Annotated in this window: 59 protein-coding genes, 1 tRNA gene and 1 riboswitch (2 of these 61 running past the window's edge); of the genes, 38 read left to right on the forward strand and 22 right to left on the reverse strand. The window is 70.1% G+C overall.

Annotated features, from left to right (window positions below):
• Positions 1-586, reverse strand: partial view of a homoserine O-acetyltransferase MetX gene (gene metX / locus WFI52_RS04925; protein ID WP_336625838.1) — the beginning only. 617 nt of this gene lie to the left of the window's left edge; only the first 586 of its 1203 coding nucleotides appear in the window; it begins with the start codon at positions 584-586; its stop codon lies off the left edge, out of view.
• Positions 587-735: 149 nt separating this feature from the next.
• Complete coding sequence (locus WFI52_RS04930) at positions 736-2058, reverse strand: bifunctional o-acetylhomoserine/o-acetylserine sulfhydrylase (RefSeq protein WP_336625837.1); 1323 nt, start codon at positions 2056-2058, stop codon at positions 736-738.
• A 154-nt stretch (positions 2059-2212) separates the two neighbouring features.
• Between WFI52_RS04930 and WFI52_RS04935 the strand changes: the two genes are divergently transcribed.
• Positions 2213-3007, forward strand: coding sequence for an SDR family oxidoreductase (locus WFI52_RS04935; RefSeq protein ID WP_336625836.1), 795 nt, complete (start codon positions 2213-2215; stop codon positions 3005-3007).
• Positions 3008-3039: 32 nt separating this feature from the next.
• Here WFI52_RS04935 and WFI52_RS04940 read toward each other — a convergent pair whose 3' ends face one another.
• A complete protein-coding gene (locus tag WFI52_RS04940) occupies positions 3040-4524 on the reverse strand; it encodes an MFS transporter (protein ID WP_336626084.1) in 1485 nt (494 codons plus the stop codon).
• Between the two features lie 32 nt (positions 4525-4556).
• Between WFI52_RS04940 and WFI52_RS04945 the strand changes: the two genes are divergently transcribed.
• The 4 genes from WFI52_RS04945 to WFI52_RS04960 are packed head-to-tail and all read left to right on the forward strand — an operon-like array spanning position 4557 to position 7402.
• Positions 4557-5084 (forward strand): phosphoribosyltransferase, encoded by a 528-nt coding sequence (locus tag WFI52_RS04945; protein ID WP_336625835.1) that lies wholly within the window; start codon positions 4557-4559, stop codon positions 5082-5084.
• Positions 5084-5773: a uracil-DNA glycosylase gene (locus WFI52_RS04950; protein WP_336625834.1), complete on the forward strand. Its 690-nt coding sequence runs from the start codon at positions 5084-5086 to the stop codon at positions 5771-5773. The genes WFI52_RS04945 and WFI52_RS04950 overlap by 1 nt, the downstream gene beginning before the upstream one ends.
• A gap of 5 nt (positions 5774-5778) precedes the next feature.
• Positions 5779-6390, forward strand: coding sequence for a GNAT family N-acetyltransferase (locus WFI52_RS04955; protein ID WP_336625833.1), 612 nt, complete (start codon positions 5779-5781; stop codon positions 6388-6390).
• Positions 6391-6403: 13 nt separating this feature from the next.
• A complete protein-coding gene (locus WFI52_RS04960) occupies positions 6404-7402 on the forward strand; it encodes a hypothetical protein (RefSeq protein ID WP_336625832.1) in 999 nt (332 codons plus the stop codon).
• On the opposite strand, the gene WFI52_RS04965 is transcribed toward WFI52_RS04960, so the two are convergent.
• From WFI52_RS04965 to WFI52_RS05000, 8 genes are all read right to left on the reverse strand, one after another.
• Complete coding sequence (locus WFI52_RS04965; RefSeq protein WP_336625831.1) at positions 7389-7745, reverse strand: protealysin inhibitor emfourin; 357 nt, start codon at positions 7743-7745, stop codon at positions 7389-7391. The two genes, WFI52_RS04960 and WFI52_RS04965, sit on opposite strands and share 14 nt — an antisense overlap.
• On the reverse strand, positions 7729-8787 hold the full coding sequence (locus WFI52_RS04970; RefSeq protein ID WP_336625830.1) for a M4 family metallopeptidase: 1059 nt from the start codon (positions 8785-8787) through the stop codon (positions 7729-7731). Before WFI52_RS04970 ends, WFI52_RS04965 begins: the two co-directional genes overlap by 17 nt.
• A 62-nt stretch (positions 8788-8849) precedes the next feature.
• The gene (locus WFI52_RS04975; protein WP_336625829.1) at positions 8850-9647 is read right to left on the reverse strand and encodes an ATP-binding cassette domain-containing protein; all 798 of its coding nucleotides are present in this window, start codon (positions 9645-9647) and stop codon (positions 8850-8852) included.
• Positions 9647-10459 carry an ABC transporter ATP-binding protein gene (locus tag WFI52_RS04980; protein WP_336625828.1) on the reverse strand — a complete coding sequence of 271 codons (813 nt, stop codon included), beginning with the start codon at positions 10457-10459 and terminating at the stop codon, positions 9647-9649. Before WFI52_RS04980 ends, WFI52_RS04975 begins: the two co-directional genes overlap by 1 nt.
• Positions 10456-11361 (reverse strand): ABC transporter permease, encoded by a 906-nt coding sequence (locus WFI52_RS04985; protein ID WP_336625827.1) that lies wholly within the window; start codon positions 11359-11361, stop codon positions 10456-10458. Before WFI52_RS04985 ends, WFI52_RS04980 begins: the two co-directional genes overlap by 4 nt.
• Positions 11358-12308 (reverse strand): ABC transporter permease, encoded by a 951-nt coding sequence (locus tag WFI52_RS04990; protein ID WP_336625826.1) that lies wholly within the window; start codon positions 12306-12308, stop codon positions 11358-11360. Before WFI52_RS04990 ends, WFI52_RS04985 begins: the two co-directional genes overlap by 4 nt.
• Before the next feature lie 12 nt (positions 12309-12320).
• Positions 12321-13829, reverse strand: coding sequence for an ABC transporter substrate-binding protein (locus WFI52_RS04995; RefSeq protein ID WP_336625825.1), 1509 nt, complete (start codon positions 13827-13829; stop codon positions 12321-12323).
• Between the two features lie 143 nt (positions 13830-13972).
• Entirely contained in the window at positions 13973-14908 is a 936-nt protein-coding gene (locus tag WFI52_RS05000; RefSeq protein ID WP_336625824.1) for an alpha/beta fold hydrolase, read from the reverse strand.
• An 80-nt stretch (positions 14909-14988) separates the two neighbouring features.
• Between WFI52_RS05000 and WFI52_RS05005 the strand changes: the two genes are divergently transcribed.
• From WFI52_RS05005 to WFI52_RS05015, 3 genes are read left to right on the forward strand one after another with little or no spacing between them, the layout of a single operon-like run.
• The gene (locus tag WFI52_RS05005) at positions 14989-15486 is read left to right on the forward strand and encodes a carboxymuconolactone decarboxylase family protein (protein ID WP_336625823.1); all 498 of its coding nucleotides are present in this window, start codon (positions 14989-14991) and stop codon (positions 15484-15486) included.
• Complete coding sequence (locus tag WFI52_RS05010) at positions 15483-16214, forward strand: tyrosine-protein phosphatase (RefSeq protein ID WP_336625822.1); 732 nt, start codon at positions 15483-15485, stop codon at positions 16212-16214. The genes WFI52_RS05005 and WFI52_RS05010 overlap by 4 nt, the downstream gene beginning before the upstream one ends.
• A 39-nt stretch (positions 16215-16253) precedes the next feature.
• A complete protein-coding gene (locus WFI52_RS05015) occupies positions 16254-16760 on the forward strand; it encodes an SIP domain-containing protein (protein WP_336625821.1) in 507 nt (168 codons plus the stop codon).
• A 37-nt stretch (positions 16761-16797) separates the two neighbouring features.
• Here the strand turns inward: WFI52_RS05015 and WFI52_RS05020 are convergent, their stop codons facing one another.
• The 4 genes from WFI52_RS05020 to WFI52_RS05035 form a co-directional block, all read right to left on the reverse strand.
• Positions 16798-17247, reverse strand: coding sequence for a Fe-S oxidoreductase (locus WFI52_RS05020; RefSeq protein ID WP_336625820.1), 450 nt, complete (start codon positions 17245-17247; stop codon positions 16798-16800).
• Complete coding sequence (locus WFI52_RS05025; RefSeq protein WP_336625819.1) at positions 17244-18107, reverse strand: arginase family protein; 864 nt, start codon at positions 18105-18107, stop codon at positions 17244-17246. Before WFI52_RS05025 ends, WFI52_RS05020 begins: the two co-directional genes overlap by 4 nt.
• 99 nt (positions 18108-18206) lie before the next feature.
• Positions 18207-18941 carry a PspA/IM30 family protein gene (locus WFI52_RS05030; RefSeq protein WP_336625818.1) on the reverse strand — a complete coding sequence of 245 codons (735 nt, stop codon included), beginning with the start codon at positions 18939-18941 and terminating at the stop codon, positions 18207-18209.
• Between the two features lie 54 nt (positions 18942-18995).
• Positions 18996-21029 carry a TPM domain-containing protein gene (locus WFI52_RS05035; protein WP_336625817.1) on the reverse strand — a complete coding sequence of 678 codons (2034 nt, stop codon included), beginning with the start codon at positions 21027-21029 and terminating at the stop codon, positions 18996-18998.
• A 143-nt stretch (positions 21030-21172) separates the two neighbouring features.
• Between WFI52_RS05035 and WFI52_RS05040 the strand changes: the two genes are divergently transcribed.
• The 4 genes from WFI52_RS05040 (at position 21173) to WFI52_RS05055 (ending at position 24061) form a co-directional block, all read left to right on the forward strand.
• Positions 21173-22030, forward strand: a complete 858-nt coding sequence (locus tag WFI52_RS05040; protein ID WP_336625816.1) for a DUF3097 family protein — start codon at positions 21173-21175, stop codon at positions 22028-22030.
• Between the two features lie 59 nt (positions 22031-22089).
• Positions 22090-22755 (forward strand): tRNA (guanosine(46)-N7)-methyltransferase TrmB, encoded by a 666-nt coding sequence (gene trmB / locus WFI52_RS05045; RefSeq protein WP_336626083.1) that lies wholly within the window; start codon positions 22090-22092, stop codon positions 22753-22755.
• Positions 22752-23618 (forward strand): CPBP family intramembrane glutamic endopeptidase, encoded by an 867-nt coding sequence (locus WFI52_RS05050; protein WP_442927693.1) that lies wholly within the window; start codon positions 22752-22754, stop codon positions 23616-23618. The genes trmB and WFI52_RS05050 overlap by 4 nt, the downstream gene beginning before the upstream one ends.
• Before the next feature lie 47 nt (positions 23619-23665).
• Positions 23666-23730, forward strand: a riboswitch (guanidine-III (ykkC-III) riboswitch).
• Positions 23731-23740: 10 nt separating this feature from the next.
• Positions 23741-24061 carry a DMT family transporter gene (locus tag WFI52_RS05055; RefSeq protein WP_336625815.1) on the forward strand — a complete coding sequence of 107 codons (321 nt, stop codon included), beginning with the start codon at positions 23741-23743 and terminating at the stop codon, positions 24059-24061.
• Positions 24062-24265: 204 nt separating this feature from the next.
• Here WFI52_RS05055 and WFI52_RS05060 read toward each other — a convergent pair whose 3' ends face one another.
• The 3 genes from WFI52_RS05060 to WFI52_RS05070 form a co-directional block, all read right to left on the reverse strand.
• Complete coding sequence (locus WFI52_RS05060) at positions 24266-24862, reverse strand: flavin reductase family protein (RefSeq protein WP_336625814.1); 597 nt, start codon at positions 24860-24862, stop codon at positions 24266-24268.
• A gap of 97 nt (positions 24863-24959) precedes the next feature.
• Positions 24960-25032: transfer RNA gene (locus WFI52_RS05065), tRNA-Arg, on the reverse strand.
• A gap of 16 nt (positions 25033-25048) precedes the next feature.
• Positions 25049-25816: an SGNH/GDSL hydrolase family protein gene (locus WFI52_RS05070; protein ID WP_336625813.1), complete on the reverse strand. Its 768-nt coding sequence runs from the start codon at positions 25814-25816 to the stop codon at positions 25049-25051.
• 104 nt (positions 25817-25920) lie between these two features.
• On the opposite strand from WFI52_RS05070, the gene WFI52_RS05075 reads away from it, so the two are divergent.
• From WFI52_RS05075 to WFI52_RS05135, 13 genes are all read left to right on the forward strand, one after another.
• Complete coding sequence (locus WFI52_RS05075) at positions 25921-26766, forward strand: transglutaminase-like domain-containing protein (RefSeq protein WP_336625812.1); 846 nt, start codon at positions 25921-25923, stop codon at positions 26764-26766.
• A 60-nt stretch (positions 26767-26826) separates the two neighbouring features.
• Positions 26827-28491, forward strand: coding sequence for an arginine--tRNA ligase (gene argS / locus WFI52_RS05080; protein WP_336625811.1), 1665 nt, complete (start codon positions 26827-26829; stop codon positions 28489-28491).
• A gap of 1 nt (position 28492) precedes the next feature.
• Entirely contained in the window at positions 28493-29263 is a 771-nt protein-coding gene (locus WFI52_RS05085) for an LmeA family phospholipid-binding protein (protein ID WP_336625810.1), read from the forward strand.
• 196 nt (positions 29264-29459) lie between these two features.
• Positions 29460-30917: a diaminopimelate decarboxylase gene (lysA, locus tag WFI52_RS05090; protein ID WP_336625809.1), complete on the forward strand. Its 1458-nt coding sequence runs from the start codon at positions 29460-29462 to the stop codon at positions 30915-30917.
• On the forward strand, positions 30914-32239 hold the full coding sequence (locus WFI52_RS05095) for a homoserine dehydrogenase (RefSeq protein WP_336625808.1): 1326 nt from the start codon (positions 30914-30916) through the stop codon (positions 32237-32239). The genes lysA and WFI52_RS05095 overlap by 4 nt, the downstream gene beginning before the upstream one ends.
• 66 nt (positions 32240-32305) lie before the next feature.
• Positions 32306-33376, forward strand: a complete 1071-nt coding sequence (gene thrC, locus WFI52_RS05100) for a threonine synthase (protein ID WP_336625807.1) — start codon at positions 32306-32308, stop codon at positions 33374-33376.
• Positions 33373-34314, forward strand: a complete 942-nt coding sequence (thrB, locus tag WFI52_RS05105; RefSeq protein WP_336625806.1) for a homoserine kinase — start codon at positions 33373-33375, stop codon at positions 34312-34314. Before thrC ends, thrB begins: the two co-directional genes overlap by 4 nt.
• Before the next feature lie 151 nt (positions 34315-34465).
• Entirely contained in the window at positions 34466-36427 is a 1962-nt protein-coding gene (gene rho / locus WFI52_RS05110; RefSeq protein ID WP_336625805.1) for a transcription termination factor Rho, read from the forward strand.
• An 11-nt stretch (positions 36428-36438) separates the two neighbouring features.
• Complete coding sequence (gene prfA / locus WFI52_RS05115) at positions 36439-37515, forward strand: peptide chain release factor 1 (protein ID WP_336625804.1); 1077 nt, start codon at positions 36439-36441, stop codon at positions 37513-37515.
• Positions 37516-37558: 43 nt separating this feature from the next.
• The gene (locus WFI52_RS05120) at positions 37559-37963 is read left to right on the forward strand and encodes a hypothetical protein (RefSeq protein ID WP_336625803.1); all 405 of its coding nucleotides are present in this window, start codon (positions 37559-37561) and stop codon (positions 37961-37963) included.
• A gap of 185 nt (positions 37964-38148) precedes the next feature.
• The gene (locus WFI52_RS14180) at positions 38149-38595 is read left to right on the forward strand and encodes a class I SAM-dependent methyltransferase (RefSeq protein ID WP_442927694.1); all 447 of its coding nucleotides are present in this window, start codon (positions 38149-38151) and stop codon (positions 38593-38595) included.
• Between the two features lie 89 nt (positions 38596-38684).
• Entirely contained in the window at positions 38685-40079 is a 1395-nt protein-coding gene (locus WFI52_RS05130; protein WP_336625801.1) for an HNH endonuclease signature motif containing protein, read from the forward strand.
• 51 nt (positions 40080-40130) lie between these two features.
• The gene (locus WFI52_RS05135) at positions 40131-40553 is read left to right on the forward strand and encodes an SRPBCC family protein (RefSeq protein WP_336637397.1); all 423 of its coding nucleotides are present in this window, start codon (positions 40131-40133) and stop codon (positions 40551-40553) included.
• Here the strand turns inward: WFI52_RS05135 and epsC are convergent.
• Genes epsC through cysK (WFI52_RS05150) form a run of 3 tightly spaced genes read right to left on the reverse strand, consistent with a single transcriptional unit; the run spans position 40550 to position 43059 of the window.
• On the reverse strand, positions 40550-41119 hold the full coding sequence (gene epsC, locus WFI52_RS05140; RefSeq protein ID WP_442927704.1) for a serine O-acetyltransferase EpsC: 570 nt from the start codon (positions 41117-41119) through the stop codon (positions 40550-40552). The two genes, WFI52_RS05135 and epsC, sit on opposite strands and share 4 nt — an antisense overlap.
• Before the next feature lie 29 nt (positions 41120-41148).
• Positions 41149-42096 (reverse strand): cysteine synthase A, encoded by a 948-nt coding sequence (cysK, locus tag WFI52_RS05145; RefSeq protein ID WP_336625798.1) that lies wholly within the window; start codon positions 42094-42096, stop codon positions 41149-41151.
• Between the two features lie 12 nt (positions 42097-42108).
• Complete coding sequence (cysK, locus tag WFI52_RS05150) at positions 42109-43059, reverse strand: cysteine synthase A (protein WP_336625797.1); 951 nt, start codon at positions 43057-43059, stop codon at positions 42109-42111.
• A 123-nt stretch (positions 43060-43182) separates the two neighbouring features.
• On the opposite strand from cysK (WFI52_RS05150), the gene prmC reads away from it, so the two are divergent.
• The 13 genes from prmC to WFI52_RS05215 all read left to right on the forward strand — a co-directional run bounded on the left by prmC (position 43183) and on the right by WFI52_RS05215 (position 54327).
• Positions 43183-44079 carry a peptide chain release factor N(5)-glutamine methyltransferase gene (gene prmC, locus WFI52_RS05155; protein WP_336625796.1) on the forward strand — a complete coding sequence of 299 codons (897 nt, stop codon included), beginning with the start codon at positions 43183-43185 and terminating at the stop codon, positions 44077-44079.
• A gap of 28 nt (positions 44080-44107) precedes the next feature.
• Positions 44108-44803 carry an L-threonylcarbamoyladenylate synthase gene (locus WFI52_RS05160; RefSeq protein WP_336625795.1) on the forward strand — a complete coding sequence of 232 codons (696 nt, stop codon included), beginning with the start codon at positions 44108-44110 and terminating at the stop codon, positions 44801-44803.
• Positions 44800-45993: an MraY family glycosyltransferase gene (locus tag WFI52_RS05165; protein WP_336625794.1), complete on the forward strand. Its 1194-nt coding sequence runs from the start codon at positions 44800-44802 to the stop codon at positions 45991-45993. Before WFI52_RS05160 ends, WFI52_RS05165 begins: the two co-directional genes overlap by 4 nt.
• A complete protein-coding gene (locus tag WFI52_RS05170; RefSeq protein WP_336625793.1) occupies positions 45990-46574 on the forward strand; it encodes a hypothetical protein in 585 nt (194 codons plus the stop codon). Before WFI52_RS05165 ends, WFI52_RS05170 begins: the two co-directional genes overlap by 4 nt.
• A 118-nt stretch (positions 46575-46692) precedes the next feature.
• On the forward strand, positions 46693-47502 hold the full coding sequence (gene atpB, locus WFI52_RS05175; RefSeq protein WP_336626081.1) for a F0F1 ATP synthase subunit A: 810 nt from the start codon (positions 46693-46695) through the stop codon (positions 47500-47502).
• Between the two features lie 49 nt (positions 47503-47551).
• Complete coding sequence (gene atpE, locus WFI52_RS05180; protein ID WP_215487937.1) at positions 47552-47788, forward strand: ATP synthase F0 subunit C; 237 nt, start codon at positions 47552-47554, stop codon at positions 47786-47788.
• 29 nt (positions 47789-47817) lie between these two features.
• The gene (locus tag WFI52_RS05185; protein ID WP_336625792.1) at positions 47818-48375 is read left to right on the forward strand and encodes a F0F1 ATP synthase subunit B; all 558 of its coding nucleotides are present in this window, start codon (positions 47818-47820) and stop codon (positions 48373-48375) included.
• Positions 48375-49163, forward strand: coding sequence for a F0F1 ATP synthase subunit delta (locus WFI52_RS05190; RefSeq protein ID WP_336625791.1), 789 nt, complete (start codon positions 48375-48377; stop codon positions 49161-49163). Before WFI52_RS05185 ends, WFI52_RS05190 begins: the two co-directional genes overlap by 1 nt.
• Before the next feature lie 15 nt (positions 49164-49178).
• Positions 49179-50819 carry a F0F1 ATP synthase subunit alpha gene (gene atpA / locus WFI52_RS05195; protein WP_336625790.1) on the forward strand — a complete coding sequence of 547 codons (1641 nt, stop codon included), beginning with the start codon at positions 49179-49181 and terminating at the stop codon, positions 50817-50819.
• 33 nt (positions 50820-50852) lie between these two features.
• The gene (locus tag WFI52_RS05200; RefSeq protein WP_336625789.1) at positions 50853-51770 is read left to right on the forward strand and encodes a F0F1 ATP synthase subunit gamma; all 918 of its coding nucleotides are present in this window, start codon (positions 50853-50855) and stop codon (positions 51768-51770) included.
• Positions 51771-51792: 22 nt separating this feature from the next.
• A complete protein-coding gene (gene atpD, locus WFI52_RS05205; protein ID WP_336625788.1) occupies positions 51793-53247 on the forward strand; it encodes a F0F1 ATP synthase subunit beta in 1455 nt (484 codons plus the stop codon).
• Between the two features lies 1 nt (position 53248).
• A complete protein-coding gene (locus WFI52_RS05210) occupies positions 53249-53509 on the forward strand; it encodes a F0F1 ATP synthase subunit epsilon (RefSeq protein WP_336625787.1) in 261 nt (86 codons plus the stop codon).
• Positions 53510-53577: 68 nt separating this feature from the next.
• Positions 53578-54327 (forward strand): YaaA family protein, encoded by a 750-nt coding sequence (locus tag WFI52_RS05215; protein ID WP_336625786.1) that lies wholly within the window; start codon positions 53578-53580, stop codon positions 54325-54327.
• Positions 54328-54329: 2 nt separating this feature from the next.
• Here WFI52_RS05215 and WFI52_RS05220 read toward each other — a convergent pair whose 3' ends face one another.
• Positions 54330-54749, reverse strand: partial view of a DUF4282 domain-containing protein gene (locus WFI52_RS05220; protein ID WP_336625785.1) — the 3' portion only. The gene runs 72 nt beyond the window's last position; only the last 420 of its 492 coding nucleotides appear in the window; its start codon lies beyond the right edge, outside the window — the gene reads right to left on this strand; it ends in the stop codon at positions 54330-54332.

The following is a 54749-nucleotide window of genomic DNA, read 5'->3' on the forward strand; positions in this document are numbered from 1 at the left end:
GGAGGCCCACGGCCCACTCGAGAGCGTGCATGCCGCCCATGGATCCGCCGATGACGGCCGCCCAGCGATCGACGCCCAGCGCGTCCGCGAGGGCGGCCTGGGCGGCGACCTGGTCGCGGATCGTGAGATACGGAAAGCGCGGTCCCCACTCGCGGCCGTCGGGCCCGATCGAGGCGGCACCGGTGGAGCCCTGGCATCCGCCGAGCATGTTCGGTGCGACGACGAACCAGCGGTCGGTGTCGATCGCGCAGCCCGGGCCGACGATGTCCTGCCACCAGCCGGCGGTGGGATGCCCCGGCCCCGCGTCGCCGCGGATGTGGCTGTCGCCCGTCAAGGCATGCAGGATCAGGACGGCGTTGGACGCATCGCTGTTCAGCTCGCCCCACGTCTCGTAGGCGAGCCGCGCGAACGGCAGGCTCTCGCCGTTCTCGGTGCGGAAAGCGCCCAGCAGCGCGAACCGGCGACCGCCGGCCGGGTCGCCGTCGCGCCATGCGCCGCTCGCGGGCGGGCGGGCGCGCAAGAGCCGTGCGTCGGCCTCGGAGATCGGGCCCGACGGCACCGTGTCTTCCGACGCCTGCCAGTCCATGGCATCCATTCTCGCCCGTCCGCGCTCCCGCCGACGGCGTGTTACGCGGCACGAACTCCGCAGAAACGCATGAACTCCGCAGCCGAGAGCAGTCTCGGCTGCGGAGTTCGCGACATCTTGCGGAGTTCATGAACCCCGGATGCCGGGCGTCAGGCGCGGGCGGCCTCGGAGACCCGGCGCGCGGCGGCGAGGGCCTGCGTGAGGTCGGCCTTCAGGTCCTCGACGTTCTCGAGGCCCACCGACAGGCGCACGAGGCCGGGCGTGACGCCCGTCGTGAGCTGCTGCTCGGGGGTGAGCTGCGAGTGCGTCGTGGATGCCGGGTGGATGACGAGTGAGCGCACGTCACCGATGTTCGCGAGGTGGCTGAAGAGCTCGAGTGCGTTGACGAACTCGCGTCCGGCCTCGACGCCGCCCTTGAGTTCGAACGACAGGACCGCGCCGACGCCCTTCGGGGCGTAGCGGTTCGCGGCCGCGTACCACGGCGATGTCGGCAGACCCGAGTAGTTCACCGACGCGATGTCGTCGTGGTTCTCGAGCCACTCGGCGATCTCCTGCGCGTTCTGCACGTGGCGCTCGACGCGCAGGGACAGCGTCTCGACCCCCTGGATCAGGTTCCACGCGCTCTGCGGTGAGATCGCCGCGCCGAGGTCGCGCAGCAGCTGCACGCGTGCCTTGATGATGTAGGCGAGGCCGTCGCCGACGGCGGCGGTGTACACCGCGCCGTGGTACGAGGGGTCGGGGGTCGTGAGACCCGGGAAGCGCTCGGAGTGCTGCGTCCACGGGAAGGTGCCGCCGTCGATGATCGCACCGCCGATGGTGGTGCCGTGGCCGCCGAGGAACTTCGTGACCGAGTGGACGACGATGTCGGCGCCGTGCTCGAACGGGCGCACGAGGTAGGGCGTCGCGATCGTGTTGTCGACGATGAGGGGCAGGCCCGCGTCGTGTGCCACGTCGGCGACGGAGCGGATGTCGAGGACGTTGATCTTGGGGTTGCCGATCGTCTCGGCGTAGAAGAGCTTGGTGTTGTCGCGGACGGCCCGGCGCCACTCCTCGGGGTCGTCCTGGTTCTCGACGAACGTGACCTCGATGCCGAGCTTGGCGAGGGTGTACTTGAAGAGGTTGTACGTGCCGCCGTAGATCGACGACGACGAGACGAAGTGGTCGCCCGCCTCGGCGATGTTGAGCACCGCGAAGGTCGACGCGGCCTGACCGCTGGAGAGCACGAGGGCGCCGGTGCCGCCTTCCAGGGCGGCCAGACGCTGCTCCAGGACATCCTGCGTCGGGTTCTGGATGCGGGTGTAGATGTTGCCGAACTCGGCGAGGGCGAAGAGGTTCGCGGCGTGGTCGGCGTTGTCGAACACGTACGACGTGGTCTGGTAGATCGGGGTCGCGCGGGCCTTCGTGACCGGGTCCGGCGCGGCGCCGGCGTGGATCTGCTTGGTCTCGAAACGCCAGGTGTCGGATGCGGACATGTCGTGCTCCTGCGGGGTGAGTCGGGTGATCGGGTGGTCGGCGGCCGGTGGATGCCGGGGCCACGACCGACAGTACGGTCGGAGCCGCGTGTCAACAACGATCGGGAAATGTGACGTCACAATCCGCACCGCCGAGCCGGGTAGCGTGGGGGACATGACGACGCCGGCGACGCAGAACAGAAGAGCAGTGGTGACCGGAGCGAGCTCGGGCATCGGCGAGGCGGTGGTGCGGGCGCTCCGGGCGACGGGCTGGGACGTCGTCGGCGTCGCGCGTCGCGCGGACCGGCTCGATGCTCTGGATGCCGAGGTCGGTTCGGCCTCGTTCGCCGCCGACCTCAGCCGAGAGGCCGACGTCGCCGCGCTCGCGGAGCACCTGGCATCCACCGGCGACGTGCACGCCCTCGTCCACGTCGCCGGTGGTGCGCGGGGCACCGATCGCGTCGAGGACGGCAAGCCCGACGACTGGCGGTGGATGTTCGAGGTGAACGTGCTGTCGGCGCAGCTCGTGACGGCGGCCCTGCTTCCGCTGCTGCGGGAGGGGATCCGCGCGGGAGGCGGCCACGCCGACACGCTGTACGTCACGTCGACGGCCGCGCAGACCGCCTACCCGGGTGGCGCGGGCTACAACGCCGCGAAAGCAGGGGAGGCGATGCTCGTGCACGCGCTGCGGCTCGAGCTGAACGGCGAGCCGATCCGGGTCACCGAGGTCGCGCCCGGCATGGTCTTCACGCCCGAGTTCACCCTCAATCGTCTCGGTGGCGACCAGGTCGCCGCAGAGCAGGTCTACGACGGGGTGGACCAGCCGCTCGTGGCATCCGATGTCGCCGACGTCATCGCGTTTGCGTTGAACGCCCCCGGCCACGTCAACCTCGACCTCGTGACCATGCGCCCGGTCGCCCAGTCGGCGCAGCACCTGCTCGCGCGCGGGCCGCTGCGCGCTCGCGGCTGACGTCTGCGGAGCCCGGTGTTAGGCGGGCGGTGTCAGGCGGGCGGCGCGTCGGCGAAGGCGACCTTCGGGACGAAGAAGAGCAGCACCGCGGCGAGGAAGCCGCCGGCGGCGCAGATCGCCCAGACGGTCAGGTACCCGCCGAGGGATGCCGCGGTCTGCGATGCGACCGCTCCCGCCCCGGCTGCGAGGACGACGCCGAACACGGCGGAGGAGAACGTTCCCCCGATCGTCTTCGTCGTGTTCGTGAGCGCCGAGGCGATGCCGGTCTGCCCCGTGGGGGCGGCGGCCGCAGCGGCCGCCGGCAGTGCCCCGACGAGCGCGCCGCAGCCGAGACCGGCGATGCAGAGGTTCAGGAGCACCTGCCACAGCTCCAGGTGGAAGGGCAGGAAGAGGGCGTACCCGACACCGACGAGTGCGGCCGCGACGATGAGCACGATGCGCGGGCTCAGCCGTCGTGACGTGAGCGCGAAGACGACCGCGCCCACGATGAGAGAGACGAGGTAGACCCCGATGATATTGGAGCGCTCGGTGGCATCCAGCCCCAGGCCGTAACCGAGAGAGCGATCCGTGCCGGCGTAGGTCGAGAGGGGACCCTGCGCGCCCAGCAGGCTGATGCCGACGAGGAACGCCGTCGCCTGCACGGGCCACATCTCCGGCCTCCTCAGTACGCGGATGTCGATCGCCGGGTCCTTCTGACGCAGCTCGTAGCGCACGAACCAGACGAACACGCCGAGCCCGGCCACGACCAGCGCGACGACCCACGCCCACGCGCTCGCACCGAGCGACATCTCGCCGATCATGCGCATCCATGCGAGACCACCCGTCACGAGCAGGAGCCCCCACGCGAGGATCACGAAGCCCCACGTGTCGAGTGATCGTCCCGCCTCGGGAGTCGACTCGGGGACGCCGAACCAGATGACGAGCGCGATGAGGGTCACCGCGATCGCCGGCACCATGAGCGTCGTCGTGAGATTCTCGTTCGTCGCGGTGAAGATGCGACCCGCGGCGAGGGCGCCGATGATGGCGCCCGCCTGGAGCCCGACGACGAGCAGGCCCGCCGCGCGTCGCGTCGTCGACACCCCGCGGCTCTGCCGTCGGCCGCGCTCGAAGATCAGCGCGATCTCGAGCGGTAGCCACACGACGTAGAACCCCTGCAGCGCCCACGCGACGAGGAAGGACCAGAACGACGTCGCGAACGCGAGCCACCAGGTCGCGCCGGCCGTCAGGATCGCGGCGATCAGCAGGATCTTCTTGTGCCCGTACATGTCGCCGAGCTTCGCGAGGATCGGGACGACGAGAGCCGAGAGCAGCAGCTGCGACGCCTCGAACCAGTTGACGTCCGAATCGTGGATGCCGAGTTTGACGACGATGTCGCTGAACAGCGGCACGTAGTAGCCCTGCAGAATGCCGGAGACGAGCTCGACGAGCACGAACCAGCCGATGAGGCCCGCGGTGACGCCCACGGCGGACGAACGGAGGGCAGCGGTCGTGGCCGCGGCGGAACGCGGAGTCGGCATCTTCGGCACGGCGTTCAGTCTAGGTTGGAAGCGTGACACACGACGATGCCTCCTCGGACCGCGAAATCCTCACCTGGGACGGGTTCGGCACGGCCACCCGTGACCTCTCCCGGGCGATCGTCCGGGACGGCTTCGCGCCGGACGTCGTCGTCGCGATCGCGCGCGGCGGTCTGCTCCCCGCGGGTGCGATCGCCTACGGCCTCGGCGTGAAGAGCTGCGGCGCGCTCAACGTCGAGTTCTACACCGGCATCGGCACCGTCCTGGAGGCACCCGCGCTCCTTCCCCCCGACCTCGACCTCGGGTACCTCCCCGGCAAGCGCGTCCTCCTCGTCGACGACGTCGCCGACTCGGGGCGCACCCTCGCGCTCGCCGTCACCATGCTGGAAGACGCGGGCGCCGACGTCCGCTCGGTGTGCATCTACATCAAGCCGGGCTCGGTGGCATCCCCCGACTACTCGTGGCGCGAGACCGACCGCTGGATCGACTTCCCCTGGTCGGCGCGCGGCACGGTCACCGAGGAGGATGCCGGGGCGACGTCGCACTCGGGCGCCAGCGCCTGATGGCGAAGACTCTCGACGAGCTCGCGGGGGCGGGACTCATCGACGCGGGGTGGGCCGAGGCGCTCGCACCCGTCGCCTCGGACATCGCCGCGCTCGGCGAGCGGCTGCGCGCCGAGACCGTCGCGGGGCGGCAGTACCTACCGGCGGGTGACCTCGTCCTTCGCGCCTTCTCGCGGCCGCTGCGCGACGTCACGGTGCTCATCGTCGGTCAGGATCCGTACCCGACTCCCGGGCACCCGATCGGCCTGTCGTTCGCGGTCGACGCGCACGTGCGTCCGCTGCCCCGGAGCCTGCAGAGCATCTACCGCGAGCTCGCCGACGACCTCGGCATCCCGCCCGCGCCCCACGGCGACCTCTCGGCGTGGAGCGACCAGGGAGTCATGCTTCTCAACCGCGTGCTCACGGTCGCCCCCGGGGCGCCGGCATCCCACCGCGGATGGGGGTGGGAGAAGGTGACCGAGCATGCGATCCGCACGCTCGCCGCGCGCGAGGCGCCGCTCGTCGCGATCCTCTGGGGGCGGGATGCCGCGAACCTGCGACCACTGCTCGGCACGACGCCGATCATCGAGTCCGCCCACCCCTCGCCGCTCTCGGCGAGCCGGGGCTTTTTCGGGTCCCGGCCGTTCTCGCGCGCGAATGCGCTCCTCGAGGAGCAGGGCGCGAGTGCCGTGGACTGGCGCGTAGGCTGACGCGCATGCTGGAAGAGGAGTACGAGAAGACACGTCGGCGTCTGCCCGCGCACCTGCGGCGCGTCGAGGCCGAGCGCCCGTTCTCGTACGAGATCCGCCCTGTGCGCGCGAGCGACATCCCCGACATCCGCGAGATCTACAACCACTACGTCACGAACTCGGTCGTCACCTTCGACGAGAAGAAGTGGACGCTGAAGCAGTGGCGCGAGAAAGTCGAGTTCCTGCAGAAGCTCGACATGCCGTTTCTCGTCGCAGAGGGGCCCAGCGGGCAGATCCTCGGCTACGCGCTCGTGCAGCCGATGTCGGTGAAGTCCGCGTTCCGCTACAGCGTCGAGAACTCCATCTACCTCGGGCAGGCGGCGACGGGCAAAGGTCTCGGGAAGGCGCTGCTCGTCGCGCTCATCGCCGCGTCGGAGGAGGCGGGCATCCACCAGATGGTCGCGGTCATCAGCGATAAGGGCGCGGAATCGTCGATCGCGCTGCACGAGAAGCTCGGCTTCGTCGAGGTGGGGCGGATGGGCCGCGTCGGATTCAAGTTCGGTCGCTGGCTGGGCACGATCTATCTGCAGCGGCAGCTCAAGCCGGTGAAGAAGAAGCGTGGGTTCGGCCGGCGCTGAGGGGGATCGGCGGGTGCGTGAATACGTCGCCCAGTGGTCGAGCCCTGCGTGGCGGGCCGAGATGGAGGCCTGGATCGAGGAGGCGCTCGCCGCCCGCGGCGAGCATGTGGTGGCGGTGCGCGAGGGGCGCGTGCGGGGGTGGGGGGTCACGCTCGTCGCCGAGACCCTCGAAGGAATCTACTGGGCGAAGGAGGGTCATCCGGCCACGCCGCGCGAGCCCGCCGTGCTGGAGTGGCTCGCCGCGGCCGCACCCGAACGCCTGGTGCCGATCGTGCGGCTGGATGCTTCGACCCGTCGTGTGCTGAGCGCCGACGCGGGCCCGACGCTGTCGGTGCGCCGACGCAACACCGGGGTGCCCGACGACGATCAGACCGAGGCGATCCGTCTCGCCGGGGCGATCGGTGCGCTGCAGAGCGACGTCGCGGCGACGGTTGGCGCGGCGACGGTGATGGGTGTTCCCCGTATCGATCTGCGTGACCCCGAGCGGGAGGTCGAGTCCCGTCTCGAGCGCGCGGGCGCGCTGGATGCCGATCATCCGTTCTTCCTGTCGGCGGACGAGCGCCGTGAGATCCGGGCGCGCTACCCGCTGTTGCGCGACCTCGCCGCGCGCCTCGGCGACGTGCCCGACTCGCTCGAGCACAACGACCTGCACCTCGGGAACGCCTTCGACGTGGGCGGGACTGTGAGGATCGGCGACTTCGGCGACAGCGTGATCTCGCACCCCTTCGCCTCGATGCGGGTGCTCCTGGCATCCGCCGCGCGTATGGGACTGCCGTTCGAGCCGCTCGTCGAGGCATACCTCGACGCCTGGAACGGTGCCGACGCGGGTGGGGCTGCCGATGCGCGCGCTGCCCTCGATGCCGCGACGCGGCTCGCCGCGATACAGCGATTCGACCTGTGGATCCACATCGGCGCGGTCACGCCACGGGATCAGGTCGAGGAGTGGGTCCCGTACGCCCGGCCGCTGCTCCGTCAGATCGGCGCTCCGCTCGCGGAACTCACCGAGTTCTGACACCGCCGTCCGAACCGGACCGGACGGCGTCGATGAGGGCCCGCCACGCACCGGCTGCTCCCGATTCGTCGATCAGCGCGGAGCGCACGCCGTCGGGGGTGCGCGCCGAGATCTCCCACGTGAAGCGGTCCGCCCCGCGGGATGCGCCCGGCGGATCAGCGTGCGCGCACTCACTCCAGGGGCACCGGTCGACGAGTCGGCGCAGTTCGTCCGCGTCGTCGCCGAAGGCCTCGAGCTGCCATCGGCGACTCATCCCGGCGATACCGCCCGACCGGACGACGTGCACCGACACCCCGCGATCGCGGGGTGCGATGTCGCGGCGTGTGTCAGTCTGCTTCGCCACCGTTCGTCACGCCGACGGCGCCCCACGCGGTGCGGACGGCGGCGACCTCCTCCGAGTCCTCACCGTACTCCCGCTGCGCGGTCTGCGCGGTCGCGGCGGCGAACGCCGCGAAGTCGGCGGTGCGCGAGAGCGTGCCGCCGGTGACGGTCAGGTACCAGATGCGGCCGGCCCGCTCCCACGCGTGCCCGCCGAGAGCCGTGGCGACGAGTTCGAAAGCCTTGTTCGGGATGCCGGAGTTGATGTGCACCCCGCCGTTGTCCTCGCTCGTCGCGACGTAGTCGCGCATGTGTGCGGGCTGCGGGTCACGCCCGAGCACGTCGTCGTCGTACGCCGTGCCGGGCGCCTTCATGGATCGCAGCGCCACCCCCTGGACGGCTTCGGTGAAGATGCCGGCGCCGATCAGCCACGACGCCTCGCCGGCGGTCTGACCCTGCGCATGCTGCTCGGTGAGCGCGCCGAACACGTCGGCGACCGATTCGTTCAGAGCGCCCGACTGTCCCTGGTACTCGAGCCCGCCGCCCGCTTCGACGACACCGTGACCCAGTTCGTGCGCGATGACGCTGAGCGAGCCGGTGAACCCGGCGAACACCTCGCCGTCGCCGTCGCCGAAGACCATGCGCTCGCCGTTCCAGAAGGCGTTGTCGTACTTCTCGCCGTAGTGCACGGTCGCTTCGAGCGTGCCTCCGGCTCCGTCGACCCCGGCGCGCGAGAAGGCGTCCCAGAAGAAGGCGAAGGTCTCGCCGAGCCCGTCGGATGCCTGGTTCACCGCGGCATCCGCCGACGGCGGGTCGTCCTCCGACCGTACGCGCGTGCCGGGCAGACGTTCGCGGCCCTGAGCGTCGGAGATGACGCGATCGGGCGCAGGGGTGCCTGCGAAGACGAGTGCGTCGCCGTCGACCGTGACATCGAGGTTCACGCGCGTGCGGTGGTACTCGCGCGTCACGGCGAGCGTCGCCCGGGCCGCCTCGGCGGCGCGCGCCAAGTGCGGGGCGGAGGTGTCGGCGAGCCGCGAGAGCAGGTAGGGGGGGACGATCGCGTGCATGGCGCTCACCCTACGCCGCCCCTCCGACCCCCGCCCCACGCGAGTGCCACGGGGGACGTCTCTCACGCGCGGTTCGGGTCGATGATGGGAATGGATGCCAGCAGTCGCCGCGTGTACGCGACCTGCGGCTGCAGCAGCACCTTCTCCGTCGGGCCCTCCTCGACGATGCGACCGTCCTTCATGACGATCACCTCGTCGCAGAGGTTCTGCACGACGCCGATGTCGTGCGAGACCATCACGAGGGTGAGGTTCTCCTTCGCGCGCAACTCGCGCAGCAGCTCCAGGATCTGCGCGCGCACCGTGACGTCGAGCGCCGAAAGCGGTTCGTCGCCGACGAGCAGCCGCGGCCTGTGCACGATCGCACGCGCGAGCGCGATGCGCTGCCGTTGACCGCCGGAGAACTCGTGCGGATAGCGCTCGGCCATGCCGGCCTCGAGCCCGACGTCCTCCAAGACCTCTCGCACGCGGGCGCGCCGGTCGACGTCGATTCCGAGCGCCCAGAGCGGTTCGCCCACGATCCGGCCGACGCTCATCCTCGGGTCGAGGGAGGCGTACGGGTCCTGGAACACGATGCCGGTCTCGCGACGCAACCAGTGCAGCGAGCGCGCCGATGCGCGCGCGTCGACCGCACGGCCGTCGAAGGTGACGGTGCCGGTCGTCGGGGCATCCAGTCCCAGGAGGATGCGGACGAGCGTCGACTTGCCCGATCCGGACTCGCCGATGATCCCGACGGCCGCCCCCGCGCGGATGTCGATGTCGGCGTCGTCGAGGGCGAGGGTCGTCGCGGACCGCTCGAAGAGGCGTGTGCCGCGCTGACGGAAGGTGCGGCCGAGCTCGCGGCCCTGAAGGAGCACCGTCATCAGTCAGCCTCCTCGGTGCGCGTCGGGGTGCTCGCGGAGGGCCGCCACACGGTCGCCGTGGCGTCGCGCAGGAGCGCCTGCGTGACGGGGGCTGCCGGTGCCGTGAGCAGCCTCGCGAGCGGGCCGTGCTCGACGACGCGCCCGTCCTCGAGCACGACGGCCTCGGTCGCGATCTGGGAGAGTACGGCGAGGTCGTGCGTGATGAAGATGAGCGACATGCCGCCGCGCGTGACGAGCCCGCCGAGCAGGTCGAGCGCTTCGGCCTGGATCGTCACGTCGAGGGCGGTCGTCGGCTCATCCGCGATCAGCAGACGCGGGCGGCACGCGAGAGCCATCGCGATCGCGACGCGCTGCCGCTGACCGCCGGAGAGCTGGTGCGGGTAGCGGCGCACGATCCGCTCCGGGTCGGGGAGGTGCACGCGCTCCGCCTCCGCGACGGCGCGGGCGGCGGCCGCGCGACGACCAAGGCCCTCGTGGATTCGCGCCGACTCGGCGATCTGGCGCCCCACCGTCCGGATGGGGTTGAGTGCCGTGCGCGGCTCCTGGAACACGATCCCGATCTCGTCGCCGCGCAGTCGCGCGAGCTCTCGGTCGGGCAGCCCGATCAGCTCCTGTCCGTCCCAGCGGATGCTTCCGGATGCGGTCGCGCCGTCGGGGAGGAGGCCCAGGATCGCGAGCGCGGTCAGCGACTTTCCGGAGCCGGACTCACCGATGAGGCCGAGCCGCGCGCCATCGGGCACGTCGAACGAGACACCGTCGACGACGTGGCGTCCATCGATCTCGACGACGAGACCGCGCACTTCGAGGCTCATGCGATCACCGCCGGTTGATGCGCCTCGGCGCCCGAGCGGCGTCGCGACAGGGTCGGATCGGTCGCCTCGCGCAGGCCGTCGCCGAGGAGATTCAACCCGAGCACCGTGACGGTGATCGCGAGGCCCGGCCAGACGACGGAGAGCGGATGCACCGAGATGTAGGTCTGCAGGTCCTTCAGCAGCAGGCCCCAGCTCGGCTCGGTCGGCGGCGCGCCGAACCCGAGATAGCTGAGCCCGGCTTCGGCGAGGACGGCGACCGCCATGCCCCACGAGAGCTGCACGATGAACACCGGCGCGACGTTGGGCAGCAGGTGCCGCCACAGGTTCTGCCACGGGGTGAGCCCCGATGCGCGCCCGGCGGTGACGAAGTCGCTGTGCAGGACGCGGCGCAGCTCCGGGCGGGTGACGCGCGCGATGTTGACACCGAAGCCGATGCCGACCGAGACGATCACGACCCACAGCGACCCGCCCCACACCGACGACAGCATCATCGCGATGAGGAGCACGGGGAACGCGATCAGGATGTCGACGAGCACCGCGACGGACTCGCGCACCCAGCGCGTCGTCAGTGCCCCGAGCGCGGCGAGCACGAGGCCGAGGAGTGTGGCGACGAGGCCCGCGCCGAGCGCGACCCAGACCGTCGTCCGCGCCCCTGCCATGAGGAGGCTCAGGATGTCCCGCCCCGAGCCGTCGGTGCCGAGCAGGTGGGGGATGCCGGGGGCATCCCACCGACTCGCGACGTCCACCTTCTGCGGGTCGAAGGGCATCCAGAAGCGCGCGAGGAGCGCGGTGAGGCCGATGACGAGCACGACGACGACGCCGAACCGACCCGTCGACAGCGACCAGAGGCGGTGCAGCCACGCGAGCCGGGGGGTCTCACGGCTCCGCTGATGGGCGGTCATTCGGCCTCCCGCTGTCGCGGGTCGATGACCCGATGGACGAGGTCGACGACGAACCCGATGACGAGGACGAAGCCCGTGAGCACGAGCAGCTCGCCCTGCACCTTCGGAAGGTCGCGCTGCCCGACGTCGGCGACGAGCATGCGGCCGATGCCGGGCAGACTGAAGAGCTGCTCGATCACGACGGCGCCGACGATGATGCCCGCCACTTGGAGCCCCAGCACCGTGATGATCGAGAGTCCGACGCTCGGGAGGCCATGGCGCACGAGCGCCTGCGTGCGGGTGAGACCCTTGGCGGCGGCTGTGCGGACGAAGTCCTGTCCCGTCGCCTGCAGTGTCGCGGAGCGCACGAACCGCATGAGCATCGCGCCCTCGATGACGCCGATCGTGATCGCGGGGAGGAGGAGCGACCGGAAGGCGACCGCCGGGTCGTCCCAGCCTCCGCGCGGGAATCCCTGCGCGGGAAGCCAGCCCAGCCACACCGCGAACACGAGCACGAGCATCATGCCCGCCCAGACCACCGGGACCGCGGCGAGCGTCTGCGCCCCGACGCTCAGCGCCGTCCCGTCGGCGTGCCCGCGGCGGAGGGCCGACAGGACCCCGAAGGGGAGGGCGATCAGGAGCGCGACCGTCATCGCCATGAGGCCGAGGGGGATCGTGACCTGCGCCTTTTCGACGAGCTCCGAGGCGACCGGTGCCCCCGTGAGCAGCGACGCACCGAGGTCGCCGCGGAGGACCCCGCCGATCCAGGTGAGGTATTGCGAGATCAGGGGTGCGTCGAGACCGAGGCGCTCGCGGATGCCGGCGATCTGCTCGGGCGTGGAGTTCATCCCGGCGATGAGCTGAGCCACATCACCGGGAAGAACCCGCAGCGTCAGGAAGATCAGCGCACTGGCGACGACGAGGCCCAGCAGCAGCAGGGCCAGCCTCGTCAGTGCGTAGCGGAGCACTCCGGGATCTCGTTACCGGCTCTTGGCGAGGTCGGCGAGGTTCATCCGCTCGTTCGTGTTGACCGTCGGGAACCCGGTGACGGTCGGCGCGACGGCGACGACGGATGCCCCGTTGTAGAGCCAGTCCGCGGCCTGGTCCGAGGCGACGATCTTCGCGGCCTGCTTCAGGAAGTCGGCGGCCTGGTCGGGGTCGGTGGCGGCGACGGACTTCGCGTAGAGGGCCTGCACCTCGGGGTTGTCGTAGGTGAAGTAGTAGTCCGGGTTCGCCCAGTTCTCGAAGTCATGCGCCTCGGTGTGCAGAACGAAGCTCAGGTCGTAGTTCTTGTTGATGTACACGTCGTTGAGCCACGCGGAGAATTCGACGGCGTTGACCTTCAGCGTGATTCCGACGTCGTCGAGGTTCGAGACGAGGATCTGCGAAACCGTCGTGCCGTAGAACGACGGGATCGTGAGGGTCAGGGTGATGTCCTCGGCGCCGGCCTCGGCGAGAAGCTTCTTCGCGGCATCCGGGTCGAAGGGAGCCGTCGACTCGAGGTCCTCATAGCCGGGGTCGAGCTCGGGGATCGGGCCGTAGAGGGTCTGGCCGGCGCCGAGCGCTTCGACGATCGAGTTCTTGTCGATCGCCTGGCGGATGGCCTGCCGTACGCGCTTGTCCGCGAGGGGGCCCTTCGTCGAGTTCATCGCGAGCGTGCCCTTGTCGGTCGACTGGCCCAGCACCAGCGAGAACGCTCCGTCCGCCTCGATCTGGTCCTTCAAAGTCGCGTCGAAGCCGGTCACGACGTCGAGTTCGCCCGCGAGCGCGCCGGAGAGTGCCGCCTGCGTGTCGGGGATGAAGTCCAGCACGACCTCCGCGACCTTCGCCTTGTCGCCCCAGTAGGCGTCATTGCGCTTCAGCGTGATCGAGTCGCCCTGCTTCCAGTCGGTGAGGGCGTAGGGGCCCGTGCCGTTCGCCTTCGTCTTGCGGTCGATCGTGTCGCCTTCCTTGAAGACGAGGCCCGCGCGGCCGGTGAGGTTCCAGAGGAGGGTCGAATCGGGCGCGGAGAGAGTCAGGATGATGTCCTGACCGTTCGCGGCGATCGACGTCACGTTCTTCAGGCGGTCGGAGTCGCGGTAGGTCGCGGTGTCCTTGACCTGCTGCAGCGACCAGACGACGTCCTGCGGGGTGAGCTCCTGGCCGTCGTGGAAGGTGACCCCCTCGCGGAGCGTGAACGAGTAGGTCAGGCCGTCGGCGGAGATCTCGTGGCTCGAGGCGAGCGTGTCGACGATCTCCTGGTCGGGCGTGCGCGAGACGAGCCCTTGATACACGTTGTCGATCAGAATCTGGTCGAGCGCGGCGCCCGCCGTTTCGCGGATGTCGAGGTTGCTGGGCTCGAGAACGAGCCGTACCGCGACGGTCGCGTCGGGGTCGGCCGCGGCCGTGGAGCCGCTCGGCGACGGGCTCGAGCTGCCGGTGCAGGCGCTGAGGAGCAGAGCGCCGGCCGCGAGGAGTGCGGCTGCAGCAACGGTGGTGCGGCGGAGCATGTGGGGGTTCCTTTCGCAGGGGCGCGCGTGTTCGGGTGCTGTGAGGCGCGTCCGTGGACTCGGTGCGGGTTACAGCCTAGGCTCTGGGCGCCCTGCGCGCGGTCCGCGCCGTCCGGCACCGGTCACGCACTGTCATACGGTGACTAGTCGCGGGCGATGTCGCCGATGAGGGCTGCCAGGAGCACGGGCGCCTCCTCCTGCACGTTGTGGCCGCTCGGCGCATCCACGAGCGTGGCCGAGGGGAGGCGTCGACGGAACTCATCGGCATCCGCCGGCGTCACGAATCCGCGTTCGCCTCGCACGAGCGTGATCGGGGCGGTGACCGCGGCGAGATCGTCCCAACCGGATGCCGCGAGCGCGCCCCGGATCGCGGACTGCTGGGCCGCGGCGCCCGCGGCCGCGGCCGGATCGGCGCTGAGGGCGTTCGCGAGGTGGGCGAAATGGTGCTTCCACTCCACGCGCCCGTCCGCGCGCACGCGCGAATTGAGGAAGACGCCGCGCGTCGCGGCTTCGCGGGTGCCGCCGAGTCCGAACGCGAGCGCGCGGTCGACGAGCTCGTCGCGGCTCGCCCAGTCGGTCGGACCCGCGAAGAAGGCGCCGATCTGCGCGGCATCCCCGTTCGGATCGATGCCCGGAGTGATGTCGACGATGACGAGCTCGCGGACGAGCTCGGGACGATCGCTCGCAAGGGCCGCCGCGGTGAGCCCGCCGAGCGACTGGCCGACGAGCACTTGCGGCGCGCGGGTCCACGCGGCGAGAGCCGGCGCGACATCGGCCGCGAGGGTGCGCCCGGTGTATGCCGCGTCGTCGCGCCACGACGAGTCGCCGTGACCGGGCAGGTCGAGGGCGAGTGCGGGAAGATCCAGCGCGAGCATGGTCGTGTCCCACGTGTGGGCGTTCAGGCCCGCGCCGTGCAGGAGAGTCACGACGGGGTCGGGGAATCCTCCCGTCTCGGCGTCGCCGTACTGCAGCGCGCTGATCGTGCGCCCCTCGGCGGTGACGAAGGAGAGACGGCGCACCGGGGGAGGTGCGACGGCGAGCTCGGCGGCTTGGGCGGGGAGGAAGTCGAACTCGTCCATTCCGACATTGTGCGCCATCCCCGCGCCGACGAGCACACGCGCCTCGAGATCGCCGGGGACACGCGCCGTAAGCTGGGCCCATGACCGCCGAACGTCGTGTCCACCTCTCCCGCTCGGCGCGCCCCGCCTACGACGCGCTCGAGGCGTTCTCGCGCACGGTCGGCGAGGTGGCCGCCGCCGCCGGCATCGATGACCGACTGCGCGAGCTCACCCTCATCCACGCATCGCAGCTGAACGGCTGCGCCTATTGCGTGCGCGTGCACGTCGACCGGGCGGTCCTGGCGGGCCTCGGCGCCGACGAGATCGCGCAGCTGCCCGCGTGGCGAGAGTCGGGCGTCTTCTCGGCACGGGAGCGCGCGGCGCTCGAACTCGCGGAGTGCTACGTCTTCATCCACGACGAGGGGATCCCGGACGAGGTCTATGACCGCGTCGGCGGCATCCTCAGCGAAGAGGAGTACGTCGCGCTCAGCTGGCTGCTCGTCTCGATCAACGCGTTCAACCGCATCACGATCGCGGGCAAGTACCCCGTGCCTCCGCGCCACCCCGCTTCATCGGCGTCAACGGCATCCGTCGAATGACGGGGCGCGCGGATGCGCCCGATGGCGTGATCAACTTCCGCGACACGGGCGGACTGCCCGCCGCGGACGGCGTCACTCGCGCCGGTGTGCTGTACCGGTCCGCGAACCTCGCGCGCCTCACGACGGAAGGGCGCGCGGCGCTCGGCGCTCTCGGTGTGCGCCGCATCGTCGACCTGCGCTCCGACGACGAGGTCGCGTGGGAGCCGAGTCTCGTCGAGGGTCTCGAGCTCGACGTCGTGCGGGTCCCGCTGTTCCTCGGCTCCGTGGCATCCTTCTTCGACCGTGACGCGACCCTGGCCGAGCTGTATCGCAGCCTCATCGACGACGCCGGGGATCGCGTCGTCGCGGCGGCGCGCGGAGTGCTGGCCGCGCAGCCCGCTCTCGTGCACTGCACCGTCGGCAAAGACCGTACCGGCGTCGTCGTTGCGCTCATGCTCGCGGCTGTGGGCGTCGAGGTCGACGCTGTCGTCGCCGACTATGCCGCGACCGAATCGAGCCTTCCTCCCGAGCGCAATGCGCGGATCCTCGCTGCGCTGCGCCGCGCGCATCCGGACGCGCGGAACCTCGAAGAGCTCGCCACGCGGGCGCCCGCCGAGGTGATGCGTGCTCTTCTCGCCGAGGTGAACGAGCGCCACGGGTCGGCGGCGGATTACCTCCGCGCGCACGGGATGGCGGAGGAGGAGCTGGCTGCACTGCGCACCATCCTGATCGCACCGGAGAGCGCGTGAGGTAAGGCTCCCCTAAAGGAGGCGTATAGTGGGGGTGAGATGAGCACCCTGACCGAGCACCACGTCACGCACGACGCCGCCGCCTGCAAGGCGTCGCGGCACGCGCGCGTGCAGCAGCTCATCACGGCAGATGAAACGTCGCTCATCGAGCTCGAGACGCTCATCTCGACCCTCCCGATCTGCTCGACGGGCCGTGTGTTCGTCGAAGTGCCGGATGCCTCGTGGATCTTCGACCTGCGGGTCCCCGCCCGCATGATCGTCACGTGGCTCGACCGCTCGCAGCGCAGCGGCGATCCCGGCACGGGTCGTGCGTGCGCGCCGGGTCAGGCGCTCGCCCGTGCCGTCATCGCCTGGTCCGACGAGATGCTGTGCCCGGATGGCGCGGGGCCGGATGCCGCGGGGACGTGCGGCGGGGGGACCCGCATCCACCTGCTGGGAGGCTTCCTCGGCACGGCGGACATCTTCGACCACTTGACGGACGCCCTCGGAGTCGACGCGGCATCCATCGCCACGCCCGCCCGCTTCGGACTCGCCACCGCGCACTGATCGCGCCCTCGACACCGTTCACTCGGGCAGCGCGTGCTCAGCTGCCGCGCGGCACGTAGTTGCCGTCCTCGAGGCCGGCGAGGATCTCGAACCGATTGCGCAGCGGATCGCGTCCCGCGACGAGGTACAGGAGCGGCATGAGGAATCCGTACCGCCGCCACTGGCGGGCGTGCACCGCCTCGTGGGCGAGAACGGCATCGGTCACGGGCGCGGATCCCGTGAGGTAGCAGCCGCCGACGCAGACACCTCCGCGGCCGAACGCCCAGTTCGGCAGTCCGCGAAAGACCCAGAGCCCGGCCCGACGCTCGACGCGGCCCTGCGACCACAGTCCGCCCCAGACGAACCCCACGGTCGTACCCCACCAGTAGCCGAGAAGACTGATCGGTGAGTCGAGGAGGAGGGGCGGGAGGAAGGCGTCCAGGCGTTCTCCGCGTGCGACAGCCCGGGCGGCGCGCTCGCGCCATCCCGCGGGTGGGCGTGCGATCACGCGAGCGCTCCGACGACGCGCAGGATCGTGCCGAGATCGTCGATCGCCGCCGCCGGCGACGCCGGAGCGAAGCCGGCGATCGAGGCGCCGACGAGCGGCACACGCGAGCGCAGCGCGGCGAGCGCGGCGAGCAGCTGCTCGAGACTCAGACCGAAGGGGACGGGCAGCGCAACGCCGCCGATCACCGCAGGATCGAGCACGTCGAGGTCGATGTGCACGTAGACCGCACCGGCCCCCGTCGCCGCAACCGCGTCGGCCAGGGCGAGCGGATCGGCCAGCGCCTCGACGTCGAGATGGGTGGGCCCCGAGTCCCCGAGGGCGGCGCTTTCCGCATCGTCGAGCTCGCGCGCCCCGGCGAGGATGACACGGCTCGCGGGGACCGCACCGCTGCCCTCCAGGGGGAGGTCGTCGATCACCGCGCGCAGCGCCATGCCGGCGAACGCGCCCGAAGGCGAGGTATCCGGGGTGTTCAGATCGCCATGCGCGTCGAACCAGACCACGGCGAGAGAGTCGTCGAGGGCGCCGCGGCGCGCGGCGGCGTGGGCGATCGCCGGCACCGCGACACCGCAGTCGCCTCCGATCACGAGGAAGTTCTCGTAGCCGTCGCCGTCGCCGTCGCCGTCGCCGGTCGGCCCCTCGTGTGCGGCGAGGGCTTCGCGCAGCGCCGCGGCGGTGCGCGACAGTGCGCTGAAGCGCCGGATGCCGGTGTCGAGCGCCTCGCCGGCCGACGTTGGCACCTCGACGCGTGCGGTCGACGCGCGCGGCAGGTCGCCGGCGATGGCCTCCGCGCCATCGACGAGGTGCATCGCGCGCGTCGCGGGGGAGCCCTGCCACTGCGGCACGACGAAGAAGCGCGTCATGGTGTTCCCCTTCCGAGGCGCGGGGTTGCCCGCGAGACCTCCCGTGGGTCGCGTATCGCGATGCGAAGGCGTGCAGACGGGAGGTCTCGCGGTGGAGGTTTACTGCTCGATCGCGGGCGCGGGTGCGCCGCTCTTCAGCGCGGCGAGCCGGGCCTCGACCTCGGTGAGCTCACCGACGTCCTCGAGCTGGTTGAACTGAGCATCGAGGCTGGATGCCGCGATCTCCGCCTTGCCCGCCGCGAGGGCTTCCTGGCGGCGCACCTTGTCTTCGAAGCGGCCGAGTTCGCTCGTCGGGTCCATGACGTCGATCGACTTCACCGCGTCGTGCACCTTGTTCTGCGCTTCGGCGCTCTTCTGGCGCGCCATGAGCTCCGCCGACTTCGACTTCAACTCGACGAGCTTCTGCTTCATGCCGTTGAGGCCGTCCTTGAGCTTGTCGACGACTTCGGTCTGCGCCGCGATCGAGGGCGCGATGGCCTTCGCCTCGTTCTCCTCGCTGATCTGGCGCTGGAGGGCGATCTTGGCGAGATTGTCGAACTTGTCGGCGTCCGTCGTGTTGCCGGCGCCGCGCAGCTCGTCGGCCTTGCGGCTCGCCGCGAGCGCCTTGTTGCCCCATTCGGCGGCGGCCTTGACGTCTTCCTCGTGATCCCGCTCGAGGAGGCGCAGGTTGCCGATCGTTTCGGCGATCGCCGACTCCGCGTCGGCGATGTTGTTGGTGTAGTCGCGGACGAGCTGGTCGAGCATCTTCTGCGGGTCTTCGGCGGAGTCGAGCATGGCGTTGACGTTCGCCTTCACGAGTGTCGAGATGCGGCCGAAGATGGACTGCTTTGCCATCGGTTTTCCTTTCCTAGCGGGATGTGTGTCGTGGAGAGATCGGGGTGAGGGCGGTCAGAATCGGCCTCCACCACGGCGCGATCGCGTGCCTCCGCCGCCGAAGCTGCCGGGGCTCATGCCGCCGCCCGAGCGTCCGCCGCCCCCGAAGCCTCCGCCCCCGAAGCCGCCGCCGCGGCCGCCGCCGTTCAGCAACGAATTGATGAGGATGCCGCCGAGCACGGCTCCCATGACGTTGCCGCCCCCGCCGCCCCCGCCGGAGGAGCCCCCGGAGAAGGCGCCGACATCGTTCTGCGCCAGCTGGATCGCCTGTGCGGCGAGATCGTTCGCCCTCTGCGCGAACTGCAGGGCCTGGGCGGGATCGCTCTGCTGCAGCTGACGGGCCTGCACGAGCGACGCGCCGGCCTCGGCGAGGCGTGTGCGCGCCGGCGCACCGATCGCACCGCGCCGCGACGTGATGTAGTCCTCCGCGGCCGACACTTGGCCCTGCGCCTGGTTCAGCAGCAGATTCAGCTGCGCGACCTGACGCTGCGCCTGCGCCTGCGCGTCGCGCACCCCGGCGAGCAGCGCGTCGATCTGCGCGTTCGCCTTCTGGAGCCCTTCCAACGCGAACAGGGGACGCTTCGCGCTGCCGGTCAGCAGCGCCTTCGCGGCATCCACCTGCTGGCGCGTCGCCGCGACGACCGGCGCGAGTCGCCCGTCGGCGTCGGGGAGGGCCGCCGCGGCGGCGAGGTCCTGCTCGATGTCGGCGATGAGCGCCGCAGCGTCTGTCTCGCCGCGGGCGAGGTCGGCGCCGAGCTTGTCGATCGCCTTCTGCAGCTGATCGGCCTGAGCGACCGCGGCCTCCGCCGAGCGGATCTCCACGGCGGCCGACGCGCCGTCGCCCGCGCTGATCTCGCGCTCCGCGGCGGCGAGGTGCTCCTGCGCGAACGTCAGTCGCTCGGCGGCCTGCGCGGGGTCGTCGGCGATGGTCGCGAGGGCTTCGGCCGCATACGCGCGCTGCAGCGCGGCGAGGGAGGCCGCTGCGGCCTCCTGACGTGCGGCGACCGCGTCGTGTTCTGCGCGGATGCGTGCGAGTGCTTCGGGCGCGTTCTGTTCGAGCTGGCGAAGTTCGTCGAAGGCCTTCGCCTTCTGGTCGAGCTCGCCGTTCGCGTGAGTGCAGAGGTCGATGATCTGCGCGTTCCAGGCGCGCGTGTCGGCCTCGGCGTCGGGCGTCCGATCGTCGAGCTGCTGCTTGAGGGCGAACGCCCGGTCGAGGTCTTCCTTCGCGTGAGAGAGGGCCGTCTGGAACTCGGCCGCCGCAGCGTCGCCGAACTGCGCGCGCGCGAACTCGAGCTCCTGCTCGCTCGTCTTGATGGCGTCGTCGGTGGCGACGAGAGCGGATGCCGCGCGCCGCCCGAGCTCGTCCGTCGACACGCCCGCGAGTGGGTCCGCGGGCCCTGCCGAGTCCGTCACCGCGCCGCCCGAACGTCCGCCGACGCCGGCTCTCCTGCGCGAGCGCACGACGATGACGATGACGAGCGCGGCGACGGCGAGCAGCACGACGACGAGGAGGATGCCCCAGATGCCGGATCCGCCGCCCCCGTCGGTTCCGCCCGACCCGCCCGACACGGCATCGGCCAGACCGTCGCGTGCGGCCATCGCCGCCCCCGCCCAATCGCCGTTCGCGAGGGGGGGCTGGATCCGCTGCTGCTCGATCGTGCCGAGCTGATTCTCGCTCACGGGGCCGGCGGAGTCGCCGGAGAGGTAGAACTGGCGACCGTCCGTCGAGACGGCGAGGAGGTACTGGTTGGGCCCGAGCCCGTTGCGCTGCGCGGTCTGGTTCGCCCAGTCGTCCGACGCGGACGGGTTCGTGAACGTCGGAACGTATGCGACCCACAGGTCGACGCCCGACGTCGACGACAGAGCCCGCAGGGACGTGTCCAGATCACCCTCCTGGGCATCGCTCAGCACGTCCGACACGTCGAGCACGCGCGACCCGGCGAGGGTCACGGGGTCGGTCGCGCTCGCGGCCGCGGCCGCGCCGAACAGAGCCGCCGAGCCGCCGAGCAGAAGGGCGGCGGCGGTCGCGAGAGCAAGAGCCAAACGCACGCGCAAGCGCATTCCCTCCTTCGCGGGAGTGGTCGTTCCCGCCCCCCTTCCGATCCTATTCCGCACCGCGCATGTGGCAACAGGCGGCGCGGACGAATGCCGCGAAGACAGGGGCCCGATAGCGTGACCTGTTCGGAGGAACGATGCACGACGAAGGATTCGATCGATACGGCGGCGACGTCCTGGCCTCGGACTGGCGTGCGCGCGGCCGGCCCGCCGTCTCGCGTGTGGCGGCGGCGGCGGATCTCGTCGTCGAGGTCGCCGGCGACGGGTTCTGCGGCGCGGTCACGCGCGTGCAGTCGGGCACGGTCGAACTCGAGGATCGCCTCGGCCGGCGGCGCCTCTTCCCGCTCGGCGGCGGATTCCTCATCGACGGCGCTCCCGTCGAGTTGATCGTCCCGACCGCCGCTCCGGCGCCCCGCGCGCGCACGGCGTCGGGCTCGTTCGCCGCGCAGGATCAGCGCGCGCGGGTCGCCCGTGCCAGTCGCATCCTCGTGGAGGGGCGTCACGACGCCGAGCTCGTGGAGAAGGTGTGGGGCGACGACTTGCGGGCCGAGGGCGTCGTCGTGGAGTACCTCCAGGGCGTCGACCTGCTCGACGAGGCGCTGAGAGCCGAACCGCCGGGGCCGGGGCGGCGCTACGGCGTGCTCGTCGACCACCTCGTCCCCGGATCGAAGGAATCGCGTATCGCCGACGCCGTCCGGCGCGGAGCGCACGGCGCACACGTGCGGATCGTCGGTCACCCCCACATCGATGTCTGGCAGTGCGTACGGCCGTCGTCGCTCGGCATCCCCGCCTGGCCGGACGTGCCGCGCGGCATCGAATGGAAGGTCGGCGTCAGTCGCGCCCTCGGCTGGCCCGCCCGCGACCAGGCCGACCTCGCCCGTACCTGGCAGCGCATCCTCGGGTCGGTGAAGACGTACCGCGACCTCGACGCGGCCCTCCTCGGCCGCGTCGAGGAGCTCATCGACTTCGTCACGGCGGATAGCCTGGGGGAGTGACCGACCCCGCTCCGCGCTTCCGCGACAAGCCCGTCTCGTTCGTCCGTCGCAGCGGCCGCATGAGCGATGCCCAGGAGCGCGCCTGGCAGGACCTCTCCGCCCACTACGTCATCGACGTCGAGCGGGATGCCGCGGCCACGAGCGTGCGTCCGGGTACGCAGATCGCCCCGGGCGCCGTCTTCGGACGTCGCGCGCCGCTCGTCGTCGAGATCGGGTCGGGGCAGGGGCACGCGATCGTGCACGCGGCATCCACGTCACCCGAGCGCGACTTCCTGGCCGTCGAGGTTTTCCGCGCGGGTCTCGCGCGCACGATGCTCGACGCCGATCGTGCCGGTGCGACGAACCTCCGCCTCGTCGAGGCGAACGCTCCCGAAGTCCTCGAGCACCTGCTGCCGGAAGGGTCCGTCGACGAGCTCTGGATCTTCTTCCCCGACCCCTGGCACAAGGCCAAGCACAACAAGCGCCGGCTCGTCGCGCCCGCCTTCCCCCCGCTCGCGGCGCGGGTGCTGCGCGATGGCGGGCTCCTGCGCCTCGCGACCGACTGGGAGGACTACGCCGTGCAGATGCGCGACGTGATGGGGGATGCCGCGCACTTCACCCCCGCGTACGAGGGGTCATGGGCGCCGCGCTTCGAGGGACGTGTCATGACGGCGTTCGAGCGCAAGGGGCTGCAGAAGGGTCGCGAGATCCGCGACCTCGTCTATCGTCGCGAGTCGCGCGGGTGAGGCCGCCCGCGGGCGGCGTCGCCGCCGCGGCGTCCCTGCGGCCGGGGCTCGGCGCCGCCCTCGGCCCGGCACTTCTCGTCGCACTCGCCGCTCCCGCCTTCTTCGTTCTGCTGCAGCCGTGGCTCGGCGGGGTGCTGCTCGTGGCCGGCATCGGGTGTGCTGCGGCGCTCGAACGCGGGCGCATCGCGGCATCCACCCCGTCGCTCACGCGAGACCTGTCGCTCATCGCCGTGGGGCTCGCGATCGTCAGCACGATGTCGCTCGAGGCGAAGCTCGACGATGCGTCGATGGTGCGCTTCACGCTCGTGCTCGGTGGCGCGGTCGCCGTGCCGTATGCGCTGTCGCGCTGGGTGTATCGCGACCGGGCGATCGCCTTCCCCTGGCGAGGCGGCGGACGGTGGTGTCCGTGGCAGTGGGGATGGCTCGCCGCCGTGCTGGTGCTCGGCTGGCTCATCCTGCCGTTCTACTTCATCACGTCCGGTGTCTACCTCAATTGGCCGGTCGTGGATGAGCCGGGTCTCATCGCGCGCCTGTTCGTCGGCGTGGGAGCGGTCGGCATCTGGGACGAGCTGTTCTTCATCTGCACCGTGTTCGCGGCCCTGCGCCGCCACCTCGCGGATGTCACGGCGAACGTGCTTCAGGCGATCGTGTTCGTCTCGTTCCTGTGGGAACTGGGCTACCGCGCGTGGGGGCCCGTCCTTACGATCCCGTTCGCACTGCTGCAGGCGGTCATCTTCTTGAAGACCCGGTCGCTCGCGTACGTCGTGACGGTGCATCTGCTCTTCGACGCGGTGGTGTTCGCCGTGCTCGTGCACGCGCACAACCCGGGGATGCTCGACGGGCTCTTCCTCGTCTCACCGTGACGGGCGCGCGCGCCCGGGTGGTGCACAGGTGGCGGCGCTAGACTGCAGCCCGGATCCCGATCGGATCCCCGGACGAGGGTTCAGTACCCGGTGAGCGACAAGACTGGCCGAAAGGTCACGTCATGTCGTGGATCGTTCTCATCGTCTCCGGATGCCTCGAAGCCGTCTGGGCGACAGCGCTCGGAAAGTCGGAGGGCTTCACGAAGCTCTGGCCGACGGTGGTCTTCGGTGTCGCGCTCGTCGCCAGCATGGGCGGTCTCGCCTGGGCCATGCGCGACATCTCGACCGGTACCGCCTACGCCGTGTGGGTCGGGATCGGTGCGTCGCTGACCGTCGCGTACGCCATGATCACGGGCGACGAAGCGTTCTCGATCGTGAAGATGCTCCTCATCCTCGGCCTCGTCGGCTGTGTCGTGGGGCTGAAGCTCGTCGGCGAGCACTGACGCGTTCGCCCCGCGGCGCCGGCGGGCGACACCCGCGCCGATAGGGCGGGGCGCGCCGCCCGCGGCGAGGAGGTGGAGTGCCGAGGAGTCGGCAGAGCGAGGTTCGCAGTGGTCATACATCGACGCTAGAAACGCGGGATGCCGCAGGGCATCGCCCGACGGGACGATCGTCGTCCGTCTGCAGGATGATCTCGCCGCTTCGGGTCAGCCCAGTCGGGAGTGCTCGTCGAGCCGGTGCCACGTGCGGTTGTGGTAGACCAGCGCGTTCACCTCGTCGTCGCCCGGGCCGCCGCGATCGATCGTCGCCTCCAGGGCGTGCGCGGCGATGACGGTCGACGCACCGGCATCCATTTGTCCGATCACGGCGCACCGCACCCACGCGCGCACACCGGCGAACACCGGCTCGCCGGTCGCCAACCGCGACCAGGCGGCGCGGTCCGCGAAGCGATCGACGCCGCTCGTCGCGCCGAGGCGGGCGAGGTCGAGGTCGCCGGCGTCGAGGAGGTGCACGACGACCGTATCGGCGCGCTGGAGGGTCGTGGATGCCGACGACAGCGCGGAGATCGAGAACGTCAGCAGCGGCGGGTCGGCACTGACCGACGACACCGAGGTCGCTGTGAGCGCGACGGGCCCGTCCCCGGCATCCGCCGTGATGACGGCGACGCCGCCCGGGTGGCCCCGGAAGAGATCCTTGAAGCTCTGCGGCGGTAGCGAGGTCGGGAACGACGCGTGCGCTCGCGCCGGGCCGGCGTCAGCGGCGGGCACAGGCGGCTGCGGCAGGGAGGCGAGGGGCGACGTCATCCTCCGACGGTAGAACCTCCGCGGCTCGGGCGGCCGTCATGTGTTCTCGTGTGAACGCGGATGACGCCGTGTGACGTTCACCACCGCGACGGTGATGTGCCCCCGACAGGAATCGAACCTGCGACCTTTGGTACCGGAAACCAACGCTCTATCCCCTGAGCTACGGAGGCGGACCTGTCGAGGGTATCACCGCGTGAGCGATGCGACCGCCGCGGCGAGATGCTCGGCGAGGTAGTGGTGGCCGGCGGTCGAGGGGTGGTCGCGTCCGACACCCGTGTCGATCACGGTCGCGTAGTTCTCAGCGGTGATCCAGCCGTCGGCGAGCGGCGAGATGTACCACCAGTCCCGAGCCGCTGCGGCGGCGCGCAGGTCGCGGTCGATGCGGGCAGTCGCCGCCTCGACCGGCAGCACCTGGGGCGCCGGCCCCAGGATCACGACCTGTGCGCGCGGATACACGCGCGCGAGCGTGTTCCACGCGGCAACCACCGCGGCGCGGTACCCGTCCGCGCCTTCGCGGCGGTCGTTGATCGATCCCTGCACGATCACGAGGTCCGGATCGAGGGCCGGGTCGAGTGCGGCGATGCGCGTGCCGAAGTCCGCGCCGTCGATTCCCGGCTTCAGGTAGCCCGACCCGCGCACACCGTCGACGATCGTCCTCCAGCCCGCGAGCTCTCCGACGACGTAGGCGTAGCCGAGGCTCGGGTCGGATGCCGCGGAGCCGTACGTCCACGAGTCGCCGAAGACCAATACGCTCGGGTGCTCGGGCAGCACGATCGGCTCCGGGGAGGTGGCGACCGCCGCGTCGCCGGCCCCCGCGGCGACGACCGACGCGGGGGTCGTCGCCGGTGCCCACGGCCGCCACAGTGCCGTGCCGACGAGCGCCGCGACACCCAGCGCGACCACCGGCAGCACCCACGCACGGCGGCGCCGCGACGGGGACCGGAACGCACGCATGCGTTGAGGGTAAGCCACGCTCCGATCGATCGCGAAAGACCGCCGACAGTGGGCGTCGCACAAGCGGTATCGGACCATCCCCTCCGGCGTGCGAGGATACTTCGGTGCAGCGCATCGTGACCGCCGAACTCGACCTGGAATTGGGCTCCTCCGTCGACCTCATCTTCCAGATCGCGGCGGCCCAGCCGGCCCCCGTCATCCGCGAGGAACTGACGTTCACGCAGCGCGATCGCGTGTACACACCGACCGAGATCGTCGACCAGTCCGGCAGCCGTCTGCACCGTCTGCAGGGCGACTCGGGCCTCCTCGAGGTGCGCTACGAAGCCGTCATCGACGGGCACGTCGCGCAGCGTGCGACGAGCGACCTCGAGGCGATCACGTACCTTCGGCCGAGCCGCTACTGCCAGTCCGACGAGGTGTTCACGCAGGCCCGGCGTCAGTTCCGGGGCCTCCAGGGGATGGACCTCATCACCGCCGTGAGCGAGTTCGTCGCCACGAGCACGACCTACACTCCGGGGCTCAGTCAGGGCACCGACTCCGCCGTCACGACCCTTATGACCGGTCAGGGCGTCTGCCGCGACTACGCGCACGTCGTGATCGCGCTCCTGCGTGCGATGGACATGCCCGCCCGTTATGCCGCGTGCTTCGCGCCGGGCCTGCGCCCGATGGATTTCCACGCGGTCGCCGAGGCGTACCTGGACGGCAGCTGGTACGTCATCGACGCGACGCGGCTGTCGAATCGGCGCTCGCTCGTGCGCATTGCGACGGGGCGGGATGCCGCGGACTGCGCCTTCCTCAGCTACCACGGCGGGTACGTCGGGCTCCAGCGCATGCGCGTCGACGCGTGCGTCGTGCCCGACGATGCGGCGGACGTCGCCCTCGCCGATGCGGCGGCCGCGGCATCCGACCCTGCCCTCGACGACTTCGCCGAACTCGTCCAGCTCGCCTGACGGCACGCGGAGTCGGCGCGGGGTCTTCGAACGGCGACGCGCCCGTAGACTTGACGGGCTATGAATCCCGACGCCCTCGCCGCCGCCCTGCTCGCCGTCATCGCTCCGCTCGCCGAGGCGCGACGCGAGGGCTCCAGTGCGGGACTCACCGCGGCGGACTTCCCGCTCGAGCGGCCGCGTAACCGCGACCACGGCGATTGGGCGTCCAACGCCGCCCTCAAGCTCGGCAAGGTCGTGGGCGCGAATCCGCGCGAGTTCGCACAGGAGATCGCCGACGCCCTCGCCGCGACCCCCGGCGTCGCGTCGGTGGAGGTCGCCGGACCCGGCTTCATCAACATCCGGCTGGATGCCGCCGCCGCCGGCGCCCTCGCCAAGACGATCGTCGAGGCGGGTGCGGCGTACGGCACGAACGACAGCCGCGCCGACGAGATCATCAACCTCGAGTTCGTTTCCGCGAACCCGACGGGCCCCATCCACCTCGGCGGCACCCGCTGGGCTGCCGTGGGCGACTCTCTCGCCCGCATCCTGCAGAGCCAGGGCGCGCAGGTCACCCGCGAGTACTACTTCAACGACCACGGCGCTCAGATCGACCGCTTCGCGCGTTCGCTCGTCGCGGCGCACCAGGGCGACCCGACGCCCGAGGACGGCTACGGCGGCGGCTACATCGACGACATCGCGCGTCGTGTGGCGCTCGCCTACGAGGGCGACATCGACGCCCTCGATCCCGAGGCGAAGCAGGAGGCGTTCCGTGAGCTCGGCGTGAACTTCATGTTCGCCGAGATCAAGCAGTCGCTGCACGAGTTCGGCGTCGACTTCGACGTCTATTTCCACGAGAACGACCTGCACACCTCCGGCGCCGTCGACCGTGCCGTCGCGCGCCTGCGCGAGCTCGGCCACATCTTCGAGGCCGACGGTGCGACGTGGCTCCGCTCGACGGAGTTCGGTGACGACAAGGACCGCGTCGTCATCAAGAGCGACGGCAACGCCGCGTACATCTCCGGCGATCTCGCCTACTACCTCGACAAGCGCGAGCGCGGCTTCAACCGCTGCATCATCATGCTCGGCGCCGACCACCACGGTTATGTGCAGCGCCTCATGGCGATGACGGCCGCGTTCGGCGACGAGCCCTACGTCAATCTGCAGATCCTCATCGGCCAGATGGTGAACCTCGTCAAGGACGGCACGCCCCTGCGCATGTCGAAGCGCGCCGGCACGATCGTCACGATGGAGGACCTCGTCGAGATCGTCGGCGTGGATGCCGCGCGCTACGCGCTCACGCGATCGTCGGCGGATTCGAACCTCGACATCGACCTCGACGTGCTGCAGAAGCGCACGAACGACAACCCCGTCTTCTATGTGCAGTACGCGCACGCACGCACGCACAACGTGGGCCGCAACGCCGCCGACTCGGGCGTGGACCGCTCGGCGTTCGCACCCGAGCTGTTGACCCACGAGACGGAGAGCGCGCTTCTCGGCGCCCTGCAGGAGTTCCCCCGCGTCGTGGCCTTCGCCGCGGAGGTGCGCGAGCCGCACCGGGTCGCGCGCTACCTCGAGGAGCTCGCGAGTCTCTACCACCGCTGGTACGACAACTGCCGCGTCACGCCGCTCGGTGACGAAGAGGTCACCGACCTCCATCGCACGCGCCTGTGGCTGAACGACGCCACCGGGCAGGTGCTCCGCAACGGACTGGGACTTCTCGGGGTGAGTGCGCCGGAGCGCATGTGAGATGACCGCGCCCGCTCGCCCTCGCGCCCGACGCTGGCCGTGGCTCGTCGCGCTCGTCGCGGTGGCGGCGCTCGCCGTCGGGGCGTGGTTCGCGGGGGAGTACATCGCGCGCGGCATCGTCGAGCGCACGGTCCGCGACCAGGTGCAGAAGCAGCTCGCCCTGCCCGCCGATCAGCAGATCGATGTCGACATCCCGGGCCAGATCCTGCCTCAGCTCATCTCGGGCACGTTGGACGAGATCACCCTGTCGTCGCGCGATGTGCCGCTCGGTCAGCTCACGGGTGACGTCGTCGTCCGCGCGAGCGGCGTGCCGATCCGCGGCGACGGGCCGGCGACGAATGCCTCGGCATCCATCACCCTCGACGCGGCGCAGGTGCAGGCGCTCCTCGCGACCGTCGAGGACTTCCCGGCGAGTACCGTCACCCTGGCCGAGCCCGACATCGGGATCGAGACGGAGCTGCGCCTGTTCGCGCTGACCGTGCCGGTCGGCGTGGGTCTCACGCCCAGCGCGACCGCGGGTCAGCTCGTGCTCACGCCCGCGACCTTTACGGTCGCCGGTGCTCAGATCTCGGCGCAGGCTCTGCTCGACCAATTCGGGGCGGTCGGCTCGACCGTCATCCGGGACTGGGATGTCTGCGTCGCACAGTACCTGCCCGCGGGGATGACCCTGAGCGGCGTCCGCGTCGAGGGCGATCACGTCGTCGCCGACGTCGCCATCGACGGCGGCATCATTCACGACCCCGCGCTGCAGCAGAAGGGCACCTGCGCCTGACGCGTCGAGTCCGCACAAATGCGCGCTCGCGGGGCGTTCCGGAGTGCACAAACGAGGTTTCGCGGCGGTGGTGCTGGGCGGTCCGTGCATGCACGGGGCGGAATGCACCCGTGCCCTAGACTTGTCGCACATCCGACGGGCCGGCGGCGCGCGAGCGCCCGGCCCGTGGCTCCCACCCCGATTGGTTCTCATCCGCGTGTCCGCCTCTCCCGACCGTCCTCTCGTGCCGGAGTGGCTCGCGGTGCCCCATGATGCCAACGACCTGGCGACCGAGGTCTGGCCGGATGCCGCGCACCGCGATGACCGCGGGGAGCTCGTCGTCGGCGGTGTCTCCGCTTCGGAGCTGCGTGCGCAGTTCGGCACCCCGCTGTACGTCCTCGACGAAGACGCCGTGCGCGCACGGGCGGGTGAAGTGAAGGCCGCCTTCGACGCCGCGACCGCACGCCACGGCATCCACGCCCGCGTCTACTACGCGAGCAAGGCGTTCCTCTCCACTGCCGTCGTCAGATGGGTCACCGACGAGGGTCTCGCGGTCGACGTCGCCACCGGCGGCGAGCTCGCCGTCGCGCTCGCCGCGGGCGCCGACCCGTCGCGCCTCGGCCTGCACGGCAACAACAAGTCGGTCGCCGAACTCGAGCGCGCCGTCGAGGTCGGTGTCGGGTCGATCGTCGTCGACTCGCTGATCGAGATCGAGCGGCTCGCGGTGATCGCCGAGCGCGCGGGCCGCCACGGCGAGAGCGCGCAGAACGTCCTCATCCGCGTCAACACGGGCGTGCACGCCGAGACCCATGACTTCCTCGCGACGGCCCACGAAGACCAGAAGTTCGGCTTCGCCCTCGCCGCGGCGCCCGCCGTCGCCGCGCGCATCCGCGAGCTGCCCTCACTGCGCCTCGTGGGCCTGCACTGCCACATCGGTTCGCAGATCTTCGGCACGGCCGGCTTCGCCGAGTCGGCCTCTCGTCTCGCCGACCTGTACGCCGAGCTCCGCGCCGGCGGCGACCTGCCCGTGCTGAACCTCGGCGGCGGCTTCGGCATCGCGTACACCTCCGTCGACGAGCCGACGCCGATCGCGCGGCTCGCGGAGGGCATCGTCGACGCCGTCGCGCGCGAGTGCGAGGTGCGCGGCGTGCCGCTGCCCAACCTCGCCTTCGAACCGGGGCGAGCGATCGTCGGCCGTTCGGGCATCACGCTGTACGAAGTCGGCACGGTCAAGCCCGTCGTCGTCTCCGACGACGTGACGCGACTGTACGTGAGCGTCGACGGCGGCATGAGCGACAACGCCCGGCCTGCCCTGTACGGCGCGCAGTACTCCGCGCGCATCGCCTCGCGGTCCTCGGATGCCGCGCCTGCCCTCGCCCGCGTCGTCGGCCGCCACTGCGAGTCGGGCGACATCGTCGTCGATGCGGAGTACCTGCCGGGCGACGTCGCCCCCGGAGACCTCCTCGCCGTCCCCGCGACGGGCGCGTACTGCTTCTCGCTCGCGAGCAACTACAACTACGTCCCCCGCCCGCCCGTCGTCGCCGTCTCGCGCGGCACGGCGCGGGTGATCGTGCGTGGCGAGACGATCGATGATCTTCTCGCCCGCGACCTCGGCGTCAGCGCCGGCGTCTCCGCCTCGTCTCTCGCCACCTCGGCCGGGAAGGAGTCCGCATGACCGACTACCGCCGCCTCCGCGTCGCCCTGCTGGGCGCCGGCTCCGTGGGGTCGCAAGTGGCTTCGCTGCTGCTCACCCACCAGGACGAGCTCGCCGACCGCGCCGGCGCAGCACTCGACCTCGTCGGCATCGCGGTGCGCGACGTCGACGCGCCGCGCGACGCAGACCTCCCGCGCGAACTCTTCACGACGGATGCCGAGGGCCTCATCGTCGGCGCTGACATCGTCATCGAGCTGATGGGCGGCATCCATCCCGCGCGCGAGTACATCGAGCTCGCCCTGAACTCCGGCGCCGATGTCGTCACGGGCAACAAGGCACTCGTCGCCACCCACGGCTCCGAACTGTTCGACGTCGCCGACCAGGTGGGCGCGACGGTGTCGTACGAGGCGGCCGTCGCCGGGGCGATCCCGATCATCCGCCCGCTGCGCGACTCGCTCGCGGGGGACCGCGTGCACCGGATCATGGGCATCGTCAACGGGACGACCAACTACATCCTCGACCGCATGGACCGCGAGGGCGGCGACTTCGAGGCCGTGCTCGCGGACGCGCAGCGCCTCGGGTACGCGGAGGCCGACCCGACCGGCGACGTGGAGGGCTTCGACGCGGCGCAGAAGGCCGCGATCCTGGCGTCCCTCGCGTTCCACACGGCCGTCCCGATCGACGCGGTGCATCGCGAAGGCATCACCGCGATCGACAAGACGGTCATGGATGCCGCGCGGGGCGCCGGCTACGTCGTGAAGCTCCTCGCCGTGTGCGAGCGGCTCGACGGGGTCGCAGAGTCGCCGTCGGGCGAGGCGATCTCGGTGCGGGTCGCGCCCGCGCTCGTGCCGCGCGAGCACCCCCTCACCTCCGTGCACGGCGCCAACAACGCCGTCTTCGTGCAGGCCGAGGCCGCGGGCAACCTCATGTTCTACGGCGCCGGGGCGGGCGGCGTGCAGACCGCATCCGCCGTGCTCGGGGACGTCGTCTCGGCCGCGCGCCGCCACATCGCCGGCGGCGTCGGGGTGGGCGAGTCCACGCGCGCGAACCTCCCCGTGCTCCCGATCGGCCGCATCACGACGCGCTATCAGATCACACTCGACGTGGCCGATGAGGCCGGTGTGCTCGCGACAGTGGCCGGCATCCTCAGCGACGGGCGCGTGTCGATCGCGACCGCACTGCAGACGGTCCTCGGCCGGGCCGGTGGAGAAGGCGGCACGGCGCGCCTCGTGATCGGCACCCACCACGCGCTCGAGCAGGATCTCGCCGATACCGTCGACCGCCTCGCCGCGAACGCCGCCGTCACGCGCGTCGTGTCGGTGCTGCGCGTCGAGGGCGACTGACCCCCGGCGACCGCATCCCGCGGCATCCCTGGAAGAACAAGGCATCCCTGGAAGAAGGAGACGAACATGGTCCACGTATGGCAGGGCGTCCTGCGCGAGTTCGCCGACCGACTGGGCGTCACCGACGCCTCCACCGTCGTCACCCTCGGTGAGGGCGGCACGCCGCTCATCCCCGCGGCGGCGCTGTCGCAGATGACCGGCGCGGACGTCTACGTGAAGTTCGAGGGCATGAACCCGACCGGCTCGTTCAAGGATCGCGGCATGACGGTCGCGCTCTCGAGGGCCGTGGAGCACGGCGCGAAGGCAGTCATCTGCGCCTCGACCGGCAACACCTCGGCATCGGCCGCCGCGTACGCGGCGCACGCCGGCATCACGGCGGCCGTCCTCGTGCCCGAGGGCAAGATTGCGATGGGCAAGCTGAGCCAGGCCGTCATCCACGGCGGCAAGCTCATCCAGGTGCGCGGCAACTTCGACGACTGCCTCGAGATCGCCCGTGAACTCGCGGCGAACTACCCCGTGCATCTCGTCAACTCGGTCAACCCGGACCGCATCGACGGGCAGAAGACGGCCGCGTACGAGGTCGTCTCGCAGCTCGGCGATGCGCCCGACTTCCACTTCATCCCGGTCGGGAACGCCGGCAACTACACCGCGTACACGCGCGGATACCGCGAAGAGGCCGAGCGCGGCGTGGCCACGCGTGTGCCTCGCATGTTCGGCTTCCAGGCCGAAGGCTCCGCACCGCTCGTCCGCGGCGAGGTCGTGAAGAATCCCGAGACGGTCGCCTCCGCGATCCGCATCGGCAACCCGGCGTCGTGGGAGCTCGCCCTCGAGGCGCGCGACGCGACGGACGGCTGGTTCGGCGCGATCAGCGACGACAAGATCCTCGCGGCGCAGAAGCTCCTGGCATCCACCGCGGGCGTCTTCGTCGAGCCGGGCTCGGCGATCAGCGTCGCCGGACTGCTCGATCGGGCCGAAGCGGGCATCGTTCCGCAGGGATCCAAGGTCGTGCTCACCGTGACGGGCCACGGTCTGAAGGACCCGCAGTGGGCTCTGCGCAACGCCGACGGCAGCGCGGTCGAGCCCACCGTCGTCGACGCGACGACGAGCGAAGTCGCTGCCGTCCTCGACCTGGCATGACGGTGACCGAACGCTCGGTCGCGGTCCGCGTTCCCGCGACGAGTGCGAACCTCGGCCCGGGATTCGACACCCTCGGGCTCGCCCTGAGCTCGTACGACGACCTCGTGGCCACCGCGCTGCCGCGCCCAGGCCTCGAGATCGTGGTGACCGGCGAGGGTGCCGGTGAGGTGCCGCAGGATGCCTCGCACCTCGTCGTTCGGTCGCTGGCGTACGCCTTCGAGGCGGCCGGGCGTCCCGTTCCCGGCATCCGGCTCGTCGCCGACAATACGATCCCACACGGACGCGGCATGGGATCGTCGGGAGCAGCCGTCGTCGCGGGCCTCCTCGCGGCGAAGGGGTTGCTGGCCGGCGACGTCGAGTTCTCCGACGACACCCTTCTGCGCCTCGCGACGGAGCTCGAGGGCCACCCCGACAACGTGGCTCCCGCCCTGTTCGGGGGGCTCACGATCGCCTGGATCGACGAGAGTGGCCCGCAGCACAAGAAGCTGCTGGTGCACCGCGGCGTCTCGCCGCTCGTCCTCGTACCGGACTTCACGATGTCGACGTCGGCCGCCCGGGCGCTCGCCCCGACGCAGGTGCCGCGCGAGGATGCCGTGTTCAACGTGTCGCGTTCGGCGCTGCTCATCGCGGCGCTCACGCAGAGTCCTGAGTTGCTCATGGCGGCCACCGAGGACAAGCTGCACCAGTCCTATCGCGCCCCGGCGATGCCCGCGACCGACGCGCTCGTGCGAGCTCTCCGTCGGGAGGGCTTGGCTGCGGTTGTATCGGGCGCGGGTCCGAGCGTCCTCGTGCTCGCCGACGGCCCCGGGCGGCGCCTCGATGCGGTGCGCATCGCGGCATCCGTCTCGGACACTCCGTGGGAGCCGCGTTTGCTCGCCGTCGATGTCAAGGGTGGTACAGTGAGGAACCATACGGAGGGTTCCACGGCTAGGCCGTGAGTCTGGCCTCCGTCGCAATTCTGCGAACCCCGCACGATCCCCCTGCACCATGCGACGACCTCTCGGTCGTTCGACAGCCGTGGGTTGGCGCCTGTCGTGGACGACGCCTGTGCGGATCTGTCCTGTCCACATCCCTATTGAAGGAGAACTCGTGGAGTCCCTCTCCGAGATCGAAACCGAGAACACCGATGCCGCGCGCGAGGACGCCGCGACGCCTGTGACCGATGCCCCGGCCGACGCGGCCGCTGCCGGCGAGACCCCTGTCGAAGAAACGCCTGCCGGCGAGGAGGCGCCCGCCGAGGAGCCCGCTGCTGCCGAGGAGCCCGTCGCTGAGGAGCCCGCTGCTGCCGAGGAGCCCGTCGCTGAGGAGCCTGCCGCTGTGGAGGAGCCCGCTGCGGCCGAGGAGCCCGCGCCCGTGAAGGCACCGCGCAAGCGCGCGCCGCGCCGCGCGAAGAGCACCGATGTGCCCGCCGAACCCGTCGAGGCGCCGGCGGCGGAGACCGCCGCTCCCGACGCGCCCGCTGCCGACGAAGCTGCGACTGCCCCCGAGGCGACCGCCGAGGGTGCTGCAGACGCCGCACCCGAGACCGAGGCGCCCGCCGAGCCGACCGAGCCCGCTGAAGGCGAGGCCCCGCAGGCCGAGGCCGGAGAAGCGCCTTCCACCGACGCCGAGAAGGCCGAAGGTGAGGGGGAGACCCCGAGCCGCAGCCGCAGCCGTTCGCGCAGCCGCAGCCGCAACCGCGGCAAGTCCGACGCCGCGCAGGGGGGCCAGCAGGGCGCTCAGAACGCGCCGGCCGAGGCATCCGACGGCGACAGCAACGGCAATGGCATCAATGCCGATGAGCAGGGCTCAGGCCGTGGGCGACAGCGCAACAAGCGCCGCGGCCAGGGTGGCGCGGGCGATGAGTTCGAGACCGAGATCGGCGAGGACGATGTCCTCATCCCGATCGCGGGCATCCTCGACGTGCTCGACAACTATGCGTTCGTGCGCACGACCGGGTACCTTCCCGGCGCGAGCGACGTCTACGTGTCGCTCGGTCAGGTCAAGAAGTACAACCTGCGCAAGGGCGACGCCGTCGTCGGTGCGATCAAGCAGCCGCGCGAGGGCGAGCAGTCGAGCCGCCAGAAGTACAACGCGCTCGTCAAGGTCGACGCCATCAACGGCCTGTCGGTCGAGGATGCCGCGTCCCGCGTCGAGTTCGGGGCGCTCACGCCGCTCTACCCGCAGGAGCGCCTGCGCATGGAGACGGCTCCCGAGAAGCTGACGCAGCGCATCATCGACCTCGTCGCCCCGATCGGCAAGGGCCAGCGCGGTCTCATCGTCGCGCCGCCCAAGGCGGGCAAGACGATCGTGCTGCAGCAGATCGCCGACGCAATCGCGAAGAACAACCCCGAGGTGCACCTCATGGTCGTGCTCGTCGACGAGCGCCCCGAAGAGGTCACCGACATGCAGCGCACGGTGAAGGGCGAGGTCATCGCCTCGACCTTCGATCGTCCGGCCGAGGACCACACGACCGTCGCGGAGCTCGCCATCGAGCGCGCGAAGCGCCTCGTCGAACTCGGCCGCGACGTCGTCGTGCTGCTCGACTCGATCACGCGTCTTTCGCGCGCCTACAACATCTCGGCTCCCACATCGGGTCGTGTGCTGTCCGGCGGCGTGGATGCCTCGGCGCTCTACCCGCCGAAGCGCTTCTTCGGCGCGGCCCGCAACATCGAGAACGGCGGATCGCTCACGATCCTCGCGACCGCGCTCGTGGAGACCGGGTCCAAGATGGACGAGGTCATCTTCGAGGAGTTCAAGGGCACGGGCAACAGCGAGCTGCGCCTGTCGCGCCAGCTCGCCGACAAGCGCATCTTCCCGGCCGTCGACGTGAACGCCTCGTCGACGCGTCGCGAGGAGATGCTGCTGAGCGCCGACGAGGTCAAGATCACCTGGAAGCTCCGTCGCGCGCTCGCGGGCCTCGACCCGCAGCAGGCCCTCGAGGTCGTGCTCGGCAAGCTGAAGGAGACGGGCTCCAACGTCGAGTTCCTCTACCAGATGCAGAACGTTCAGCTGAAGCAGCAGGCATCCGGCGGCGGCCACAGCCACGGGCACGAGAACAGCATCCGCTGACCGGCCCGGCCGTGTTCGAGTCCGTCCAGGCGCTGATCGACGAGCACCGCGCGGTTCAGGAGGAACTCTCCGACCCCACGGTGCACGCCGATGCCGCGCGCGCCAAGCGCGTGAACCGTCGCTACGCGGAGCTCTCGCGCATCGTCACGGCCTATGACGCGTGGCGTGCGGCCGGTGACGACCTGGATGCCGCGCGCGAGCTCGCCGGTGAGGACGACGCGTTCGCGGCCGAAGTCCCCGTGCTCGAGGAGCAGGTCGCCGCTGCGCAGGAGAAGCTGCGGCGCCTGCTCATCCCGCGCGATCCCGACGACGCGCGCGACGTCATCATGGAGATCAAGGCGGGGGAGGGCGGCGCCGAATCGGCGCTGTTTGCCGCCGACCTCCTGCGGATGTACCTGCAGTACGCGGCGTCCATGGGATGGAAGACGGAGCTGCTCGAGCGCAATGAGTCCGACCTCGGCGGCTACAAGGACGTTCAGGTCGCGCTCAAGGGGTCGTCGACGGACCCGGCGCAGGGAGTGTGGGCGCACCTGAAGTACGAGGGCGGTGTGCACCGCGTGCAGCGAGTGCCCGCGACCGAGTCGCAGGGGCGTATTCACACGTCGACGACGGGGGTCCTGGTCTTCCCCGAGGTCGATGAGCCCGAAGAGGTGCAGATCGACCCCAACGATCTGCGCATCGACGTCTATCGCTCCTCCGGCCCCGGGGGCCAGTCGGTCAACACGACCGATTCGGCCGTGCGCATCACGCACCTCCCCACGGGAATCGTCGTCTCGATGCAGAACGAGAAGAGCCAGCTGCAGAACCGCGAGGCGGGTATGCGTGTGCTCCGCGCGCGCCTGCTCGCGAAGCAGCAGGAGGAGCGGGATGCCGCGGCATCCGATGCCCGTCGCTCGCAGATCCGTGGCATGGACCGTTCCGAGCGCATCCGCACCTACAACTTCCCGGAGAACCGCATCGCCGACCATCGCACGGGGTACAAGGCGTACAACCTCGACCAGGTGATGGACGGCGCGCTCGGACCGATCATCGAGTCGGCGATCGCGGCCGACGAAGAGGCGCGGCTCGCCGCGCTGGGCGGCGACTGACGCGGCCGCGGGGCGGAGCGCATCGACGCGGTACGCTCAGCGCATGATCACCTTCCTTATCCGCGCGCTCATCTTCCTCGTCTCGGCGGCCGTCGGCCTCATCGTCGCCGACCTGGTTCTCGATGGCTTCCGCATCGACTGGTCGAGCTGGTGGGGATTCGTTTTCGCCGTGGTGATCTTCGCCCTGCTGCAGTCGGTTCTGACGCCGTGGGCAGCGAAGGTCGCCCGACGCAACGCGCCGGCGCTCCTGGGGGGTATCGGGATCGTGTCGACGTTCGTCGCCCTGCTCGTCGTCGTGCTGATCCCCGGTGCGGGACTCACGATCGGTCTGCCGTGGTGGACGTGGGTCGTTGCCCCGATGATCGTCTGGGTCGTCACGGCCCTCGCGACCTGGCTGCTGCCGGGGCTGTTCCTCAAGAAGAAAGTCGCGGAGCGCCGCGCCGCCTGACTGTCGGCGCTGTTTCGTATGTTCCGTTCGGGCTCCTCTCTCTTGCAGGGGACTTTCGTGAACGTGGGGCAAGGGGCAGCGATCGGCGACCACTCTGGAACCACAACATCCACTTCCACCGCGTAGTTCTCGGGGCGATCCCCGCCGGGGCCACTTCAGCGGTCGACGTCGGCACGGGCGATGGGATGCTCTCTGCAGAATTGCGTGGAGTGGTGACGGACGTCGTAGCGATCGATCTCGATGCGCAGGTTCTCCGCCGCGCGGAAGCCGAGCACTCGGGCATCGTGTGGGTGAATGATGATGTGATGACGCACGACTTCGGTCGGAGATTCGACGTCGTGGCATCCGTCGCGACTCTTCATCACCTACCGGATCTGCGTAGTGAGCTGGATCGTCTCGCGGATCTCACCGCGCCGGGTGGGGTACTCGTGATCGTTGGCCTCGCGCGCGCGTCGACTCCGTGGGACCTCGTGGTCGCGCTGGTGGGCGTTGTACAGCACCAGTGGCTCTCGCGAAAACGACGGGCATGGGAGCACTCCGCGCCGACAGCTGTTCCCGAGCACTCTCTGGCATCGGTGAAGTCGGTCCGAGGGAGGACCTCAGTGCTTGCAAACTTCGTATTTATGTTCTAAACTGAGTGTGGCGGTCGCCCCATTCAGGTGACCGCAAGGGTGAGCCGGCAGAGCAACCGGACGTTGAATGCATCGACGTCAGGAGTGCCATGGAAAAGCCGCAGGAGCGCCGCCACGAGGTGAGATTCGTGGATGCCGGGGCGCCGGGCACCGCGCCTGCGGCGCCGCTCGACCCGCACTGGGCGGAGTTGTCGTCGCTCGTCACTCGCGTCGCGGCGAACCGCACGGAAATGTCGCGGCTGCATGCCGAACGCGCGGAGATGTGCGCCGAGGCTCTCGAGCTGGTCGCGCGTCGTGTCGCGCAGCGGCAGGCGGCTCGTCCCGGCCGCGAGCTCGGGGACAGCATTCCGCTGCGGGAGGTGCTCGCCGAGCTCGCCGCAGCGCTGCGGGTAGGGGAGCGCACCGTGTCAGCGTGGCTCGGCGACGGGGCGGCGCTCGTTTCGACCTATCCGGGCACGCTCGAGGCGCTGCGCGCCGGCCGCATTGATGAACGCCACGCGTCGGCGATCATCGACGCCGGCGTCCTCCTCGATGACGACGCGCGCTCGGAGTACGAGCGCCGTGTGCTCGAGGTCGCCGAGGCGGCGACCGCCCCGGAGCTCCGCGACACCGCGCGCATCATCGCAGCCCGGTTGCAGCCGTCGATCGTCGAGGAAGCTCGGCGTGACGCTCTCGCGCAGCGTCAGGTGAAGACGTACGGTCTGCGCGACGGGCTCTCTCGCCTGTTGCTCGACGCGCCGGCCGCGCTCGTGCAGGGAATCTTCGAGCGCGTCACAGACATGGCGGGGGCGCTCGCCTCCACGGCCGAGGAGGAACTGGCCGCCGAGGAGCCGGCCGACGAGGACAACGATGAGCGCACACTCGATCAGCGTCGCGCCGACGTCGTCTGCGATCTACTGCTGACCGGTGCGCCCGGCGCGGACTCCGAGGCGGGCCTCACCGCGGTTCGCGCGACCGTCCACGTCACCGTGCCGCTCTTGACGCTCGCGGGCCTCGATGACGCGCCCGCGGTGCTCGACGGCCGTGGCCCCATCGATGCCGAGACGGCACGGATTCTGGCTGCCGCGGCTCCCGTCTGGCAACGCGTCATGACACACCCCGTGACGGAAGAGCCGCTCCGCCTCGACGTCTACCGACCGAGCGGTCGCCTGCGCCGCCTGCTGAACGCTCGCGACCGCACCTGCCGGTGGCCGGGATGCCGCCGCCCTGCGAGCCGCTCGCAAGCCGACCACACGATCGCGTGGGAGGACAGGGGCACGACGTGCGCCTCGAATCTCGCGATCCTCTGCAAGGGTCATCACACGCTCAAACACGCGTCTGCGTGGACGCTTCGCCAGCTCGGCGGTGGCCGACTCGAGTTCATCTCGCCGACGCGGCGGCGCTATCGAAACGACGTCCCCGCTGTCGTGGAGACGGTAGGTCCACCGCCATGGCGGCGCCTACTCGACGCTCCCCGCGACACGTCCGACCCTCCGCCGTTCTAATCGGTGCAGAAGGGAGGTCCGCGTCGGCCGAGTGTATAGGTTCGTGGTGTGATGCGTGATTCGGTGACGGTGATAGCTTCTGTCCATGCTCCCATCGACGTCGTCTGGCGGTTTCTGACGGCCGAGCGGAACGCGTGGTGGCCTGACATGCGGTTCGAGGCTGTCGTCGGCTCGCGGCTCGTCGAGACGTGGGTCGAGGAGGGGCGCGAGGCATCCGCGACCGGGAGCATCACGCGCTGCGAAGCGCCGCACACCCTTGGGTTCCGCTGGAACGAAGAAGGTTGGGAGTGCCCCCTCGATGTCCTGATCGTGCTCGTCGAAAACGGTATGTCGACGGCGGTCACGCTCACCGAGTCCGGGTTTGCCGCGGCGCAGACTCTGCCGGCGCTTCCTGCAGAACACGACGAGGGGTGGCGCTACCATCTCGCCCGGCTGAAGCGCGTGAGCGAAGGCAACGCGGTCGAGGCGTGCTAGATGAAGTACTCGGGGGTCGTGAGGACGGCCCGGGTGTCCTCGCCGGCGCTGCGCATGCGGGCCTTGGCGGGAACGCCGACGAGGACAGAGTCCTCCGGCGCATCCGCCGTGACGACCGCGTTCGCGCCGACGACCGAACCCGCCCCGATCGTGATCGGGCCGAGGATCTTCGCTCCCGCACCGACCGCAACGCCGTCGCCGAGGGTCGGATGCCGCTTTCCGCCCTCGCGCGTCCGGCCGCCGAGCGTCACGCCGTGGTAGAGCATGACGTCGTCGCCGACTTCGGCGGTCTCGCCGATGACGACGCCCATGCCGTGATCGATGAAGAAGCGGCGCCCGATGACGGCGCCCGGGTGGATCTCGACGCCGGTCAGCCAGCGCGTCAGCTGCGAGAGAGCGCGCGCGGGAAAGCGCCAGCCGCGCGTCCAGAGGGCATGCGCCAACCGGTACGACCAGATCGCGTGCAGCCCCGAGTAGAGGATCGCGATCTCCCACGCGCTGCGCGCGGCGGGGTCGCGGAGCTTCGCCGCCGCAAGGTCTTCGCGCAGACGCGTGAGCGCGCCCAGGCGCTCGACGCGAGGAAGGTCATGGTCACTCACGCCGTCACCTCGTCCTGCAGGTGCGCATAGAGCGCGGTCGAGAGGTAGCGCTCACCGGCATCCGGCACGATCACGACGATGCGCTTTCCCGCGGACTCCGGCCGGTCGGCGATCTCCAGCGCCGCCCACACCGCGGCGCCGGCGGACATCCCGGCGAGGATCCCCTCGCGCGTCGCGAGCTCGCGCGCGACACGGATCGCGTCGTCGAACTGCACGTCGACGACCTCGTCGATGACGGAGCGATCGAGCACGGGCGGCACGAAGTTGGGCCCGATGCCCTGGATGCGGTGACCGCCCGCGCGGCCCTCGCTGAGTACGGGGGAGTCGGCCGGTTCCACGACGACGACCTTCACGTCGGGGTTGCGCTCCTTGAGCACCTGCCCGACGCCGGTCACAGTCCCACCCGTGCCGGAGCCGGCGACGAACACGTCGACGCGGCCGTCGGTGTCGCGCCAGATCTCCTCCGCCGTCGTCCGGCGGTGGATCGCGGCGTTCGCTGCGCTCTCGAACTGGTGGGCGAGCACCGCCCCGGGCGTCTCCGCTGCGATGCGCTCAGCCGTCTCGACGGCTTCGGTCATGCCCTTATACGGGTCGGTGAGCACGAGCTCGGCGCCGTACGCCTTCAGGAGCGTGCGCCGCTCCTTCGACATGGATGCCGGCATGGTGAGAATCACCCGGTACCCCCGCGCCGCGCCGATGAGGGCGAGCGCGATGCCCGTGTTCCCGCTCGTCGACTCGACGATCGTGCCGCCCGGCTGGAGTGCGCCGGACTGCTCCGCCGCCTCAATGAGGGCGTAGCCCAGCCGATCCTTGACGGACGCGCCGGGGTTGTAGAACTCGAGCTTGGCAACGACCTCCGCCTGAACGCCCTCCGCGAGGGCGTTCAGGCGGACGAGCGGCGTGTCGCCGAACGCGCGGGTGATGTCGGGGACGATCCCTGCCACGTGCCGGATGCCTCAGATTCCGGCGGGCTCGTCGCGCAGGTGCTCGTACAGCGCCGTCGAGAGGTAACGCTCGCCGAACGAGGGCACGATCACGACGATGTTCTTGCCTTCGGCCTCGGGGCGAGCGGCGATCTGCAGCGCGGTCCAGATCGCGGCACCCGATGAGATGCCCACGAGGATGCCCTCGGAGGTCGCCACCTCGCGTGCGACGCGGATCGCGTCGTCGAACGAGACGTCCACGACCTCGTCGATGACGCCCTGATCGAGGATCGGCGGGATGAAGTTGGGGCCGATGCCCTGGATCTTGTGCGGCCCGGGCGTGCCCTTCGTCAGAAGCGGCGAGTCGGCCGGCTCGACGGCGACGATCTTGGCATCCGGCACGCGTTCCTTCAACACCTGGCCGACACCCGTGATCGTGCCCCCGGTACCGATGCCGGCCACGAAGTAGCCGATCTCGCCGTCGGTGTCGCGAAGGATCTCCTCCGCCGTCGTCTTGCGGTGGATCTCGACGTTCGCCTGGTTGGCGAACTGCTTTGCGAGGATCGCGCCGGGCGTCTCGGCGGCGATCTCCTCGGCCTTCGCGACGGCGCCCTTCATGCCGAGCGCGGGCTCGGTGAGGATGAGCTCGGCTCCGTACGCCTTCAGCAGCAGGCGACGCTCGATCGACATCGAGGCCGGCATCGTGAGGATGACCTTGTATCCCCGGGCCGCGCCCACCATCGCGAGCGCGATGCCGGTGTTGCCGCTCGTGCCCTCGACGATCGTGCCACCGGGCTTCAGCTCGCCCGACGCCTCCGCGGCGTCGACGATCGCGATGCCGAGGCGGTCCTTGACCGACGAGGCGGGGTTGTAGAACTCCAGCTTCGCGAGCACCGTGCCGGGCAGGCCCTCGGTCAGGCGGTTGAGACGCACGAGCGGAGTGTTACCGAACGCGCTGGTGATGTCGGGGTGGATGCCGGACATGGACGGCCTTTCTGCAGTGAGGGTCGTGCCCGCGGTCGAATCGGGGTCGACAGGTCGAACCAGCCTAGAGTGCCCACTTATTCCGTAGCTGAATGTGACGTTCGGTTTAGGCTGGTTCCACCCATGAGCATCGAGCACGACTCCGACGCGCGCACCGGCCTTCTCTCCCTGAACGAGTTGCTGCGCGCCGCGGCCGCCACCCTGGCATCCGCCGGCGTCCCCACTCCCGAGGTCGATGCCGAGCTGCTCGTCGCGCACGTCCTCGGGATCGGGCGCGGCGAGATCGCCGCCGCCCGAATGCGGGGGGACTCCGCGCCGACGGGGGAGCCCGCCGATCGCATCGCGCAGCTGATCGCGCGCCGCGCGGCGCGCGAGCCGCTGCAGCATCTGACGGGGTTCGCGCCATTTCGACACCTCGAGCTGCGGGTGGGTCCGGGCGTGTTCGTCCCGCGCCCCGAGACCGAGATGGTCGCGCAGCTCGCGATCGACGCGCTGCGGGCCGTGGCAGACGCCGCCCCTGTCGCTGTCGACCTCGGCACCGGGTCGGGAGCCCTCGCCCTGGCCCTCGCGACCGAAGTGCCGCACGCGCGCGTGCATGCGGCGGAGAACTCCGTCGAGGCCTTCGTCTGGGCGAAGGAGAACTTCGCGGCGCACGCTCCCGCGGCGCGTCTCGCGTTCGTCGATCTCGCGTCGGCGTTCCCCGAGCTCGACGGGCGGGTCGACGTGCTCGTGTCGAACCCCCCGTACGTCCCGGATGCCGCCATTCCGCGCGCTCCGGAGGTGCGGCACTGGGATCCGCCCGCCGCGCTCTACGGCGGCGAGGACGGCCTGGACGTGGTCCGCACGCTCTCGGGGGTCGGCATGCGCCTCCTTCGACCCGGCGGAGCCCTCGTGATCGAGCACGGCGAATGGCAGGGTGCGCCGATCCGGCAGCTCCTCGCTCAGGACGGCTGGCGCGCGGCGTCGACACACCCCGACCTCACCGGCCGCGACCGCGCGACGACGGCTCTGCGTCCCTGACCTCGGCATCCGTAGACTGGAGGGCGATATGTACGAGCTCTTCGACTGCCGCGATTCCGAGCAGCTGCTTCCCGGCATGCGCAAGGCGCGCCAGGCCATCGCGCGGGGTGAACTGGTGGTCCTGCCGACCGACACCGTCTACGGCGTCGCCGCCGATGCGTTCAACGCGGATGCCGTGGCGCGCCTCCTCGCGGCGAAGGGACGCGGTCGGCAATCACCGCCGCCTGTACTCGTCGCGGGTGTCAACACCATGCGCGCTCTCGTGGCAGAGGTCCCCGCCGCAGTCGAGCGTCTCGTCGAGGCGTTCTGGCCGGGTGGGCTCACGATCGTCCTCCCCGCACAGCCCTCACTGTCGTGGGATCTCGGTGACACCGGCGGCACCGTCGCGGTGCGCATGCCCGCCGATCGCATCGCCCTCGAGCTTCTCGAGGAGTGCGGACCCCTCGCGGTTTCCAGCGCGAACCTCACCGGACGCTCTGCCGCTGTCGACGTCGACGACGCCGCGCGCATGCTGGGCGACTCGGTCGCCGTCTACCTCGACGGCGGCCCCTCGCGCGACGGCGTGGCCTCGACGATCATCGACGCGACGGGTCTCGTCTCGGGTGCACGTCCGGTTCGGATTCTGCGCCGCGGCGCCGTCTCTCGCAGCGAGCTCGAGGAGAGCCTCGGCGATCTGCTCGAGCCGGACGACCACGACCACGACCACGGCGACGGCTCGGCGTGAGGTTCTACGTCCTCACGGTGGTCGTGACGGCCCTCCTCACGCTGGGTCTCACGGCGCTCGTCTGGAAGCTCGGGCTGCGGTACCGGCTGTACCCCGAGATCCGAGAACGCGACGTGCACACGACGCCGAAGCCGCGCATCGGCGGTGTCGCGATGTACGTCGGCGTCCTCGCCGCGTTCGCGCTGTCGTCCCAGATCCCCTACTTCGCGATCATCTGGAACGACCCCGCCCGGATCTGGTCGATCCTGGGCGCCGCGACCCTGATCGTGATCATCGGCGTCGCCGACGACCTGTGGGATCTCGACTGGATGATCAAGCTCGGTGCGCAGTTCCTGGCGGCGGGCGTGGTGGTCGGCTTCGGCGGCATCCAGATCTTCTACATCCCGCTCGGCCAGCAGTTCGTCGTGTCGAGCTGGATGAGCTTCGTACTGTCGGTGTTCGCGATCGTCATCGTGATGAACGCGGTCAATTTCATCGACGGGCTCGACGGCCTCGTCGCCGGCGTCGCTCTCATCGCGAATGCCGTGTTCTTCGTCTACACCTACCTCGTCGCCCGTGACACCGGAGCGGAGACCTACTCGAGCCTCGCGTCCTTCATCGCCGTTGCCCTCGTCGCCGTCTGCCTCGGGTTCCTCCCGCTGAACTGGAGCCCGTCCAAGCTATTCATGGGCGACTCGGGCGCGCTCCTCATCGGCCTCCTCATGGCCGTCGCGGCGATCGCCTTCACGGGGAGCCTGGATCCCGCCCTCCTCGGTGACAACGACGTGTTCGGCCGGTCGCAGCTCCTCGGCGCGTTCATCCCCATCCTTCTGCCGGTCGTCGTCGTGCTGCTCCCGCTCCTGGACTTCGGTATGGCCGTCATCCGGCGGATGGGGCAGGGCAAGTCACCGTTCTCGCCCGATCGCAAGCACTTGCATCACCGCATGCTCGACATGGGCCACAGCGACCGTGCGGCCGTCGTCATCTTCTACGCCTGGACCGCCGTCGTCTCGGTCGGCGTGCTCCTCATGTACATGGGGACGAGCCGCGACTGGCCCGGCGACTACTGGCCCGGCGTCGCGTTCCTCGTCATCGGTGCGGCGGCCTGCGTGGCCGTGACACTGCTGCCCTCCGCCGGTCGCAGCGCTGCGACCGCCTCGACAGATCCCGACACAGATCCCGAACCCGAACCCGAACCGAGGACCTCATGACCGAGACCCCCGATCCGACGTCCCCCTCCACTCGTCGCGACGTGTCGAGCAACCGCGTCTTCCGCACGACGCTGCTGTGGTCGGCCGCCATCACTGCGGGCCTCGCCGTCGCGGGCGCGCTCATCGGATTCGCGGTCGCCGGCACCTCCGGGCTGTGGAGCGCGCTCATCGCGATCCTCCTCGCCGCAGTCTTCCTCAGCCTCACCGCAGGAACGATCCTCATCGCGAACCGCTGGTACGGCGATCCGCTGTACGTGCCGATCTTCTTCGGCGCCGTGATGGGCGGTTGGATCGTCAAGTTCGCGCTGTTCATCGTCGTGCTGCTCGTCCTGCGCGGTCAGCCGTGGCTCAACGGCACCGTGTTCTTCGTCGCGCTCGTCGTGAGCGTCGTGGCATCCCTCATCATCGATGTCGTCGTGATGCTGAAGATGCGCGTCCCGTACGCGGGCGATGCGAACCTGCCCACTCTCTCCGACATCATCGACGAGGCCCGTCGCCCGTCCCTGCCGCCTCTGCCGCCGGAAGAGGGTGGTACCGGCAGTGACGGAACACCTGCGGACGCGGGTGGCCCGCGCGCCTGATAGGCTGTCCTTGCGCCTGTGACCGCGGTGTCGAAAACGCTGGGGACTGTGTGCGCATCGACTTTCACCGACCATCGTCGCCTCGGTTCACGCCGATGCCCCGAAGCTGGAGTCTGCGCTGTTTACCCACGCTGCGACCCTGATCGCCAAGACCGCTGAAGAAGGCGGCGAATTCCACGGGCCTTCGATCTTCGACTTCTTCCCCGACGTTCTCTTCACGATCGCGGGAATCCCCGTCACGCGCATCCATCTGGTCCAGTTCCTGGCGACGATCGCGCTCGTGCTCTTCCTCTGGCTCGGCACGCGCAACATGCGTCTCGTCCCGGGCCGCTTCCAGTCGATCACCGAGATGGGGCTCGACTTCGTCCGGGTGAACATCGCGGAGGATCTCCTCGGCAAGAAGGACGGCCAGCGGTTCCTGCCGATCCTCACGACGCTGTTCTTCATGATCCTGTTCTTCAACCTGACAGGCATCATCCCGTTCCTGAACCTCGCCGGCACGGCGATCATCGCGGTGCCGCTCCTGCTCGCGGTGGTCAGCTACGTCACCTTCATCTACGCCGGCATCAAGAAGAGCCCGAAGAACTTCTTCAAGAACGCACTGTTCCCCTCCGGCGTGCCGTGGCCGATCTACATCATCGTGACGCCGATCGAGCTCATCTCGACGTTCGTGATCCGACCGGTCACCCTCACGCTGCGACTCCTCATGAACATGATGGTCGGGCACCTCCTGCTCGTCCTGTTCTTCGCGGCGACGCAGTTCTTCCTGTTCACCCTGGGCGGCTGGTGGTCGGCCCTCGCGGCGGGCTCGCTCGCCTTCGGCTTCATCTTCACGCTGTTCGAACTCCTGGTGGCCGTCCTCCAGGCCTACGTCTTCACCATCCTCACCGCGGTCTACATCCAGCTCGCGGTGGCAGAAGAGCACTGAGCGGGCGAGGCTTCCGCCTCTCCCACCCAACCCCGAAAGGAAACAACCCGTGGACGCTACTACGGTTCTCGCCGATGTCTCCGGCTCCATCGCGACGGTCGGCTACGGCCTCGCCGCCATCGGCCCCGCCATCGGCGTGGGCATCGTCGTCGGCAAGACGATCGAGGGCGTGGCCCGTCAGCCCGAGCTGGCCGGTCGCCTGCAGGTCCTGATGTGGATCGGTATCGCCTTCACCGAGGCGCTCGCCTTCATCGGCATCGCGACCGCCTTCATCTTCGGCTTCTGATCGCTTTCCACCAGTCTTAAGGAGACAGGATGCACAGTCTTGTCGCGTACGCCGCGGAAGAGGCAGCGCCCAACCCGCTGCTTCCCGCGTGGTACGACATCATCTGGTCGGCGGTCTGCTTCGTCATCATCCTCATCGTCGTGTGGAAGGTCGCCCTTCCCAAGATGAAGGTCATGCTCGACAAGCGCGCCGCGGCGATCGAGGGCAACATCGCGAAGGCCGACGAGGCGCAGCGCAAGGCCGAGGCCGCGCTCGAGGAGTACACGGCTCAGCTCGCCGAAGCCCGCAAGGAGGCCGGTGAGATCCGCGATGCCGCCCGTGAGGACGGCAAGAAGATCGTCGCCGAGGCGAAGGATGCCGCGTCCACGGAGGCCGCCCGGGTGACCGCCGCCGCGCAGACGCAGATCGAAGCGGAGCGCCAGTCGGCTCTCGTCTCACTGCGCAGCGAGGTCGGCACACTGGCGCTCGACCTCGCGGGTGGCGTGATCGGCGAATCGCTCTCCGACGACGCCAAGGCGAAGGGCGTCGTGGACCGGTTCCTCGCCGACCTCGAGAAGGCTGAGTCCACCGCGGAGGCCGGGAAGTAATGGGCAGCGCGACCACTCACGCACTGGCGACGACCACCGCGGAGCTTCAGGCAGCCACCGTGAGCGACCTCCAGGTCGCGCGCGAGCTGTTCACAGCGGCGCGGGAGATCGCCGACTCGGCGCAGCTGAGCGGCGCGCTCTCCGCGTGGGGCGCTCCGGGCACGGCGCGCGCCCAGCTCGTCCGCACCGTCTTCGCCGGCTACGGCGCCACGTCGTTGCAGCTGCTCGCCGCCGCGGCGGGTGAGCGGTGGTCGTCCCTCGACGACCTGATCGCCGGTGTCGAGGAGCTCGCGATCCGCGCAGCCGCCCTCGGCGCGGGTGATGCCGACGTCGAAGGGGAGCTCTTCCAGTTCTCCCGTACGGTCGCCGCGAACCCCGAGCTCGAACTCGCGCTCGGCAGCCGTCTCGGCGATGCCGCGGCGAAGGGGGCACTCGTCGACAAGCTCCTCGCCGGCCGCGCGAACGCAGCGACGGTGCTCATCGTCAGCGAGCTCGTGCAGCAGCCACGTGAGCGGCGCGTGCGTGCGCTCCTCAGCCGGGCGCTCAAGATCGTCGCCGACCAGCGGGGGCGTACGGTCGCGACGGTCCGCGTCGCGACCGCCCTGGATGCCGCGCAGCAGGGTCGCCTCGCGGCCGCGCTCGGCGCGAAGTACGGCAACGACGTCACCCTGAACGTCGTCGTCGACCCGACCGTCCTCGGCGGCGTGCGGGTGGAGATCGGAGACGACGTCATCGACGCGACGGTCTCCTCCCGAATCAACGACTTGCGCCAGCGCCTCGCTGGCTAGAACAGAAGGAACACCATGGCAGATCTCACCATCAGCCCCGACGTCATCCGTGACGCGCTGAAAGACTTCGTCGCCGCGTACGAGCCCGCAGGGGCCGCAGCGACCGAGGTCGGCACGGTCGTCGACGCGGCGGACGGCATCGCGCACGTCGAGGGTCTTCCCGGCGTCATGGCGAACGAGCTCGTCCGTTTCGAGAACGGCATCGAGGGTCTTGCGCTGAACCTCGACGAGGCCGAGATCGGTGTCGTCGTGCTCGGCGACTTCTCCGGCATCGAGGCGGGCCAGAAGGTGACCCGCACGGGCGAGGTCCTCTCCGTCGCCGTGGGCGACGGTTACCTCGGCCGTGTCGTCGACCCGCTCGGCAACCCGATCGACGGTCTCGGTGAGATCGCGACCGAAGGGCGCCGCGCGCTCGAACTGCAGGCGCCGGGCGTGATGCAGCGCAAGTCGGTCCACGAGCCGATGCAGACCGGCATCAAGGCGATCGACGCGATGATCCCCGTCGGACGCGGCCAGCGCCAGCTCATCATCGGTGACCGTCAGACCGGTAAGACGGCCATCGCGATCGACACGATCATCAACCAGAAGGCCAACTGGGACTCGGGCGACGTCAACAAGCAGGTCCGCTGCATCTACGTCGCGATCGGTCAGAAGGGCTCCACGATCGCCTCCGTCAAGGGTGCGCTCGAGGATGCCGGGGCTATGGAGTACACGACGATCGTCGCCGCTCCCGCGTCCGACCCGGCCGGCTTCAAGTACCTCGCCCCCTACACCGGCTCGGCCATCGGCCAGCACTGGATGTACGGCGGCAAGCACGTCCTCATCATCTTCGATGACCTGTCGAAGCAGGCCGAGGCCTACCGTGCCGTTTCGCTCCTCCTGCGCCGCCCGCCGGGCCGCGAGGCGTACCCGGGTGACGTCTTCTACCTGCACTCGCGTCTGCTCGAGCGCTGCGCGAAGCTCTCGGACGAGCTCGGCGCCGGCTCGATGACGGGTCTCCCGATCATCGAGACGAAGGCCAACGACGTCTCGGCGTACATCCCGACCAACGTGATCTCCATCACCGACGGTCAGATCTTCCTGCAGTCCGACCTGTTCAACGCGAACCAGCGTCCCGCGGTCGACGTCGGCATCTCGGTGTCGCGCGTCGGTGGTGACGCTCAGGTCAAGTCGATCAAGAAGGTCTCCGGCACCCTGAAGCTCGAGCTCGCGCAGTACCGCTCGCTCGAGGCCTTCGCGATGTTCGCCTCCGACCTCGACGCGGCATCCCGCCGTCAGCTCGAGCGCGGTGCGCGTCTGACCGAGCTCCTCAAGCAGCCCCAGTACGACCCGTACCCCGTCGAGGAGCAGGTCGTGTCGATCTGGGCCGGCACGAACGGCAAGCTCGACTCGATCGCGGTCGAGGACGTGCTCCGTTTCGAGCGCGATCTGCTCGACTACCTGAAGCGCAACACGACGATCCTCGACACGCTGCGCGACACGAACGTCCTCGACGACGCGACCGCTGCCGAGCTCGAGAAGGTCACCGACGCCTTCATCCTCGAGTTCCAGGGCGGCAAGGGCCAGGCCATCAACAAGCCGGGTCACGAAGAGGTCGCCGCGGCGCACGAAGAAGACGTGAACCAGGAGCAGATCGTCAAGGGCCGCCGCGGCTGACGCCGAGGCATCCCTCACTGATACAGGACATCCATGGGCGCACAACTCCGGGTCTACAAGCAGAAGATCGCTTCCGCTCAGACGACCAAGAAGATCACGAAGGCGATGGAACTCATCGCGGCTTCGCGCATCCAGAAGGCGATGGCGCGCGTGCGCGCGTCCTCGCCCTTCGCGCGGGCTGTGACGCGGGCCGTCTCCGCCGTGGCGACGCACTCCAACGTTCAGCACCCGCTCACGACCGAGCGTGAGGTGATCCGTCGCTCGGCGGTCGTCATCTTCGCGAGCGACCGGGGCCTGGCGGGCGCGTTCAACTCGCAGATCCTCCGCGAGGGTCTGCAGTTGGGCGAGCTCCTGCGTTCGCAGGGCAAGGAGGTCGAGTACTTCCTCGTCGGACGCAAGGCCGTCGGCTACTTCCAGTTCCGCCGGATGCAGGCGGCAGGGGAGTGGATCGGCGACACCGACACCCCGCACTTCAACACCGCCGAGCAGATCGCGGGCGCGCTCCTCGACGCCTACGACCGCGGCGGCGAGGAGCAGGGCGGCGTCGACGAGATCCACCTCGTCTTCAACCGCTTCGTCAGCATGATGACCCAGGAGCCGCAGACCGTGCGCCTGCTGCCGCTGGAGATCGTCGAGGCCGATGAGGTCGTCGAGTCCGCCGGTGCGAGCGCGAACCAGGTCTACCCGCTGTACGAGTTCGAGCCGAGCCCCGAGGTCGTCCTCGATGCGCTGCTGCCGGTCTACGTGCAGAGCCGCGTGTTCAACGCGCTCCTGCAGTCGTCGGCCGCCAAGCACGCCGCGACGCAGAAGGCCATGAAGAGCGCGTCGGACAACGCCGACAAGCTCATCACCGACTACACCCGCCTGCGCAACAACGCGCGTCAGGCCGAGATCACTCAGCAGATCGCCGAGATCGTCGGCGGCGCCGACGCCCTGGCATCCGGCAAGTAATTCCCACCGAAAGAGACAGACAATGACTGCCACCGCCACTGCCGACAAGGCCGAGACGACGGTCGTCGGGCGCGTTGCTCGCGTCACCGGCCCGGTCGTCGACATCGAGTTCCCGCACGATGCGATCCCCGACATCTACAACGCGCTCAAGACGACGATCACGATCGGTGACGAGTCGACCGAGATCACCCTCGAGGTGGCGCAGCACCTCGGTGACGACCTCGTGCGCGCGATCTCGCTGAAGCCCACCGACGGCATGGTCCGCGGCCAGGAGGTGCGCGACACGGGCGGCCCCATCACGGTCCCCGTGGGCGACGTGACCAAGGGCAAGGTCTTCAACGTCACCGGTGACGTGCTCAACGCCGCTCCCGGTGAGACCATCGAGGTCACCGAGCGCTGGGGCATCCACCGCCAGGCGCCGAACTTCGACCAGCTCGAGTCGAAGACCGAGATGTTCGAGACGGGCATCAAGTCGATCGACCTCCTCACCCCGTACGTGCAGGGTGGAAAGATCGGCCTCTTCGGTGGCGCGGGCGTCGGCAAGACGGTCCTCATCCAGGAGATGATCCAGCGCGTCGCGCAGGACCACGGTGGTGTCTCGGTGTTCGCCGGCGTCGGCGAGCGCACCCGTGAGGGCAACGACCTCATCGGTGAGATGGAGGAGGCGGGCGTCTTCGACAAGACCGCTCTCGTCTTCGGTCAGATGGACGAGCCGCCGGGGACGCGTCTGCGCGTGGCCCTCTCCGCGCTCACGATGGCGGAGTACTTCCGCGACGTGCAGAAGCAGGACGTGCTGCTGTTCATCGACAACATCTTCCGCTTCACGCAGGCGGGTTCCGAGGTGTCGACGCTCCTCGGCCGCATGCCCTCCGCGGTGGGTTACCAGCCGAACCTCGCCGACGAGATGGGTGTGCTCCAGGAGCGCATCACCTCGACGCGCGGTCACTCGATCACGTCGCTCCAGGCGATCTACGTCCCCGCCGACGACTACACCGACCCGGCTCCGGCGACGACCTTCGCCCACCTGGATGCCACGACCGAGCTCTCGCGTGAGATCGCGTCGAAGGGTCTCTACCCGGCCATCGACCCGCTGACCTCGAAGAGCCGCATCCTCGACCCGCGCTACATCGGTGAGGACCACTACCGCGTGGCGACCGCCGTGAAGCAGATCCTGCAGAAGAACAAGGAACTGCAGGAGATCATCGCGATCCTCGGTGTCGACGAGCTCTCCGAAGAGGACAAGATCGTCGTGTCGCGTGCGCGCCGCATCCAGCAGTTCCTCTCGCAGAACACCTACATGGCGAAGAAGTTCACCGGTGTCGAGGGCTCGACGGTCCCGATCAAGGAGACCATCGAGTCGTTCGATGCGATCGTCAAGGGCGACTTCGACCACGTCGCCGAGCAGGCCTTCTTCAACGTCGGTGGCATCTCCGACGTCGAGGAGAAGTGGGCGGCGATCCAGAAGGAGAACAGCTGACATGGCTCTCGTCGTCACCCTCGTCTCCGCCGAGGAGGAGGTCTGGCACGGCGAGGCATCTCTCGTCGTCGCGAAGACCGTCGAGGGCGAGATCGGCTTCATGACCGGTCACGAGCCCGTGCTGGCCATCCTCGCCGAGGGCCAGGTGCGCATCACGCAGGCCGACGGTACGAAGGTCGTCGCGTCCGCGCAGGACGGCTTCCTCTCCATGGAGAACGACGAGCTCACGATCGTCGCCGGCCACGCCGCGCTCGAGTCCTGATCACCCCGCGAAGCGCCGATCGGTCCATCCGGTCGGCGCTTCGTCGTCCCTGCGCCTGAGGTCCTCCGATGCTGATCCTGTTGCCGCCGAGTGAGACGAAGCGATCCGGCGGCCGGGCACGGCCGCTCGATCTTTCCGCGCTCGCGCTGCCGAGGCTCCTGCCTCAGCGAGAAGCGGTCGCGGGCGCTCTCGTCGCGCTCAGCGCCGACGAGGACGCGGCGGCGCGCGTGCTGAAACTCAGCGCACGCCAGCGCGGCGAGATCGCCGACAACGCCGCGCTGCGCACCGCGCGGACCATGCCTGCTGTCGACCGGTACACCGGCGTCCTCTACGACGCTCTGGATGCCGCGTCGCTCGACGCCGCCGGGCGCCGCTGGCTCGGCGCGCGCGTCCTGATCCAGTCTGCGCCGTTCGGGCCCGTGGGGGCGCTGGATGCGATCCCGGCGTACCGATTGGCTGCCGGGGTGTCGATCCCCGGCATCCCTCCGCTGCGGCGCGTGTGGGCGGATGCCGCCCGCGCGGCGCTCGCTGATGCAGCGCCGCGGTTCGTGCTGGACCTCCGCTCGGAAGCTTACGTCGCGCTGGGGCCCGTGCCCGCAGGTACGCCGTCGGCCTACCTACGGGTCGTCACCGACGCCGGCGCGGGCGCGACGCGGGCGCTCAACCACTTCAACAAGCATGCGAAGGGTGCTCTTGTGCGCCGGCTGGCCGAGGATCGGCCCAGGATCGGCAGTTCGGCGGCCTTCCTCGCGTGGGCGAGCGGCGCGGGACTTCTCGTGCGCCCGGGCGCGCCGGGCGAGCTCGACCTCGTCGTCTGACTTCAGTCGCGGAGCGTGTTCTGGGCGGTGCGCTCGGTGTTCTCGGCGATAGCGACGAGCGCGACGCCCGCCTCGATGACGAAACGGAGCAGCACGACCGCGAAGAACGCGAGGACGGGCACCACCACGATCGTCGACAGGATGAGGGCGATGCCGCCGCCGGGGTTCCACCCGAGCGCGCCGATGCCCGAGATGATGCCGCCGACGAACGTCGAGACGAAGGCGATGCCGATCGCGACGAGCCCGACGAGGAAGAACACGCTCGCAAGGCGGCGTGTGATGAAGCGCGTGAAGGTGATGTCGAAGAGGGCGGCGAGGAAGCCGCGGCCGATGTCGTCGAGATCGCCGGAAAGGCGGCGGACGCCCGTGTCGTCAACGCCCGCGATGCCCGGCGTCGGGCCCTCTTCGGCGGCAGGGTGGGC

The organism is Microbacterium sp. MMO-20 (genome assembly GCF_037147735.1).
Lineage (GTDB): Bacteria > Actinomycetota > Actinomycetes > Actinomycetales > Microbacteriaceae > Microbacterium.

What these genes read in the sequence shown, in the direction of transcription:
- WFI52_RS05120 (WP_336625803.1), top strand. Translation starts at nt 37,559, where the DNA reads ATGATCACCTTCCTTATCCGCGCGCTCATCTTCCTCGTCTCGGCGGCC.
- WFI52_RS05025 (WP_336625819.1), bottom strand. Translation starts at nt 18,107, where the DNA reads ATGACGCGCTTCTTCGTCGTGCCGCAGTGGCAGGGCTCCCCCGCGACG.
- WFI52_RS05070 (WP_336625813.1), bottom strand. Translation starts at nt 25,816, where the DNA reads ATGCGTGCGTTCCGGTCCCCGTCGCGGCGCCGCCGTGCGTGGGTGCTG.
- argS (WP_336625811.1), top strand. Translation starts at nt 26,827, where the DNA reads ATGAATCCCGACGCCCTCGCCGCCGCCCTGCTCGCCGTCATCGCTCCG.
- WFI52_RS05000 (WP_336625824.1), bottom strand. Translation starts at nt 14,908, where the DNA reads ATGGACGAGTTCGACTTCCTCCCCGCCCAAGCCGCCGAGCTCGCCGTC.
- WFI52_RS05040 (WP_336625816.1), top strand. Translation starts at nt 21,173, where the DNA reads ATGCACGACGAAGGATTCGATCGATACGGCGGCGACGTCCTGGCCTCG.
- WFI52_RS04985 (WP_336625827.1), bottom strand. Translation starts at nt 11,361, where the DNA reads ATGACCGCCCATCAGCGGAGCCGTGAGACCCCCCGGCTCGCGTGGCTG.
- WFI52_RS05005 (WP_336625823.1), top strand. Translation starts at nt 14,989, where the DNA reads ATGACCGCCGAACGTCGTGTCCACCTCTCCCGCTCGGCGCGCCCCGCC.
- WFI52_RS05055 (WP_336625815.1), top strand. Translation starts at nt 23,741, where the DNA reads ATGTCGTGGATCGTTCTCATCGTCTCCGGATGCCTCGAAGCCGTCTGG.
- thrC (WP_336625807.1), top strand. Translation starts at nt 32,306, where the DNA reads ATGGTCCACGTATGGCAGGGCGTCCTGCGCGAGTTCGCCGACCGACTG.
- prmC (WP_336625796.1), top strand. Translation starts at nt 43,183, where the DNA reads ATGAGCATCGAGCACGACTCCGACGCGCGCACCGGCCTTCTCTCCCTG.
- WFI52_RS05085 (WP_336625810.1), top strand. Translation starts at nt 28,493, where the DNA reads ATGACCGCGCCCGCTCGCCCTCGCGCCCGACGCTGGCCGTGGCTCGTC.
- WFI52_RS05060 (WP_336625814.1), bottom strand. Translation starts at nt 24,862, where the DNA reads ATGACGTCGCCCCTCGCCTCCCTGCCGCAGCCGCCTGTGCCCGCCGCT.
- WFI52_RS05095 (WP_336625808.1), top strand. Translation starts at nt 30,914, where the DNA reads ATGACCGACTACCGCCGCCTCCGCGTCGCCCTGCTGGGCGCCGGCTCC.
- WFI52_RS04975 (WP_336625829.1), bottom strand. Translation starts at nt 9,647, where the DNA reads ATGACGGTGCTCCTTCAGGGCCGCGAGCTCGGCCGCACCTTCCGTCAG.
- thrB (WP_336625806.1), top strand. Translation starts at nt 33,373, where the DNA reads ATGACGGTGACCGAACGCTCGGTCGCGGTCCGCGTTCCCGCGACGAGT.
- WFI52_RS05010 (WP_336625822.1), top strand. Translation starts at nt 15,483, where the DNA reads ATGACGGGGCGCGCGGATGCGCCCGATGGCGTGATCAACTTCCGCGAC.
- cysK (WP_336625797.1), bottom strand. Translation starts at nt 43,059, where the DNA reads ATGTCCGGCATCCACCCCGACATCACCAGCGCGTTCGGTAACACTCCG.
- WFI52_RS05210 (WP_336625787.1), top strand. Translation starts at nt 53,249, where the DNA reads ATGGCTCTCGTCGTCACCCTCGTCTCCGCCGAGGAGGAGGTCTGGCAC.
- WFI52_RS04955 (WP_336625833.1), top strand. Translation starts at nt 5,779, where the DNA reads ATGCTGGAAGAGGAGTACGAGAAGACACGTCGGCGTCTGCCCGCGCAC.
- WFI52_RS05135 (WP_336637397.1), top strand. Translation starts at nt 40,131, where the DNA reads ATGCGTGATTCGGTGACGGTGATAGCTTCTGTCCATGCTCCCATCGAC.
- WFI52_RS04930 (WP_336625837.1), bottom strand. Translation starts at nt 2,058, where the DNA reads ATGTCCGCATCCGACACCTGGCGTTTCGAGACCAAGCAGATCCACGCC.
- atpD (WP_336625788.1), top strand. Translation starts at nt 51,793, where the DNA reads ATGACTGCCACCGCCACTGCCGACAAGGCCGAGACGACGGTCGTCGGG.
- WFI52_RS05200 (WP_336625789.1), top strand. Translation starts at nt 50,853, where the DNA reads ATGGGCGCACAACTCCGGGTCTACAAGCAGAAGATCGCTTCCGCTCAG.
- WFI52_RS04950 (WP_336625834.1), top strand. Translation starts at nt 5,084, where the DNA reads ATGGCGAAGACTCTCGACGAGCTCGCGGGGGCGGGACTCATCGACGCG.
- WFI52_RS05030 (WP_336625818.1), bottom strand. Translation starts at nt 18,941, where the DNA reads ATGGCAAAGCAGTCCATCTTCGGCCGCATCTCGACACTCGTGAAGGCG.
- WFI52_RS04995 (WP_336625825.1), bottom strand. Translation starts at nt 13,829, where the DNA reads ATGCTCCGCCGCACCACCGTTGCTGCAGCCGCACTCCTCGCGGCCGGC.
- trmB (WP_336626083.1), top strand. Translation starts at nt 22,090, where the DNA reads ATGAGCGATGCCCAGGAGCGCGCCTGGCAGGACCTCTCCGCCCACTAC.
- atpA (WP_336625790.1), top strand. Translation starts at nt 49,179, where the DNA reads ATGGCAGATCTCACCATCAGCCCCGACGTCATCCGTGACGCGCTGAAA.
- WFI52_RS05015 (WP_336625821.1), top strand. Translation starts at nt 16,254, where the DNA reads ATGAGCACCCTGACCGAGCACCACGTCACGCACGACGCCGCCGCCTGC.
- WFI52_RS04980 (WP_336625828.1), bottom strand. Translation starts at nt 10,459, where the DNA reads ATGAGCCTCGAAGTGCGCGGTCTCGTCGTCGAGATCGATGGACGCCAC.
- WFI52_RS05190 (WP_336625791.1), top strand. Translation starts at nt 48,375, where the DNA reads ATGGGCAGCGCGACCACTCACGCACTGGCGACGACCACCGCGGAGCTT.
- WFI52_RS05130 (WP_336625801.1), top strand. Translation starts at nt 38,685, where the DNA reads ATGGAAAAGCCGCAGGAGCGCCGCCACGAGGTGAGATTCGTGGATGCC.
- WFI52_RS05160 (WP_336625795.1), top strand. Translation starts at nt 44,108, where the DNA reads ATGTACGAGCTCTTCGACTGCCGCGATTCCGAGCAGCTGCTTCCCGGC.
- WFI52_RS05185 (WP_336625792.1), top strand. Translation starts at nt 47,818, where the DNA reads ATGCACAGTCTTGTCGCGTACGCCGCGGAAGAGGCAGCGCCCAACCCG.
- WFI52_RS05215 (WP_336625786.1), top strand. Translation starts at nt 53,578, where the DNA reads ATGCTGATCCTGTTGCCGCCGAGTGAGACGAAGCGATCCGGCGGCCGG.
- WFI52_RS05170 (WP_336625793.1), top strand. Translation starts at nt 45,990, where the DNA reads ATGACCGAGACCCCCGATCCGACGTCCCCCTCCACTCGTCGCGACGTG.
- WFI52_RS04970 (WP_336625830.1), bottom strand. Translation starts at nt 8,787, where the DNA reads ATGCACGCGATCGTCCCCCCCTACCTGCTCTCGCGGCTCGCCGACACC.
- WFI52_RS04940 (WP_336626084.1), bottom strand. Translation starts at nt 4,524, where the DNA reads ATGCCGACTCCGCGTTCCGCCGCGGCCACGACCGCTGCCCTCCGTTCG.
- WFI52_RS04935 (WP_336625836.1), top strand. Translation starts at nt 2,213, where the DNA reads ATGACGACGCCGGCGACGCAGAACAGAAGAGCAGTGGTGACCGGAGCG.
- WFI52_RS14180 (WP_442927694.1), top strand. Translation starts at nt 38,149, where the DNA reads ATGCTCTCTGCAGAATTGCGTGGAGTGGTGACGGACGTCGTAGCGATC.